General features: G+C 69.3%; 36 protein-coding genes, 1 tRNA gene and 2 pseudogenes (1 of these 39 cut by a window edge). 25 read left to right on the forward strand and 14 right to left on the reverse strand.

What is annotated here, in order from left to right; translation table 11 throughout:
* On the forward strand, positions 1 to 1,294 hold the 3' portion of the coding sequence (locus TR46_RS11910; protein WP_052432728.1) for a DoxX family protein. 485 nt of this gene lie to the left of the window's left edge; only the last 1,294 of its 1,779 coding nucleotides appear in the window; its start codon lies beyond the left edge, outside the window; the stop codon is at positions 1,292 to 1,294.
* 117 nt (positions 1,295 to 1,411) lie between these two features.
* Here the strand turns inward: TR46_RS11910 and TR46_RS11915 are convergent, their stop codons facing one another.
* The 3 genes from TR46_RS11915 to TR46_RS11925 form a co-directional block, all read right to left on the reverse strand.
* Positions 1,412 to 2,176 carry a nucleotidyltransferase family protein gene (locus TR46_RS11915; RefSeq protein WP_236655307.1) on the reverse strand — a complete coding sequence of 255 codons (765 nt, stop codon included), beginning with the start codon at positions 2,174 to 2,176 and terminating at the stop codon, positions 1,412 to 1,414.
* A gap of 161 nt (positions 2,177 to 2,337) precedes the next feature.
* Positions 2,338 to 2,781, reverse strand: coding sequence for a hypothetical protein (locus TR46_RS11920; protein ID WP_042398269.1), 444 nt, complete (start codon positions 2,779 to 2,781; stop codon positions 2,338 to 2,340).
* 177 nt (positions 2,782 to 2,958) lie between these two features.
* Positions 2,959 to 4,074: an ABC transporter ATP-binding protein gene (locus tag TR46_RS11925; protein ID WP_042398272.1), complete on the reverse strand. Its 1,116-nt coding sequence runs from the start codon at positions 4,072 to 4,074 to the stop codon at positions 2,959 to 2,961.
* A gap of 349 nt (positions 4,075 to 4,423) precedes the next feature.
* On the opposite strand from TR46_RS11925, the gene TR46_RS11930 reads away from it, so the two are divergent.
* A tRNA-Thr gene (locus TR46_RS11930) sits at positions 4,424 to 4,500 on the forward strand.
* A 253-nt stretch (positions 4,501 to 4,753) separates the two neighbouring features.
* Here the strand turns inward: TR46_RS11930 and TR46_RS11935 are convergent.
* Together TR46_RS11935 and TR46_RS11940 are read right to left on the reverse strand one after the other, a co-directional pair.
* On the reverse strand, positions 4,754 to 6,958 hold the full coding sequence (locus tag TR46_RS11935; RefSeq protein ID WP_201776395.1) for a UvrD-helicase domain-containing protein: 2,205 nt from the start codon (positions 6,956 to 6,958) through the stop codon (positions 4,754 to 4,756).
* A gap of 82 nt (positions 6,959 to 7,040) precedes the next feature.
* Positions 7,041 to 8,744: a DUF6119 family protein gene (locus tag TR46_RS11940; RefSeq protein WP_169790643.1), complete on the reverse strand. Its 1,704-nt coding sequence runs from the start codon at positions 8,742 to 8,744 to the stop codon at positions 7,041 to 7,043.
* A gap of 188 nt (positions 8,745 to 8,932) precedes the next feature.
* On the opposite strand from TR46_RS11940, the gene TR46_RS11945 reads away from it, so the two are divergent.
* The 9 genes and pseudogenes from TR46_RS11945 to TR46_RS39340 all read left to right on the forward strand — a co-directional run.
* Positions 8,933 to 11,137, forward strand: a complete 2,205-nt coding sequence (locus TR46_RS11945; protein WP_042398279.1) for an N-6 DNA methylase — start codon at positions 8,933 to 8,935, stop codon at positions 11,135 to 11,137.
* A gap of 98 nt (positions 11,138 to 11,235) precedes the next feature.
* Positions 11,236 to 13,281, forward strand: a complete 2,046-nt coding sequence (locus TR46_RS11950; protein WP_042398282.1) for a type I restriction-modification system subunit M — start codon at positions 11,236 to 11,238, stop codon at positions 13,279 to 13,281.
* On the forward strand, positions 13,278 to 14,522 hold the full coding sequence (locus TR46_RS39335) for a restriction endonuclease subunit S (RefSeq protein ID WP_084718341.1): 1,245 nt from the start codon (positions 13,278 to 13,280) through the stop codon (positions 14,520 to 14,522). Before TR46_RS11950 ends, TR46_RS39335 begins: the two co-directional genes overlap by 4 nt.
* Positions 14,519 to 15,760 (forward strand): AAA family ATPase, encoded by a 1,242-nt coding sequence (locus tag TR46_RS11960; protein WP_042398285.1) that lies wholly within the window; start codon positions 14,519 to 14,521, stop codon positions 15,758 to 15,760. The genes TR46_RS39335 and TR46_RS11960 overlap by 4 nt, the downstream gene beginning before the upstream one ends.
* Positions 15,757 to 16,374 (forward strand): DUF4276 family protein, encoded by a 618-nt coding sequence (locus TR46_RS11965; protein ID WP_042398288.1) that lies wholly within the window; start codon positions 15,757 to 15,759, stop codon positions 16,372 to 16,374. The genes TR46_RS11960 and TR46_RS11965 overlap by 4 nt, the downstream gene beginning before the upstream one ends.
* Positions 16,375 to 16,376: 2 nt before the next feature.
* On the forward strand, positions 16,377 to 19,589 hold the full coding sequence (locus tag TR46_RS11970; RefSeq protein ID WP_042398292.1) for a type I restriction endonuclease subunit R: 3,213 nt from the start codon (positions 16,377 to 16,379) through the stop codon (positions 19,587 to 19,589).
* Between the two features lie 154 nt (positions 19,590 to 19,743).
* Complete coding sequence (locus TR46_RS11975) at positions 19,744 to 21,372, forward strand: serine/threonine-protein kinase (RefSeq protein ID WP_174505115.1); 1,629 nt, start codon at positions 19,744 to 19,746, stop codon at positions 21,370 to 21,372.
* 149 nt (positions 21,373 to 21,521) lie between these two features.
* Positions 21,522 to 26,429, forward strand: coding sequence for a DUF3320 domain-containing protein (locus TR46_RS11980; protein WP_042398569.1), 4,908 nt, complete (start codon positions 21,522 to 21,524; stop codon positions 26,427 to 26,429).
* A gap of 499 nt (positions 26,430 to 26,928) precedes the next feature.
* Positions 26,929 to 27,156 (forward strand): annotated as a pseudogene (locus tag TR46_RS39340) (pyridoxamine 5'-phosphate oxidase family protein); the annotation flags it as partial.
* A 7-nt stretch (positions 27,157 to 27,163) separates the two neighbouring features.
* Here the strand turns inward: TR46_RS39340 and TR46_RS43410 are convergent.
* Together TR46_RS43410 and TR46_RS11990 are read right to left on the reverse strand one after the other, a co-directional pair.
* A complete protein-coding gene (locus TR46_RS43410; protein WP_174505116.1) occupies positions 27,164 to 27,790 on the reverse strand; it encodes a hypothetical protein in 627 nt (208 codons plus the stop codon).
* A gap of 340 nt (positions 27,791 to 28,130) precedes the next feature.
* The gene (locus TR46_RS11990; RefSeq protein WP_042398295.1) at positions 28,131 to 30,725 is read right to left on the reverse strand and encodes an SMI1/KNR4 family protein; all 2,595 of its coding nucleotides are present in this window, start codon (positions 30,723 to 30,725) and stop codon (positions 28,131 to 28,133) included.
* 156 nt (positions 30,726 to 30,881) lie between these two features.
* On the opposite strand from TR46_RS11990, the gene TR46_RS11995 reads away from it, so the two are divergent.
* From TR46_RS11995 to TR46_RS12020, 7 genes are all read left to right on the forward strand, one after another.
* The gene (locus TR46_RS11995) at positions 30,882 to 31,529 is read left to right on the forward strand and encodes an RNA polymerase sigma factor (protein ID WP_042398298.1); all 648 of its coding nucleotides are present in this window, start codon (positions 30,882 to 30,884) and stop codon (positions 31,527 to 31,529) included.
* Entirely contained in the window at positions 31,526 to 32,485 is a 960-nt protein-coding gene (locus TR46_RS42245) for a hypothetical protein (protein WP_161790118.1), read from the forward strand. Before TR46_RS11995 ends, TR46_RS42245 begins: the two co-directional genes overlap by 4 nt.
* A gap of 212 nt (positions 32,486 to 32,697) precedes the next feature.
* Entirely contained in the window at positions 32,698 to 33,228 is a 531-nt protein-coding gene (locus tag TR46_RS12005) for a methylated-DNA--[protein]-cysteine S-methyltransferase (RefSeq protein ID WP_042398581.1), read from the forward strand.
* Between the two features lie 11 nt (positions 33,229 to 33,239).
* Positions 33,240 to 33,971, forward strand: coding sequence for a 2OG-Fe(II) oxygenase (locus TR46_RS12010; RefSeq protein WP_042398301.1), 732 nt, complete (start codon positions 33,240 to 33,242; stop codon positions 33,969 to 33,971).
* Entirely contained in the window at positions 33,968 to 34,279 is a 312-nt protein-coding gene (locus tag TR46_RS39350; protein ID WP_084718345.1) for an Ada metal-binding domain-containing protein, read from the forward strand. Before TR46_RS12010 ends, TR46_RS39350 begins: the two co-directional genes overlap by 4 nt.
* Positions 34,276 to 34,839, forward strand: coding sequence for a type 1 periplasmic-binding domain-containing protein (locus TR46_RS12015; protein ID WP_042398303.1), 564 nt, complete (start codon positions 34,276 to 34,278; stop codon positions 34,837 to 34,839). The genes TR46_RS39350 and TR46_RS12015 overlap by 4 nt, the downstream gene beginning before the upstream one ends.
* Complete coding sequence (locus TR46_RS12020; RefSeq protein ID WP_042398306.1) at positions 34,836 to 35,510, forward strand: alpha-ketoglutarate-dependent dioxygenase AlkB family protein; 675 nt, start codon at positions 34,836 to 34,838, stop codon at positions 35,508 to 35,510. The genes TR46_RS12015 and TR46_RS12020 overlap by 4 nt, the downstream gene beginning before the upstream one ends.
* 72 nt (positions 35,511 to 35,582) lie before the next feature.
* Here the strand turns inward: TR46_RS12020 and TR46_RS12025 are convergent, their stop codons facing one another.
* Positions 35,583 to 36,290, reverse strand: coding sequence for a TetR/AcrR family transcriptional regulator (locus TR46_RS12025; RefSeq protein WP_042398309.1), 708 nt, complete (start codon positions 36,288 to 36,290; stop codon positions 35,583 to 35,585).
* A 144-nt stretch (positions 36,291 to 36,434) separates the two neighbouring features.
* On the opposite strand from TR46_RS12025, the gene TR46_RS12030 reads away from it, so the two are divergent.
* Positions 36,435 to 37,019, forward strand: a complete 585-nt coding sequence (locus TR46_RS12030; protein WP_042398313.1) for a flavodoxin family protein — start codon at positions 36,435 to 36,437, stop codon at positions 37,017 to 37,019.
* 93 nt (positions 37,020 to 37,112) lie between these two features.
* Here TR46_RS12030 and TR46_RS12035 read toward each other — a convergent pair whose 3' ends face one another.
* The 4 genes from TR46_RS12035 to TR46_RS12050 all read right to left on the reverse strand — a co-directional run bounded on the left by TR46_RS12035 (position 37,113) and on the right by TR46_RS12050 (position 41,565).
* Positions 37,113 to 37,379 carry a hypothetical protein gene (locus tag TR46_RS12035; protein WP_042398316.1) on the reverse strand — a complete coding sequence of 89 codons (267 nt, stop codon included), beginning with the start codon at positions 37,377 to 37,379 and terminating at the stop codon, positions 37,113 to 37,115.
* A 147-nt stretch (positions 37,380 to 37,526) separates the two neighbouring features.
* Positions 37,527 to 40,094: an ABC transporter permease gene (locus TR46_RS12040; RefSeq protein ID WP_042398318.1), complete on the reverse strand. Its 2,568-nt coding sequence runs from the start codon at positions 40,092 to 40,094 to the stop codon at positions 37,527 to 37,529.
* Positions 40,091 to 40,879 (reverse strand): ABC transporter ATP-binding protein, encoded by a 789-nt coding sequence (locus TR46_RS12045; protein ID WP_042398322.1) that lies wholly within the window; start codon positions 40,877 to 40,879, stop codon positions 40,091 to 40,093. Before TR46_RS12045 ends, TR46_RS12040 begins: the two co-directional genes overlap by 4 nt.
* 215 nt (positions 40,880 to 41,094) lie before the next feature.
* Positions 41,095 to 41,565, reverse strand: coding sequence for a carboxymuconolactone decarboxylase family protein (locus tag TR46_RS12050; RefSeq protein ID WP_042398326.1), 471 nt, complete (start codon positions 41,563 to 41,565; stop codon positions 41,095 to 41,097).
* Between the two features lie 345 nt (positions 41,566 to 41,910).
* Between TR46_RS12050 and TR46_RS12055 the strand changes: the two genes are divergently transcribed.
* Entirely contained in the window at positions 41,911 to 43,374 is a 1,464-nt protein-coding gene (locus TR46_RS12055) for a dihydrolipoyl dehydrogenase family protein (protein WP_174505117.1), read from the forward strand.
* A gap of 141 nt (positions 43,375 to 43,515) precedes the next feature.
* On the opposite strand, the gene rpmG is transcribed toward TR46_RS12055, so the two are convergent.
* A complete protein-coding gene (gene rpmG / locus TR46_RS12060) occupies positions 43,516 to 43,680 on the reverse strand; it encodes a 50S ribosomal protein L33 (protein WP_042398330.1) in 165 nt (54 codons plus the stop codon).
* Positions 43,681 to 43,848: 168 nt separating this feature from the next.
* Here rpmG and TR46_RS12065 point away from each other — a divergent pair, with 168 nt between their 5' ends.
* A complete protein-coding gene (locus TR46_RS12065) occupies positions 43,849 to 44,121 on the forward strand; it encodes a GlsB/YeaQ/YmgE family stress response membrane protein (RefSeq protein ID WP_236655308.1) in 273 nt (90 codons plus the stop codon).
* Positions 44,122 to 44,482: 361 nt separating this feature from the next.
* Positions 44,483 to 45,097 (forward strand): hypothetical protein, encoded by a 615-nt coding sequence (locus TR46_RS37830; RefSeq protein ID WP_052432731.1) that lies wholly within the window; start codon positions 44,483 to 44,485, stop codon positions 45,095 to 45,097.
* A 75-nt stretch (positions 45,098 to 45,172) separates the two neighbouring features.
* Here TR46_RS37830 and TR46_RS12075 read toward each other — a convergent pair whose 3' ends face one another.
* Complete coding sequence (locus TR46_RS12075) at positions 45,173 to 45,907, reverse strand: YoaK family protein (RefSeq protein WP_042398336.1); 735 nt, start codon at positions 45,905 to 45,907, stop codon at positions 45,173 to 45,175.
* 359 nt (positions 45,908 to 46,266) lie between these two features.
* On the opposite strand from TR46_RS12075, the gene kdpF reads away from it, so the two are divergent.
* The 3 genes and pseudogenes from kdpF to TR46_RS44165 all read left to right on the forward strand — a co-directional run.
* Entirely contained in the window at positions 46,267 to 46,356 is a 90-nt protein-coding gene (gene kdpF, locus TR46_RS40970; protein WP_042398348.1) for a K(+)-transporting ATPase subunit F, read from the forward strand.
* 2 nt (positions 46,357 to 46,358) lie between these two features.
* Entirely contained in the window at positions 46,359 to 48,059 is a 1,701-nt protein-coding gene (gene kdpA / locus TR46_RS12085) for a potassium-transporting ATPase subunit KdpA (RefSeq protein ID WP_042398350.1), read from the forward strand.
* A pseudogene (locus tag TR46_RS44165) lies at positions 48,059 to 48,741 on the forward strand (P-type ATPase actuator domain-containing protein); the annotation flags it as partial. The gene kdpA and the pseudogene TR46_RS44165, both read left to right, overlap by 1 nt.

The raw sequence follows: 48,741 nt of genomic DNA on the forward strand, positions 1-48,741 counted from the left end.
GCAGTCGGCCCGCCCGTCGCCCACCACCACCCTCGACGGGGGCGCTGCGCGCCGCACCTCCTCTGCGGCCGAGACGCAGCTGATGCCGCAACTCCCGGTCCCGCCGAACGCCGGTGACGGCTACGGCCAGGGCCTGGGCCACGCCCCCGGCGGCTACGACGACGAGGTCACCTACGTCGGCGGCCGGCAGCCCTGGGGCTCCGGGCCGGAGTACCAGCTGGAGGCGCGGGAGTCCGGAGAACCGGTTCGCCACGCCTGGTACCCGGGCCGCCGGGTCGACCTGGGCCTGGTGCTGCTGCCGCTGCGGATCTTCCTGGGCGGCATCTCCATCTACGCCGGCTTCAGCAAGGTCTCCGACCCCGTCTACTTCGACGGCGGCGTCCGCGGCTCGATGATGCACTGGCTGCAGTCGCTGCACCCGTGGCCGATGGCCCAGCCGCTGATGCAGTTCGCCCTGGCCCACCCGGTGGGAGCCGGGCTCGCGGTGGCGTTCATCCAGATCGTGGTGGGCGTGCTGTCCATCCTCGGCCTGTGGCAGCGGCTGGCGGCCGGTACGGCGATGCTGCTGTCGGTGGCGCTGCTGGTGACGGTCAGTTGGCGGACCACCCCGGCCTACGACGCGCCGGACATCATCTTCCTGGCCGCCTGGAGCCCGCTGCTGCTGGCCGGAGCGCCGCTGTTCTCGCTGGACGGACGGCTGGCCATCGAGGCCTGGCACCGGCTGGGCGAGCGCACCCCGGTCTCGGTGCTGCGGCGGCGGGTGCTGCGCCGCGGCTTCGTGGTGGCGACCGTGGTGATCGGATCCACCCTGCTGCTGGGCTCGGCGCTCGGCGCGGCGGTGCGCGACCACCGGATCGGGACCACGGTCGCCCCGGACCAGTCCGGACTGCCCACCGACTACCCGAGCCCGGTCTACCCGAGCGGCGGCGCGCAGTCGCCCACCGGGCACGGCCCGGCCGGCTCGTCCTCGAAGGCGCCGTCCGCCTCGCACTCGCCCTCGGCGGCGCCGACGACGGCCGCTCCTTCGCACCGCCCGACCTCGCGGCACAGCGGCAGCACCAGCAGCGGCAGCTCGTCCGCCGGCGGCCAGGGCGGCAGCAGCCCCTCCGGCGGCTCCAGCAGCACGCCCTCGCACCACCACAGCAGCACGCCGTCGCCGAAGAGCAGCAGCGGCAGCACCAACGGGGTGATCGGCGGCCTGCTGGGCACCAGCGCCCCCGCACCGCTGCCGCTGCTGGGGATGCCCGGCAACGGCGCGGGCACCGGCGGTACCGGCGGCAACGCGGTCACCTGAGCGGGTCGCCTGAGCGGGGTCACCTTCGCCAACGGGAGCGGCCCCGGAACGACGACGATGTCGCGTCGTTCCGGGGCCGCTCTGCGTTTCACGGACCTGATCGGTGGAGCGGTGGACCTACTGGGAGTCGCGTGCGGCCGCGAGCTCCTTGGCGGCCTCGGAGAGGTCCTTGGCGGTGTCGATGGCGCGCCAGTAGACGCCCTGGGGCAGTTCCCAGCCGGAGAGCCGGCGTTCACGGGCCAGGCGCGGGAAGGTGCTGCGCTCGTGGTCGCCGAGGTCGGGCAGCATGCCCGTGAACGCGGCGGAGAAGACGTAGACGCCGGCGTTGATCAGGTAGGGCGACGGGGGAGCCTCGATGAAGTCGAGGACGTTGCCGAACTGGTCGGTGTCCACGGTGCCCCAGGGCAGGCGGGGACGGGCCAGCGAGAGGGTGGCGTGGGCGTCGCGCTCGGCGTGGAAGTCCGCCATGTCGCGGAGCCGGAAGCGGGTCCAGATGTCGCCGTTGGTGGCGTACCAGGGCTCGTCCTTGCGGGGGAGTGCGGCGGCGGCGAACTTCAGGCCGCCGCCCCGGCCGAGCGGCTCGGTCTCCACGACCGTGGAGACGGCGAGCGGGAGGTCGGCCGTCTTGATCCAGTCCTGGAGCACCTCGGCCAGATGGCCGCAGGAGATGACGACATCGGTCACGCCCTCCTCGGCCAGCCACTGCAGCTGGTGGCCGACGATCGGAATCCCGGTGCCCGGGATCTCGATCATCGGCTTGGGGCGGGTGTCGGTGTAGGGGCGAAGCCTGGATCCCTGTCCACCGGCCAGGATCACGGCCTGGGTCACCGGCGGGGACGAGAGCGGCGAGCGCTCCATGGAGGGGATGAGGTCAGCGGTCATGGGAAGAACCCTAGACGCAGCTGCGGTGCTCCCGTACCAGGGCCGGGGTCCGGTCCCGGGCACGGGAGCAGCAGGCGGGGCGGGTCGGCCCGCGGCGGAGCACCGTGGGGATGCGGTGCGGTGCAGTGAGGTGCGATGAGGTGCGGTGCGGCGGCCCGGCGTCAGCCCGCGGCGGAGAGGGTGCCGACGGCGAAGGAGCCGTCGCAGACGGGGCGTGCGTAGGACTGCGCGCGCTTCACGTCGCCGTGGTACTTGCGGACCGCGGCCTGGCCGAGGTCGCGGGCCAGGTCGGTGCAGTAGCGGGTCAGCGACGGCTGCTGCTGCATGGCCTTGGCCAGCTGGTCCAGGGCGGCGCCCGGGTCCTGCCTGTTCAGGGTCTGCAACAGGCGCGCCTGGAGCGCGTCCTGCGGGGTGGCGGCCTTCTGCTTCACCGCGTCGGCACTGCTGTTGCCGGAGGTGCTGCTGGAGGCGGCCAGGACCTGCTGGTCGCCGGAGCCCGAGGGCGCCCAGGGGACGCGGGTCACCGCAAGGGTGCCGGTCGTGACGAGGACGACGGGCAGGACGAAGGCGAGGGTCTTGCCGAGGCGGTTCGCTAGCTGCTTCACGACCGAGATGCTAGCGATGAGTAATGATATGGCGACATTCAGTCACTCCAATGAGTGACGTCGTGTCCGTAATATCCGGGTATCGCGGCGAGTGGTGGGGGCAAGCAGACGTCCCCGACAGCCACCAGGGCTGTCGGGGACGTCTGCTGACTACCCGTCGGTACGCGGTACCGCCCGTCAGTCGCTGAGGCGGGCGCCCGAGGAGGTGGAGAAGACGTGGGTCTCGCCGGAGCGCGGGACCACGTGCAGGACCTCGCCCTTCTGCGGGACGGCGCGGCCGCTGACGCGGACCACCAGGTCCTTGGACTCGTCGCCGACCTTGGCGGTGCCGTAGACGTAGCCGTCGGCGCCGAGCTCCTCGACGACGTTGACAGTGACGGCCAGGCCCTTGCCGCCGTCCTTGGCCAGGGCGTCGCCCTCGCCGACCAGGTCCAGGTGCTCCGGGCGGACGCCGATGGTGACGGTGCGGTCGCCGGCGGCGGCGGCCTCGTCCACGGCGGTGCGGGAGACCGGGATGACCGACTCGCCGAACTTGACGCCGCCGTCGGCCAGCGGGACCTCGACCAGGTTCATCGCGGGGGAGCCGATGAAGCCGGCCACGAAGAGGTTGGCCGGGCGGTCGTACATGTTGCGGGGGGTGTCGACCTGCTGCAGCAGACCGTCCTTGAGCACCGCGACGCGGTCGCCCATGGTCATGGCCTCGACCTGGTCGTGGGTGACGTAGACGGTGGTGATGCCCAGGCGGCGCTGGAGCGAGGCGATCTGCGTGCGGGTCTGCACACGGAGCTTGGCGTCCAGGTTGGACAGCGGCTCGTCCATGAGGAAGACCTGCGGCTCGCGGACGATCGCGCGGCCCATCGCGACACGCTGGCGCTGACCGCCGGAGAGCGCCTTCGGCTTGCGGTCGAGGTACTCGGTCAGGTCGAGGATCTTGCCGGCCTCCTCGACCTTCCTGCGGATCTCGGCCTTGTTGACGCCGGCGATCTTCAGGGCGAAGCCCATGTTGTCGGCGACGGTCATGTGCGGGTACAGCGCGTAGTTCTGGAACACCATGGCGATGTTCCGGTCCTTGGGGGGGAGGTGGGTGACGTCGCGGTCGCCGATGCGGATGGCGCCGCCGTTCACGTCCTCCAGGCCCGCGAGCATTCGCAGGCTGGTCGACTTGCCACAGCCGGAGGGGCCGACCAGGACGAGGAACTCCCCGTCGGCGATGTCCAGGTCCAGGGCGTCCACGGCCGGCTTGGTGCCGCCGGGGTAGATCCGGGTGGCCTTGTCGAAAGTCACCGTAGGCATGCTGCTGCTCTCCTTCACCGGCAGGAACGTGCCGGACGATCCGAGTAAAGGCGGATGGTGGTTCGCCCCCTCCGCGTACCCGCCGTGCCGACCCGCCGGAGCGGCGCGGTGCGATGCGCTGATGAGGTCTAGTCCACCCGTGACAGGTGAACTGCAGGTGACGCTACCTGCCAGGATGCGCCCCTGTCAGTACCTTCTCGGCACCCAAAATGACCACAGTCGTCGCTTATAGCTACACAAATCCCACCAATCCAGACACCCACCCCTCCCAAAACAGCGGACAACCCCACCACCCCGCCCGGTAGACTGCCGTCTGGTCCTGCCGTGGCACGCTGCGGACAGGCACCACGCCTCCTTAGCTCAGCTGGCCAGAGCAACGCACTTGTAATGCGTAGGTCGTCGGTTCGAATCCGACAGGGGGCTCCACAGAATCAAACTTATGGCCTCTGAACTGCGGTTTTTCGTCACCAGGGGGCGGGAATCGGAACCTTCGACCTGTGCATTGTCGGCATCCGCCGTTGGTCCGTGGGGGTATGAGCGGTCGATTTGCGGCCTCAGGACGTGCCGTTTGGCCGTTCTTGTCCGGATCTGGTTGGCGGTATGAGTGGACTCTTCGTAGGGGAGGCCAAAGGGAGGCCATGCTGCCAAGGGGTTGCCCGGGGATGCTCGGACAGATGGCTCAGCCTAGGAACGAACTCGGATCCCCGTGCCAGGAGACCCGAAGCACCTCCCGCGCGCGGGTGCTCGCGACGAACAGCAGCCCGAGTTCTGTCTGTAGGTCCTCCTGGTGCTGCTGAGCGTCGATCTCGACCGCAGTCACAGCGCTGCGCATGGGGACGATTCCCTCGCTCACACCAGCCACCGCCATGCAGCGGAACTCCAGGCCCTTCATACGGTGCATGGTGCCGATGCGAACTCCGGCTCCGTCTGCGACTGTGTCGCCGGTGAGCACGACGGCGTCGATGCCCTTCCTCTTCAGCGCGGCGGCAAGGTCCCGTCCCAGTTGCACAACGCGCACGCCGACCCCGATCTCGCCCGGTTCGACCCCGGCGGCGATCCAGTCTCCGATCGCACAGGCCAGACCCTGCAACTCCTCGGCCTTGTTCGGGTAGCCCTGGGTGAGGGGCTCGGCACCGTGGAACGTCGACCGGTAGCCGTCGAGTCCCTCCAGGCCGCCGTCCATGTCGTCCGGGAAGAAGGGCTGATCGGCCGGTGGTGTCTTGATGGCTGTATCCAGGGCGTTGGCACTACTGACTCCCCCAGGACGGCGGGTGAGGAGGGAAACCGCCCACGCGGCGATCTCATGCGTACTGCGGTAGTTGATTCGGAGCTGGAACGACCGGCCGGCGACCGGGATACCGAGACTGCGCAGTGAAACTTTGTTGCCATAGATCCGCTGATGCGTGTCGCCTGCCAGGAACAGATCGTTTGCTCCCTCTGCAACGGACGCACGCAGCAGCCGCCACTGGGCTGGGTGCAAGTCCTGTGCCTCGTCGACCACCACATGCCGAAAGCGTCGCTGTTCCCCCGCTGCAGCGCCGGAGTTGAGGATGCGCGCCGCCGCCGCGTTCAACTGGAGGACCGTATAGCGGTCCTCCTGTCGAACTTCTGCGGTGAACGCCTCGACCGCGCGCCAGACCCGGCCGCGCTGCAAGGGACCGAGAGCCGCTCCACGCCCGGCGCGGGACGCCTTGAGATAGGACTCCGCACTCTCCAGGTCCTGCGCCAGGAACACATGACGCCACTCCTGGTCCAGGAAGGCGTCCGTGAGGTTCAGGTTCAACCGCTTGGCCGCGCGTGACCAGCGGGCGGCGATCTCCCGCTGGTCGGTGAGGATGTTCAGCTTGGTCTTGCCGCGCTGCTCGCGAACCACCTCGTAGGCGAAGGCGTCGACATTGACGACACGGATCCGGCGCGACTGCTCCGGGTCGGTGACCAGCAGCCGGATACTGCGTTCAAGCTCGGCGGCGAGGTCGCGGGTGAAGGTGGTGAGCAGGACGGCCCCGTCGGGCGCGTCTTTCGGCAGCCGCGCGGCGAGGTGCGCCGCGCGGTGCAGCGCGACGACGGTCTTCCCGGTGCCGGGGCCGCCTGCCACCCGCGCCGGACCGCTGAACGCTGACCGGTAGGCAATCCGTCGCTGGCTGGGGTGGAGGAAGATTCGCCAGGTGTCGAACGGTCGCTCAAGCAGCTCCATAAGCTCGGCCGGACCGGAGACCAGCGCGATGCGGCCCTGAGCCCGGTTCATGGCTGCGGTCAGGTCGTCCGGAACGTCGCCGTTTGCGGCCAGAGCGGCTGCCTCAGCCTCCTGCCCCGCAGCGAGCTGGACCTGGACGACCTCTTGCCAGACCTGTTCGGGGCTCATCCCGGCGGCCAGCCCGCAGAGCACGTCGTACTGGTGCTCCGGCAGGAACGGCCGTGTGCTGTCCAGTAGTTCCTCGGAGTGGATCTGCCGGGACAGCACAAGCACAGCTTCGTCGATCCCCAGTCGGCGCAGGTCGGCGTCCGAGACGTGTGCGAGCAGCGCGGCGGTGGCCGGGGAGCCGACGACGGTCTTCCTGAGACCGTCGCTCAGGCGCTCCAGAGCGAGATCATCGCGGATCTCGATGCCCTGGGTGGCGGCGTTGAGCGAGGCTCGGTGGGTGAGGGCCCAGTCGATCGCGTCGTCATGGGGCAGCACCTTGAGCAGGAGGAAGCTGCTCCCCTGCTCCGGAGCGAGGACGACTCCCCGGTAGAACTTGTCGATCCGCATGGTTTTGAGGCGGGCATCGCGCCCGTGGTTCAGCTTCTCCAGGTGCGCGCCTGCGGCCGAGGTGTGCTCGAACTTGTCCAGGGCCTCCACGACCCGCTTCTGGACGTGCCGCTCCAGGCCGGCGAACTCTTTCATGAAGTCACGGTGGAACCCGAGCGAAGGCATAGTGGCGCTTCCCGCCTCTCGGAGCTGGGGTGGAGGTGCTGCGTCGGCAACGTTACTGATCTACAGGGGAGTTCAGCGGAGGATGCGGGCGATCTCGACCTCGGCGTTCATCGCCCTGAGCCGGCGCACCGCCTGGAGCAGTGAGACCTGCGCGAACGCGAAGAGCGAGTCCACCGTGATCTCCTCGCCCTCCTTGAGGAGGATGCCGAAGACGACCCGGAGCGAGCCGAAGTCCTGGAGCAGCCGGTGGTCCGGGGGTGTGCGCGGCCACCTGGGCGAGGAACTTGGTCCGGACGGCCGTGTCGCTGCGCAGGGCCTCGACCGCGGCGACGCCCTGGGCGAAGAGATGGTTCAACGGTGCCGTACTGGAGGGGGCCTTCTTGACGCAGATCAGCTGGTTCTCCGGACCGAGGAGGTCGCAGATCTCCAGGCCGCCGCCGTTGAACTTCTTCGTGACGATGCCCTTCTTGTCGAACAGAAGGTAGCCCCTCTGCTTCGCCGCCTCGGCGTTGTACCAGCCTTCGTCGTGCGAGTCCTGGCCCTTCACGATCGGGCCCTTCGGCCAGGGCGGCAGGGTGACAGTGGACGGCTCCGCGAAAAGTTCGGCGAGCTCCTCCTCCAGGGTGGTAAGGAATCCTGCGCCGACCTCGAACCACTTGCCCTGACCGAAGAAGAAGCGGTCCGTGTCGACCGGGACGTCGGCGATGAGCCACTCCTGCCCGGTAGTGGCAGCGCCGAGCGGGGTCCGGAGGTCGTCGTCGCTGAACATGACGACCCGGACCTGGCTGAGTGCCTTCATACGGTCGCCCTCGGCCTGATCCTTCACGAAGCCCAGGAGCACGGACAGGTCAAGGTCGGAGACTTCCTGGACGCGGTCGCCCCGGCGGATGCGGAACGCCTGGGCGGATCCGAAGCCCTCCTGGCAGGAGTCCGGGACACCCACGGTGAGCCGGGGGCTGCCGAGATCGCCGAGCATCGCCTCAAGGACAGTCTGGGCCTGCACCACCTTCCGGCCCCGCTTGTCGAGAGTACGGATCCTCTCGACGAACCGCAGTTCTGTGAGCGGGTCCGGACGTGCGGAGACGGCCTCGATGGCCTCCAGGTCCTTCAGGAACTCCTCCAGGTTGGTGGCGAGCGGGAGCTTGATCGTCGACTCCGAGCACTCGATCCGGACCTGCCGCGCCTTGCCGGACTGCAGGGAGGTCAGCGGGATGCTGCTGACGGTTCCGCAGATCCGCCGCACTACGGCGCCGAAGCGATCCAGGCCGAAGCCGTCGATCCGCTCTCCGCGGGCGACCGAGTACTCGTCCACGCGTCCGCGGCCGTCCATGATCTGGTTGCGGATCTTGAGGATTCCGTCCTCGTCCAGGCAGCGGGTGGCGAACTGGAGCCCGAACTCGTCGTCGCGGTAGTACGGATCGAGCATGTGCTGGCCGACGCCATAGGTGAGGGCGTACAAGCCCTGCTTCGTACGCAGGAGCACCAGTCCGGCTGCGGAGTGGTTGCGCTCGTTCAGGTCTAGTCCGGTGATACGCGAGACGGCGTCGCACCAGTCGGCCCGGTCGCGGGGGATGCCGCCGTTGATCAGCAGGCCCTCGACGCTTTCCTGGACGAACTCCCTGACCTGGTAGTCGGGGTGGTTCAGGTAGCGGCTGCGGACGAGTTGGCGCAGCTCGACGGTTCCGCCGTCGGGGACAGTCAGCCGGTGGAGGGTCGACTTGCGCGTGCCGGACTGACGCTTCTGCTGCTGGGTCATGGCGGTCCTGCTCTCTTGGCTCAGTGAGTTCCTGGTGGGCTGTGTGATGTCGCGGCAGTGCCACCTGCTGGCACTGGAAGCCTCTACAGATAAGCATGACAATGAAAGCACTGTCAATCAACTTTTTAAGCTTGCTGTGTGGTGTAGTGTGTTTACTGTTCACGCCGAGAGGGGCAGGTTTCCAGGTCATGCCGCAGCAACAGCCAGCACCCCAGCCGACTGCGCAGGTCACCGCGTCCGAGATCTCCCGCATCGCCGGCGTCACGCGCGCCACCGTCAGCAACTGGAGGCGACGCCATGCCGACTTCCCTGCCCCTAGCGGCGGCACCGAGAGCAGCCCGCTGTACGACCTGACTGCCGTCCAGCGCTGGCTCCGCGAGCGGGGGTACACGTCCAGTGCTTCGCCGGTGGAGGATCTGCGGACCGCCTTGCGACTGACCGGTGGCGGAACACCGGCACGACGCTTTTTTCCGCTGCTCAGCGCGGCCACACGGCTGCTGGCAGAGCAGGTACCCGGGGGGTTCACAGCCCTCCCCGATGACCGGCTCGCGTCGCTTGCCAGCCAGGTCGTTGCCGACACTGATGCGGGCTTCGGCGCGAGTGAACCTGTCCAGTACGGTGCCGACGAAGCGACCGTCATCCGTGCCGTCCTCACCTCTGCGAAGGAAGCAGGTACCCGGCCCACACTCGATGTCTTGGCCGAGCGCGAGCTTGACGAGAGCGCTGCGACCGGGACCTATCAGACGCCTGCGGGTCTGGCGGCCCTCATGGCCGCCTTCTTGCCCGTCGGCACCGCGCGGGTCCTGGACCCGGCCTGTGGCAGTGGAACACTGCTGGTGGCGGCTGCGGAGCGCGGTGCCGGTGAGCTGTACGGTCAGGACACGCTGGCCCTGCAGGTGCAGCGGGCCGGTGTGACGCTCAGGCTGGCCGAGCCCGACCTTGAGGCTGACGGCGGTCGGGTGGCGCTGGCGGTCGGGGACAGCCTGCGTGCCGATGCTTTCCCCGAACTGCACGCGGACGCCGTGCTCTGCAACCCGCCGTACGGGGACCGCGATTGGGGACACGAGGAACTCGCCTATGACCCGAGGTGGGCGTACGGCGTTCCGCCGCGGTTCGAGTCGGAGCTGGCCTGGGTGCAGCATGCCCTCGCGCATGTCGAACCCGGCGGCCATGTGGTGATGCTGCTCCCGCCCGCACTCGCTTTCCGCACGTCCGGCCGCCGCATCCGCACCGAACTGCTGCGGAGTGGGGCATTGCGCGCCGTCGTCTCGCTCCCGGCGCGCGTCGCCTACCCGCTTCACATCGCGCTGCAGATCTGGATACTCCAGCGGCCGGAGCCGGGGGGTGCTGATCGGTCGTCGGTGCTGTTCGTCGACGGGGGCGAGGGTGAGACCGGGGGCGGTGCTGCAGGCACAGGGAGTGGGACAGGTACGGGGGCTGGTCGTCGTCCTACCTTCGACTGGCCCGGGTTGGCAGCGCGGGTCGTCCCGTTGTGGGCTGACTTTCGGGATCATCCGGAGAACTTCGCCGACGAGGCCGGTCTTGCTCGGGCTGTGTCGATCGTGGATCTGTTCGATGATGTCGTCGATGTCACGCCGGCCCGACATGTCCGGGCGACTGCCGCCGATATTGACCCCGAGTCACTTGCCCGGGAGGTAAGTGACCTGTACGGGCAGCTTCGGCGGAGCGTGGTTGAGCTGGGAGCGGCGAGTGAGGACGGGGAGTGGAAGCCCGCCGGGAAGGTAGGACGAGACTGGCGTTCGGCGACCCTCGCTGACCTGGCCCGCGGCGGTGCGCTCACGATCCTGAGAGGAGCGGCAGCGGGCGGACGGGACTCCGCCCGGGCCGGGAGCACTGGCGCGGGGGGAGTGAGCACCGACCGGAGGGCGTTGACAGCGCGTGATGTCGCCACCGGGAGCAAGCCGTCGGGCGCCGACGGGGATGCGCATCCGGACGCCTCACAGAGTGTTGCCGCTGGCGACGTGCTGGTGCGCGCGGTCTCCGGCGCGAGCGCGGTCGGGGACATGACGCGGGTGGCGGACGAGTCTGACGCAGGGGCGGCTCTGGGCTCCAACCTGCACCTACTGCGCCCAGACCCAGCGCGCTTGGACCCCTGGTTCCTCGCCGGATTCCTCGGGGCGGCCGACAATATCGCCGCAGCGTCCACTGGCAGCACCTTGGTCCAGGTCAACCCAGGTCGACTGCGCGTCCCGCTCATGCCGCTGGCGAAGCAGCGGCGCTACGGGGACGCCTTCAGACGCGCCCACGAGCTGCGCGTGCTGGCCCAACGCACAGCGGCCCTGGTGGAGGATACGGCAGCAGCGCTGACCACCGGTCTCACCGCAGGCGCGCTGCTGCCGCCGACTCCCGACGACACGCACGGATCTGCCTGAACTACCGCAGCCGGCAGGTCGATCGACCAGACTGCATGCATCCCGCCCGCCTCACCGATGGTGACCGGACGGAACCTGAAAAGAAACTGGGGAACCTCTTGAACAGCAGCAAGCACACGGAGCTGGCGAACCACGCCTGGTCCGTCGCAGATCTCCTGCGAGGCGACTACAAGCAGTCCGACTACGGCAAGGTCATTCTCCCGTTCACTGTGCTGCGGCGCCTGGAGTGCGTACTGGAGCCCACGCGCGAGAAGGTCACTGCGACCGCCGTGGAGGTGGTCGGGCGGGACCTCGACGAGGACCGCTTCCTGAGAAAGGCGTCCGGGCACGCCTTCTACAACAGAAGCTCACTGACGCTGAAGAAGATCGCCGGCGACCCGCAGAACACAGCGAAGAACTTGCAGCTGTACGTCGCGGCGTTCTCAGAGAACGCCCGCGAAGTGCTGGAGAAGTACGATTTCAACCAGCAGATCCGGAAGCTCGACAGCGCGAAACTGCTCTACGAGGTCATGGGGCGGTTCGCCGATCTCGATCTGCGTCCGGTGCTGCGTGACGCCGCCGGGAACGTGGTGCCGGCTGAGGACGGTCGTCCGGTTGAGATCGTCAGCAACCACCAGATGGGCTACATCTTCGAGGAACTGATCCGACGTTTCTCGGAGCAGTCGAACGAGACAGCGGGGGAGCACTTCACCCCGCGCGAGGTCATCAAACTGATGGTCAACCTGCTGGTCGCCCCAGACGCGGACGCGCTGACGCTCTCGGTCGCCGTCCGGAAGATCCTGGACCCGGCCTGCGGGACCGGCGGCATGTTGAGCGCGGCGGAGGATCACATCACCGCGCTCAACCCGAAGGCACGGGTGTCCGCCTACGGCCAGGAGCTCAACCCCGAGTCCTGGGCGATCTGCCGGTCGGACCTGATGATCAAGGGGCAGGATCCGGCAAACATCGCCTTCGGCAACTCTTTCAGCGACGACGGCCACAAGCGCGAGAAGTTCGACTACCTGCTGGCCAACCCGCCGTTCGGCGTGGACTGGAAGAAGGTGGAGGGAGTCGTCAAGGACGAGCACGAGCAGTTGGGGGAGTCCGGTCGCTTCGGTGCGGGCCTGCCGCGCATCAACGACGGCTCGCTGCTGTTCCTGCAGCACATGCTGTCGAAGATGAAGCCGGTGGACGTCCACGGGATGGGCGGATCGCGGGTCGCCATCGTCTTCAACGGTTCGCCGCTGTTCACCGGCGCGGCCGAGTCCGGTGAGTCCAACATCCGGCGGTGGATCCTGGAGAACGACTGGCTGGAGGCGGTCGTCGCCCTGCCCGACCAGCTCTTCTACAACACCGGTATCTCCACCTATTTCTGGATTCTGACGAACCGCAAGCGAATCGACCATAAGGGCAAGGTCGTGCTGCTGGACGCACGCGACTACTGGCAGAAGATGCGCAAGTCGCTGGGCGACAAGCGCAAGGAACTGAGCGACAAGCACATCCGCGACATCACACTGCTGTATGCGGAGGCGCTGCAGGTCGCCGCTGACCCGGAGCATGAGCTGCACGGGAAGGTGAAGGTCTTCAAGAACGAGGACTTCGGCTACCGCCGTATCACGGTCGAACGTCCGCTGAAGCTGAGGTTCGAGGTGACGGCGGAGACGCTGGAGGCGCTGGCTGAGGCCAAGCCGGTCCAGCGGTTGGCGCAGGCAGAGGAGTTCGTCGCAGCAGCGCGGGTGTTGGACGGACAGAGCTGGGCGACGAAGTCCGAGGCGTTCATCGCACTCAAGGACGCGGTGGTCGCGGCGGGGCTGCTGTGGCCGTCGGGCGCGCCGTTTACTAAGGCAGTGCGGGACGCAGTGGGGATTCGGGACGCAGAGGGGGAGGTCCAGATGGCCAAGGGATCGCCCGAACCAGACGCCGAGCTCCGGGACGCGGAGAACGTGCCGTTGGACGAGGACGTGGAGGAGTACCTCAAGCGAGAGGTTCTGCCGCACGTCCCGGACGCCTGGATCGACCACACGAAGACGAAGATCGGCTACGAGATCCCGTTCACCCGGCACTTCTACGTCTACCAGACGCCGAGGCCACTGGCAGAGATCGACGCGGAGCTGAGGTCGCTTGAGGCCGCGATTCAGGTGCTACTCGGGGAGGTGACGGAATGAGCCTTGCTTGGGATGTGCGTTTGAGGTGCGGGGCAGCGGTGCTCCCTGAAGGCTGGGAGGTACGGCGAGTGGGTGACCTGGTCAAGCTCGCAAACGGTTTCCCTTTCCCCTCGGAAAGTTTTGGGCCGAGCGGAAATGTACCGCTCGTTAGAATTCGCGACCTCGGCGACGGCCCGTTTGAGATGTTCGTGAAAAGTGAGGCCCCATCGACTGTGATGATCCGCGATGGTGATGTGGTCATCGGTATGGATGGCGACTTTAATCTAGTGCTGTGGAATAAGGGCTCGGCTGCTCTGAATCAGCGGCTTTGCATGCTTCGCCCTCGCCCGGGAGTGGATATTCGCTTCGTTGCTTACGCTCTGCCGATGGCATTGCGAATTATCAACGACCTGACATTTTCGACTACCGTCAAGCATCTGTCCTCATCTGACGTCCTGGGAGAGCGAGTTATGCTACCGCCTCTCGGTGAGCAGCGCCGCATCGCCGACTTCCTCGACGCTGAGACGGCTCGTATCGATCGTCTTGCATCCATGCGAGCGGCTCAGTTGGATCTGCTGGCCGAGCGGGAACGGGTAGCGTTGGATGAGGTGTTCGCTAAGGCCAAGTCCGTGGCAGACACGCGTCTCAAGTATCTGCTCGGGGTTCGCCCGCGGTATGGCGTGCTGGTGCCACAGTTCGTTGACGTCGGAGTGCCGTTTATTCGCGTGAATGACCTGTTGGACCTCGAAGGCCGGGCGTCCGGCCTACGCATGATCCCTGAGGACCTCTCTGTTCAATATGCGCGGACGGTAGTGAAGCCAGGCGATTTGCTGGTCAGCGTTGTCGGCACACTCGGACGTTCGGCAATCGCCACAGAGTCCGCTGCGGGAGCCAATATCGCTCGCGCGGTCTGCTCTGTTCGGGTTGCTGCCGACGTAGAGGTCGACTTGGTCCGAGCTTGGCTCGGGACGACGTCTTTCCAGAAGCAAGCAGTGGATGCAACGAGCACCGACACTGCACAGCCGACTTTGGGAATGGAGGACTTGGCGAACTTCACCATTGAGTGGCCGACAAGTACCGAGGAGCGCCGCTCGCTCGTGAATGCCATAATGGCGACACGGTCTGCTATGTCCCGGCTGAGGAGGGGGCTCGAGGTTCAGCGGACCCTTCTCGCCGAGCGCCGCCAGGCGCTGATCAGCGCCGCTGTCACGGGCCAGTTCGACGTGTCTTCCGCTTCCGGTAGAGGAGTTGACGTGACGTGACCGGTCAGCCAGCTGCCCCCACCCCCCGCCCGCCGTTCATCACGCGGGTACGCATTCAGAACTACAAGTCTATCGCTCAGTGCGATGTGACCCTCGGGCGATTCAATGTCCTGCTCGGTTTGAACGCTGCCGGCAAGTCGAACTTCCTTGACGCTCTCCGGTTCGTCCGGGACGCCCTAGCGGATGGTGCCGCCGAGGCCGTGGCGAGCCGGGGCGGCTTGGACGAGGTGCTGTGCCGAGTCCCCGCCCCGGCGTCCTCGGCGACGATTGCCCTCGAATTCCAACTGGAGGGGGTGTCAGGCGACCGTGAGATCGCCTGGGAGGGGCGCTACGAGATCACCATCGGGCACCCGCTGGGCAGCGGGGGGCCGAACAGGGGCGGCGTTCGTGTCGACCGGGAATTCTGCGAGCTGTACCGGCCTGGTCGGCCCGCGAAGAAGGAGCACCGCTTCCTGCAGCGCGACCGGACTTCGAAGAGTCGACGAGCGGGTCGTCTGGAACTGTCGATGCTCGGCGATACCGATCCGTTTGGTGATCTCCACTTCGCGCTCTCCGAGATGTTCTTCTACTCGCCTGACCTCAGCGAACTCCGGGCGCCGCAGCCGAAGACCGATGGGGACACCGAACTCGGCGAGGACGGCGCGGGCCTCGGTTCGTCGCTCGCGCGTCTCGGGCAGCAGGAGCGGAAGCGGTTGTCCGCCTATGTGGCTGCCATCGTGCCTGATGTGGTGGACGTGGGGTCGACCGATCCCGACGGCGACTACCTGGCAGCCCGGATGACGCTTGCCCCAGAGGGGAGCTCCGAGCAGTACGTCTTTCGTGCGGAGTCGATGTCGGAAGGGACTATCCGGGCGATCGGCCTGCTTACGGCCCTGTTCCAGCCGCCAGCCCGGGAGGGCTGGATTCCACTGATCGCCGTGGAGGAGCCAGAACTCGCCCTGCATCCGCTGGCGGCCGGCGTGCTGTACGACGCTCTCACCGAGGCAAGCGAGTATGTGCAGGTTCTGGTCACGAGCCAGAGTGCCGAGCTGCTGGACCGCAAGGAGGCGGACCTCTCGGACATCCGGGTGGTTGTCGCTGAGCGCGGCCTGACAGTCATCGGAGACGTGGACGAGGTGAGCCGCTCGATCGTCGCGGAGGGGCTGGCCACACCCGCTGACCTGTTGCGCTCGAATCAGTTCCAGCCCGTCGTCAAGCCGTTCACCCCAGCTTCAGCGCCCGAGGAGGCTGGCGAGTGAGCTCTACGGAGAAGGCCACGATCGCTTCGGTGGTCGAAGGCGAGGGGGAGCTGGGTGCGCTGCCTGTCCTCCTCCGTCGGTTGCTCTATGCCGCCGAGGTGTGGAACGCCGATGTCCTGCCGCCGTTCCACGTGGACCGTGGGCGGCTGGTGCGCCAAGGCGGGATCGAGTCCGCGGTGGATGCCCTCGCACGCCGGGTGCCCGTGGACGGGCCTGGTGGCGTCCTCCTCCTGATCGACGCCGATGACGATTGCCCCGCCGATCTCGGTCCCGCCTTGCTCCGACGGGCTGAGGCTACGCGGCCGGACCGTCGGATCGCTGTCGTGCTGGCTAACAGGGAGTTCGAGGCGTGGTTTCTGGCGTCGGCTCCGTCACTGGGTGGCAAAGCCGGACTTGACCACGGCTTGGATGTCCCGGCCAACCACGAGACCTTGCGCGACTGCAAGGGATGGCTTACCCATCACCGCGCCGACGGCAACCGCTACCGCCCTCGCGTGGATCAGTCTGCCCTCGCATCTGCGATGGACATCGAACTGGCTCGCCGCCACTCCGATTCATTCGACAAGTTCTGCCGTGACATCACCTATCTCATCAGCGGAAAACGGGGGGACTGACCATGCCGCCGATTCACAGCGAGGCCGCCTTCGGGCAGGCCATCGTCACGTCCATGACTGAGCACGGCTGGCGCGAGGCCCGACCGCAGGACTACCGGGCCGATCTTGGCCTGGACACCCATGAGCTGTTCACCTTCATCGGTGCGACCCAGCCCGATGAGTGGGGCGAACTGGTCACCACCCAGTACGCGGGCGACCCGGACGAGGCCCAGCGCGGGTTCGCCAAGCGGCTCGGTCAGGCGATCGCCGGCGATGGTCTGACCAAGGTCCTGCGCGACGGCGTCAAGGACCGCAGTGTCCACCTCCGGCTCGCGTACTTCCGGCCGAACCTTGTCGTGGACGATTCTGTCCTCGACAGCTACCGGGCCAACCGGCTCACCGTCGTCCGGGAACTTGAGTACGCCACCAAGCAGGCCGATCGGGGCAACCGGCTGGACCTCACCCTGTTCCTCAACGGCATCCCGGTTGCCACGGCCGAGTTGAAGAACCCGCTGACCGGGCAGGGAGTGGAGGAGGCGAAGCAGCAGTACCGCACCCAGCGGGACGCCAGCGAGCTGATCTTCACCAGCCGTGTCGTGGCCAACTTCGCCGTCGATCCCGACCTCGTCTTCGTCACCACGCGCCTCCGGGGGGCGAAGACCCAGTTCCTTCCGTTCAACACCGGCTCCGACGGTCCGGGGAACCCAGGCGGCGCCGGCAACCCGCAGCCGACCACGCCCGGCAGCTACTCCACTTCCTACCTGTGGGAGCAGGTCTGGCAGCGGGACAACTGGCTGGACTTGCTGCAGCGCTTTGTGCACCTCCACAAGGAGAAGTCCGGCACCGGTGGTCAGAAGCTGATCTTCCCGCGCTTCCACCAGTGGGACGTGGTCAAGAAGCTCACCGCTCACGCTGCCGTCCGCGGTGCCGGACACAACTACCTCATCATGGCCTCCGCCGGCTCGGGTAAGTCGAATACGATCGGCTGGCTCGCTCATCGGCTCAGCGACCTGCACACGCCCACCGATCCCACGGCGCTCGACCCGGCCGCGCACGCCGCCGGGCTCAAGCCCGGTGTCCCGGTGTTCGACAAGGTCATCGTCATCACCGACCGCCGTAATCTGGACGCCCAGCTTCGGGAGACGGTCGGCAGCTTCGAACAGACCGCCGGCCTGGTCGTGAAGATTGACGAGAGCCATGGAGCCAAGGGCGCGCAGCTCGCGCGGGCGCTGTCCCGCGAGACCGGGAAGATCGTCACGGTCACTCTGCACTCCTTCCCGGCGCTGCTGGACTACCTCAAGCGCAACCCGACCGAGATCCAGGGCCACCGCTTTGCGATCGTCGTGGACGAGGCGCACTCCTCCCAGTCCGGCGACGCCGCCACCGCCGTCCGGGCAGCCCTGCGCGATCTGGGCCTTGATGCTGACTCCGATGACGCGGGGGCGACCGAGGCCGTCCCTGTGGCTGTCCCTGATGACGCGCCCACCACCGTCACGGACCGGCTCAAGAACAAGGCCCTGCAGCGCTCCCGCGCTGCCAACCTCTCCTACTTCGCGTTCACCGCCACCCCCAAGGCGAAGACTCTCGAACTGTTCGGCGAACTCCAGGACGTCGATGGCGAGGCGAAGTACCGCCCCTTCCACACCTACTCGATGCGGCAGGCGATCGAAGAGGGCTTCATCCTCGACCCGCTTCGCAACTACGTCACCTATGACACCTACTGGAAGCTGGTCAACAAGAACCCGGATGAGCGCGAGGTCGACCCGAAGAAGGCCAATCCACTCCTGGCCCGCTACGCGCTGACCCACGACTCGACCGTCGCGCAGCATGCGCAGGTCATCGTGGAGCACCTCCTCGCCCATACCCGAGGGCGGCTCGGTGGGCGGGCGAAGTCGATGGTCGTGACGGCGTCCCGGCAGTCCGCGGTTCAGATGTCCCGCGCGGTCAAGAGCTACATCCAGGACCGCGGTTATGACGCCCGGTACCCGGATCTCGGTGTGCTCGTCGCGTTCTCGGGCTCGCTCACCTATGACGGCGAGGAGATCACCGAACCGAAGGAGAACGGTGGTCTGTCCGAGGGCGCGCTTCCCAAGGCTTTCGCATACACCCGCGCCGACGACAAGGCCGTGCGGGCCGGAGGTCCCGGCAAGCAGGAGTACCGCTTCCTGGTCGTGGCGGAGAAGTACCAGACCGGCTTCGACCAGCCGCTGCTGACCACCATGTACGTCAACAAGACGCTGACCGGCATCTCGGCCGTGCAGACGCTCTCGCGGCTCAATCGCACGGCCGAACGCAAGTCGCAGGCGGACCTCGCGGTCCTCGACTTCGTCAACGCGGCCGAGGACATCCAGGACGCGTTCCGCCCGTACTTCGAGGAGGCGCTGACTCTCCCCTCCGACCCGAATCTGCTCTACCAGGCACAGAGCAAGGTCATGGCTGCTCCCATTCTCACCGCGCAGGAGATGGACGAGTTCGCCGCCGCCTACTTCGCCGCCCAGGACGAAGCGAACGGCTCCTCCGTGAAGTGGGAGAAGCTGCATGCGGAGCTGTACCGGATGCTGTCCCCGGCAGTTGCCCGCTTTGAGGTGCTGCTGGACAGCGAGGACGAGGACGATCAGCAGACCGCTGAGGACTTCCGCGCGGATCTCAACGACTATGTGCGCAAGTACGGCTTTCTCGCGCAGATCGTCCCCTACCGCGACGCCGAGCTGGAGCGGTTGCACCTGTACGGGCGCTATCTGCTCAACCGGTTGCCGCGCCGCGCCGACGGCGGCGTCGACATAGGGGAGGTCGACCTCAGCCACATGCGGGTCGAGCGGACCGGCGAGTACGACATGGGCTTGACCGCAGAGGGCCCGACCGTGATCCGCAACATCGGAGACGGCGGGGGCGGTGCGAGCGAGCAGGAGAAGTCGCTGCTCTCACAGCTGATCGAGAAGTTCAACGACAAGTTCGGCACTGACTTCACCGAGCAGGACCTGCTGCCCGCCTTCAACGCCGCACTCGCCGACACCGAGGTTCGCCAGGCGGCCGTCGTCAACGACGAGGACAACTTCGGCAAGGTCTTCGACCAGGTATTCGCCGACAAGGTCGAGGACCACGTGGGTATCGTCACCGACCTCGGCAAGCGGTACTTCGCTCAGGACAAGGGCTTCCAGGCCAGTCTCAACCGCAGTGCCCGCCGGGCCGCCTGGCGGATGATCAGACGCGAGGAGGGCGTGGACGACGTCGCCTGACGAGCTTTTGGCCGCCCTCACGGTGGAGAGAGCGATGTAGGGCGGCCATCCACCGTGAGGTTGTGCCGTGTCCGGTGCTGGACGACGATCATCACAGCCGTCACACTGAGTATGCGGCATAACACGGACCTGCCGGGTTGGCCGAAGGACTGCCATGGTCGCCACCACTACCAGATGCGCACGCAGATTCGGGGGCAGCCGCGTGCCGGCGAATGTGATCAACGACCGCTACGAACTCATTGAACCGCTCGACCACGGCGGTATGGGTGACGTGTGGCGCGGCTACGACGCCGTGCTGGACCGGCCGGTGGCCGTCAAGATGGTCCGCCAGGCTGCTGTCACCAACCCGCAGCTGGCCGAGGAGTTCGCCAAACGGTTCCGTCGCGAGGCCCGGATCACCGCGCGCATTCAGCACCCCGGGGTCCCCCAGGTCTACGACGCGGTCCTGGACGCAACTTTTGAGCATCTCTTCCTGGTCATGGAACTCGTCGACGGAGTCCCCCTCTCCGCCTACATCGACCCGGACCAGCGACTGCCCGTCAGTTGGGCCGTTGCCGTCGCCGCCCAGATCGCCACGGTGCTGTCACACGCCCACGACGTGCCAGTGATCCACCGCGACCTCAAGCCCGGCAACGTCCTGGTCGCCCAGGACGGGACGGTCAAAGTGCTCGACTTCGGCATCGCCGCCATCCTGCGTACCGACGTCACCAAGCTCACCGCGACCGGCAGCCCGATCGGTACGCACCAGTACATGGCCCCGGAGCAGGTCCGCGGCGGCCGGGTCACGCCGCGCACCGACCTCTACGCGCTCGGCTGCGTGCTGCACGAGCTTCTCGCCGGCAGGCCCGTGTTCAGCGGCGAGAACGAATTCGCCCTGATGCACCAGCACCTCGCCGCCGCACCCGTCCCGCTGCGGCAACTCCGGGACGACGTGCCCGAGGCGTTGGAGGAGCTTGTACTGCAACTGCTGCGCAAGGCTCCCGAGAGCCGTCCGGCCGACACCCAGCAGGTCTACGACCGCCTGCTTCCCTTCCTGCCCATGGCCGGCTCGGTTCCCGCTCCGGTCGAGACAGGGCCATCCGGCGCGCCGGACCCGACCGGCGTCTTCCGACACCCGTACGCGCCCCGCTCGCGGACCCACACGCCCGCGGCGGCTGTTCCGACACCCGCTACCGTCGAGCCCGCGCCCGTCCCGGACCCGCTGCTGCGGGCCGCGATCAAGGATGCCTACCAGCAGTCCGACGCACTCCTGGTCGAGGAACGGTTCACGCAGGCCGTCGACGTGCTCAGCGCGGTTGTCGAGCCTGCCGCCCGTGCTCTGGGCAGCGACAGCCGGGAGGTGCTCGACCTGCGAAAACAGCGCGCCGTTATCCGCTTCCTCGGTGGCGACTACCGGGCCGCCCTTCCCGAGTTCGCGACCCTTGCCGACGCCTACGCCCGTACCGCCGGCCCTACCAGCACACCTGCCCGTGAGTGTCGTGCCCAGGCGGCACGCTGCCGGGGCGAGCTCGGACAGGTCACTCAGGCCCTGCAAGAACTCCAGGGTGTCCTGAACGTCGTCAGTGGCCTCGACGGCGATGTGAGCGAGGAGGCCATCGATCTGCGCCACGGCATCGCGGTCCTGCTTCTGGCCCAGGGGCGCGTTGCCGAGTCCGTGCATCTCCTTGAGCCGCTCTACGAAGACCTCGTCATGGTCTACGGGCCCGGGGACGAGCTCGCCATCGAAGTCGCCGAGACGCTCTTCCGTATCGGACTCGACCTCGACGGCCCGGATCTCGGATGAGCGACCGACTGCTCCACCGCCTGCGGCGAGTGCCCAAGTCCCGTCGGAGGAAGCCGCGTTCGCCCGTATCATCGTGAACCTCCGAGCCCCATGGACCCCTTCAGCCGCTTCGGCATCTGCTGCCGACCCGACCCACCCGAATGGATGACATGCCGACGCCCACCACTCATGCCGCAGCCGGCTTCGGAGACGGGGACATGGGGCGCGAGCGGATGCGACGCGTGCTGGGGGAGTGGCGCGAATCCCTGCTGGACCTGAGCGGGCGCAACAAGCTGCTGAACTTCCGTCACACCCGGACCGCGAGCCTGGAGATCCGTACCCCGGGGGCCGCCGCACTACTCGCCGGGCTGGCGCGCGGTTGGGATTTCGCGCCGGTCGAGGAGGCCGTCGAGGCCGATGGCGACGACAGCGAATCAGTGCCGCCGACCGCGTCCGGTTTGCGCTCGGCCGGCCTGGTGACGCAGAAGAACACCCAAGCGAGTCTCAACACAGCGGTCACCCGGCTGCGCGCCCAGTCCGGGCTGATGTTCAACGACTACGGCCTGTGGGTGCTCTGGCTCGGCGTGGGCATCCTCGACTGGTGTGAATCGGACGACCAGGAGAAGCCCTCCTCGGCGCCACTGCTGCTGGTGCCGGTCGAACTGCGCCGTGACCGCAGCGGGGGCTCGCGTTTGTACGCGGCCGAGGACCAGGACGCGATCCAGAACCCGGCACTCGCCGTCAAACTCGCGCGCATGGGCGTGGACTGGTCGCCGGTGGCGGGAGAGGATGCCGCCGACCTCGGCGGTGTGCTCACCGCCGCGCGTGGTGTTGCCGGGGGACGACATGGCTGGGCGGTGAACGAGCGGGTCGTACTCGGTCTGTTCGCCTCCCACAAGGAGGCGATGTACCAGGATCTGCAGCAGAACGAGGAGCAGATCCTCGCGCACTCACTGGTCCGCGCAGTTGCCCTGGGACCCGCCGCCGGCCTGCCCAGTGACCTGGTCGGCTTTGAGCCGCCGAGCCTGGACCGGATCGACGAGGTCCAACCCCCCGAGCGCACTCCGCTGGTACTGGATGCCGATGCCTCGCAGCGGCAGTGCATCGCTGCGGCCCTCGACGGTAGGTCGTTCGCGGTGAGCGGTCCTCCCGGCACGGGGAAGAGCCAGACCATCACCAATCTGATTGCCGCGCTGATGCATGCCGGGCGCACGGTGCTCTTCGTCAGTGAGAAGGCAGCGGCCCTGGACGTGGTGCGCAACCGGTTGATGGATGTCGGGCTGGGCGATTTTGTCCTCGCTCTGCACAGTGGGGACACCAGTAAGAAGGCTGTGGCAACCGAACTGGGCCGCGTCCTGACGACCGAGGTGCGTGCCAATGGCGCGGCCACGTACGAGCTCGACAAGGCACGGGAACTGCGTGAGGCCCTGTCGGGCCATGCCGCCGCCATGAACGAGCGCCGCGATCCCCTGGAACGCACGCTGCACGATGTGCTCGGCCGCCTGGTCACCCTGGAGCAGCGAGGCGGCGGGCAGCAATTGCCGCTGCGCCTGGACGGCTCCCGAGTCCTGCATGATCTGTCCGCTGCGGTGCTTCAGCGGACGCTCGATGCGGCAGGCGCTGTCAGCCGGGCCTGGCGTCCGGCCGTGGAGGGCGAGGACTTCGTCTGGAGGGGGCTGACCGGGGCGTCACCGTGGGAGGTGCTGGCTCAGGCAGACGATGCCCTGGAGCAGGTCCAGGCCGCGGGCTTGCGACGCCCTTTCGCGGCGACCCAGCCCGAGCCACGGACGGCCCGCGAGCTCGATGCCATAGTGTTGGAGCTTCGTGCCGGTCTTCCCAGGAGCGAGGGTTCGGACCAATCTGCGGCGCCGGCCATCCTGCCGGACGACCCGTCCGGCATCCTTGCCGAGCTGGCCGATGCTTTCGGCATGTCCAAGCCGGCGAATGCTGCGACGGCATTTGCCCTGCTGGAACTCGCGGAACTCTCAGGTGCAGCCCACCGGCCCCTCGCCGTCTGGCTCGACGAGGGGACGCTGGTGCAGGCCGAGGCAGCGGAGCTCGGGCTTCGGGAGGCCGTCACCGCCGAGCAGCAGGCGCGCGAGCGGGCTGCGGACGTGTTCACCGACCGGGTCCTGCCTGCCATGGACCTCGCTGAGCTGGCGCAGCGGTTCGCGGAGCAGCATCACGGTGTGCTGACCCGCTTCTCCGCCTCGTACAAGGCGGATCGGGCCGCGGTGACTGCGTTGACGGTCACCGGAGCGTGGCACAAGGACCTTCCCAAGCGGGTTGGTGACGCGCTGGCCTGGCAGAAGGCGGCCGCCAGCAGCGCCGCACTGCGAGCCGCTCACTCCACCTTGCTCGGCCGCTACACACCGCTGGACGGGAACGGATTCGATCGGCTCCGCGAAGCGCTGACGACTGCCCGTCGTGCCATCGCCCTCAGTGCGGGCATGGAGCGCCGGGACCAGCTGGCAGCCCTGCTCGCTGACGGTGCAACGCCTGATCAACTGGTGCGACTACAGGCACGCGCGGTGCGCGACGCCCTGCGGGACTGGTGCGACGAGGCCGCTCGGCGCGCCTCACAGTGGGCGCAGCAGACGGCAGCGATGCAGGGATTGTTCACGGATGCCCGTGCGGTCCAGCTGTCGCCGCAGCTGCTGGGCACCCTGGAGCAGGCACGCACGCTGATCGACCGGTTGCGCCGCGACCATCAGGGCCCGGAGGAGTGGCGCGCCTTCAACGTCGGCCTCGAGCAGTTGCGGCGGCTTGATGCACAAGGCTTGGTGGCGCGGAGCGTCGAGCGCGGGATTGGGGCGGCAGACTTCCCCGCAGTGGTGGAGGGCGCGCTGCTGAGGGCCTGGGCCGATGCTGTGCTGGAGGGAGACTCCCGGCTTCGGGTTGTTCGCTCCACGGATCTGGACGCGCGGGCGGCTGACTTCCGCGCGGCGGACCGAAGGCTGGTGGCCGCTGCCCGAGGCGCGGTTGTCGAGAGGGTCAACAGCCGACGCCCGCGGAGCTTCGCCGGTGGTGCGGCAGCTGTGATCACGCGAGAGGCGGAGAAGAAGACCCGCCACATGCCGGTTCGCGACCTGCTGTCAAGGACCGCCGACGTGGTCCGACTGGTCAAGCCGTGCTTCATGATGAGTCCACTGACGGTCAGCCAGTTCCTACCAGCTGACTACCACTTCGACTTCGTCATCTTCGATGAGGCATCCCAGGTTCGGCCGAGCGATGCCGCCAACTGCATCTACCGGGGCAGGGCCCTCATCGTGGCTGGTGACGAGAAGCAGCTTCCCCCGACGTCCTTCTTCGACGCGGCGGTCGGCGATGACTCCGACGAGTGGGACGAGGACCTTCCGGACAGCTTCGAGTCGCTGTTGAACGCCTGTCGTGCCGGGGCGATGCGCACGCTGGACCTTCGCTGGCACTACCGTAGCCGCCACGAGGACCTGATCACCTTCAGCAACCGGTCATTCTACGGAAACTCCATGGTGACCTTTCCGGGCGCCCACGAGTCCGGCAATCACGTGGGTGTCGAGTTCTTCCGGGTGAACGGCGTCTACGACCGCGGCGGACGTACGGACAACGCGATCGAGGCCGATCTGGTTGCTCAGCGGGTGCTGCATCACTTCGAGACCCGTCCCGGGCAGAGCCTGGGCGTGGTTGCCCTCTCACAGTCACAGGCTGCCGCTATCGAGTTGGCCGTCGAGGAGGCCCGACAGGCCCGTCCCGATCTGGATCGCTTCTTCACGGAGGACCGTCTTGGCGGTTTCTTCGTGAAGAACCTGGAGTCGGTACAGGGGGATGAGCGCGACGTGATGATCATGTCCGTCGGATACGGGCCAGATCAGCACGGCAGGTTGTCGCAGAACTTCGGCCCGATCAACCGGCCGGGTGGCTGGCGGCGCCTCAACGTCGCAGTCACGCGAGCCCGCTACCGGATGGAACTCGTCGCCTCGTTCACTGGCGACGAACTCCGCGACAGCGACAATGAGAGCGTCCAGCATCTGAAGCGCTACCTCCAGTACGCGCAGCACGGTCCCGCCGTCCTTGCCCAGCAGCTCGTCCAGGAGCAGGCCGAACCCGAGAGCCCATTCGAGGAGTCGGTCCTGGAGGTCCTGCAGAGTTGGGGCTATCAGATCCAGCCCCAGGTCGGCGTGGCTGGCTACCGCATCGACCTCGGTCTGCGGCACCCCGAGGCGCCCGGCTCATATGCTCTCGGGATCGAGTGTGACGGGGCGATGTACCACTCGTCCAAAGTCGCACGGGACCGTGACCGACTACGCGAGGAGGTTCTGAACGGCCTCGGCTGGAAGCTCTACCGGATCTGGGGCACCGACTGGTACCGTGACCGCGTCGGAGCCCAGAACCGCCTGCGTGCCGCCGTCGAGACGGCCATCGCTCAGGCCCCCGGCGCGACCCCGCCACCTGTGCGGCGCCCTACCGCAGCCCTGACCTTCTCCTCCGAGGAGACGGCCGCAGCGGTGCCCGAGCCAGAGCGTGTCTCCGTTGTTGCCGCTCATGCGCGAGAGTGGGCCACGCCATACCGGACGGCGGAATTGCAGGCATTCTCGGCGCACGAGTTGCACACTTCCGAGGCGCGTCCGGAACTGCGCCGACTCCTGTCGCGCATCGTCGAGGTCGAGGGTCCGATCCACGAGGAACTGCTGATCCTGCGCGCTCGCGAGGCGTGGGGCGTGGCCCGGTCGGGCAGCAGGATCCGTGACAACATGCGCGCGGTGCTGGCGGGTTTGACGTATGCCGGCCTCATCGCAGAAGGGGAGAAGGGCGTATACAGCCTTGTGCAGGAGGTTCCGCTCCGGGCGCGGACACCCGATCCAAGGTGGACTCGGAAGGTTACCCACGTGCCCTCGGCCGAGCGTCGGCTCGCTCTGTATGAGCTGGCCTCGGAGTGCCCAGGAATGAGCGAGGAGGAGCTACTGCGCGCGACGTGCGACTTCTTCGGCTGGGGCCGCCTTGGAGCCGACATCCGCTTCGCCTTGGAGGCCGATGTGGCTCAGCTGTTCAAGGAGAACAAGCTCGCCGGCACAAGTGATCGCATTGCGGCAGTCTGGTGACTTGATGGATGGAGTGCGTTGCCGCGAGCCGTGCGCCGATGGTTGCTTGAGCTCCAGGGAGATGGTTACTCACGGTGATGAGCCCGGTTGTGGGTGGAGGTTGGCCATCACATGGCCGACCTCGCTCCGTACCATCATCTGCGGCAATTCCAAGCACAGATTGCGCGGTGGTTGGCTGCTGCGCTGGAGGGCCAGGGGAGGCCGAGGGGAGGCCGGACGCCTTCGGACGGATCGGCACGGATCAGCACGGATGTAGGCCCATGCCTCGCCAGACATCCGATCTGACGGCTGGAAGAATGACGTTGACCAGCGAGGAAACCGAACGGGACGACACTGGGCGGTGCCGAACGGCATAACCCGGCACCGCCCGCCGCCGACGTCTGGCCGGTTGATCGCCGCTCTAGTAATGCGTAGGTCGTCGGTTCGAATCCGACAGGGGGCTCACATGAAGGCCGGTTTGTCCGTGAACTGCTGGGCGGGCATGGACGTTGATCACGTCATGACTCAAGGACCAGCACCTCGCCCACTTTCCGACGAAGCCCTCTCCAGCCTGCTCGGCGAGCAGCAGTTCGGCGCGCTCGCCACCGTCAAGCGCAGTGGCCATCCCCACCTGACCACCATGCTGTACAGCTGGGACCCCGAAGCCCGCGTGGTGCGGTTCTCGACGATGCCCGACCGGGTCAAGGTCGGGCATCTGCGGCGCAACCCGCGTGCGGCGCTTCATGTGCCGCCGCTCAGCCCTGCGGGACTGTGCCGGTCCGGGTGCCGGTGTTCGCGTCCATGTTCAGTGCGCTGACGTACCAGCCGCTGCGGTACTTCGACAGGCCCAGGCTCAGCTCGAAGGTGCCGCCGGAGGGCACGGTCGAGCCGATCAGCTCGAGCGTGCGGAGGCTGCGACCGTTCAGGAGGACGGCCGTGTCGGAGACGACGGCCGTGGTCGCGGTGGACGAGCTGAACGCGGTCACCGACACCTTCGGGGGCAGGGCGGTGGGACCCTTGACCCACGCCGTGCGCAGGCTGTCCAGCGCCTTCGCGCCCTGCGTGCACTGTGCGTTCGAGATCGGGTGCAGCGCCCCGTCGGAACCCGGCTCCAGCATCAGCGCGCACGCGGCCGTGTGCTTCTGTTCGGCGACGGCGGCTATCCAGCCCTGGACTGCGAGGGTGGGACTGCCCGCGCCAGGACCGGCCACGACCGTCGGCGTGGCTGCTGTCGCGGGTGCGGCAGCTGTTGTCGGCGTCGCGCCGGCAGGAGTGTTTACCGGCGTGGCATTCGCAGGGGTGGGCGTCGAGGGGGTCTTGGCCGGGGTGGTCGACGCCTCAGGGCTGGGCACGGCGGTGGAGGGGGTCTCGGAGGCCGTCACGGAACCCGAGAGTGTGCCACCGGCTGCAGCCTTGCCTGCGGAGCCCGCACAACCTGCGGTCAGCAGGACTGCACCGCCGACCAGCGCCAGGATCGACATCCGCGCTGCACCGTGCCTGCGCACGGGCCGAGTGCGTCGTTCCACGCCCATGATTCATCCTCTCGCCAAACCGCCGAGCAGGGTATGACCTGCCCTTTCGATGCCGAACACCGGGACGCCCATACCTGCGCCCTTGGTTCTCGTCGCAGGGGACGAGCTGTGACGGCGCAGGTCCCGTTCAGCGAGGGGACGTCGGCTTCGATCAGGCGTGCCGCATCGGCCGTACCGGGCGCCGGGGCTGTCAGCCGCGCGGCAGGTCGAGATAGCCCTCCTTGTGCAGTGTGTAGTGGTCCTGTTCCAGGTGGGACGCGAAGCGTTGGAGCAGTTCCAGCCATCCGGCCGCGTGCACGCCCTGGGGCGTCCCGTTGTCCATGGCGATGACCTGTCCGTAGTGGCCGGATGGGGCGGGGTCCAGGTCGAGGGCGGCGCTGTCCGGGCCGAGTCCGGGGTCCAGGGGTATCCAGCCGTCACGCCAGCCGTAGTCGCCGCGGACCTGCGCGTCGGCCGGGTCCGGGGTGTCGCTCGACCACTCGCCGCCCATGTACTGGCGGTAGTCGGCCAAGTCGCCCAGGTCCATCTGGTTCGGCATCCCGTCCACGAGGTCCCCGAAGGAGATGCTGCGGTGGACCAGGCACGAGGCCACGAACTCGACCGGCAGTTGCAGCCCCAGGGCCTGTTCGCACGCGGCGACCTCCTCGGCTGACGCCGGAGCGTCGAAGACCGCGGGGAAGTCGGGGAAGCGCTGTTCCAGCTCGCGCTCGATCCGCTGCCATACAGCCGCGACCTCCTCGAGGGCGGCGGCCAGTTCCCGGTCGGTTCGCGGCGCCGGCTGCGGCGGCGGGGCCTCGGGGTCGTACACGCCCTCAGTGGTGAGCGCCCGCACGGCCTGCTCGTGCTCTGCGGGGGACACCAGCGTGAGCCGGTAGGCCGCGCGCCACCGGATGTCGGGGCTGAGGGCGGCTGATCGCACCAGCTCCCACAGCGCCCGGGCGAGGCGGTCCCGGTACTGGTCTCCGCACGCGATCACTTCGGCGGGAACGTCCCGCACCGGTTGCGCCTGGCCGCGCACGGCCAGGTGCAGGAGGTTGCCGGGATCGGCGGCCAGAGCGCGCAACTCGCTGTCCACCAGGGCCGGCTGCAGCGCCGGATCCGCCTGCGCCAGCGGGCGGACGATCTGGGACAGGAACACGCCGCGTTCGGTGAGCCCGCGCAGGGCGTGCAGTGCGGTCTCGAGTTCTCCCAGCCGGATCAGCGAGCGCACGGCGGTCGCCGCCACCTCCTTGCTGTGCGGGCCGGCCGCCAGGTGTTGCAGGTGCAGCTGGGCCTGCTCGCACTGGTCGGGGCCGAGCAGGCCGAAGTCGGCGCCGAACAGCGCCGCCGGGTAGGGGTCCGCCTCCCGGTAGGCCTGGGCCGCCGTGGCCGCGTAGGCGGGGTCGAGCGCGGCCAGCGCCACGGCGGTGCACAGGTGTTCGTAGTCGCCCGGCTTGCGCTCCAGGTACATGCCGCCCTGGGCGCTGGGGTCGTGCTGCGCGTCGTCCAGGAACCGGGCCAGCCGGCCCACCGCGACCGGCGCCTGGTCGGGAACCAGGGCGGCGATCGCGCGGGCGACCTCGGGGCGGTGGGTGAACCCGTGGGCGAGCAGGTGGTGCCGCAACGCCGCGCCGACCCGCCTGGTCTGCTCCGGGCGTCCGGTCGTCGTCGCGTCGGCCAGCGCCCGGCGGGCCGCGGCGATCACGTCCGGCGCTGCGAGTGAGCCGCCGGTCAGCTCCTTCGCCGGGCAGTTGTCGAAGCGCTCGACCGCCGGCTCGGCCGGCAGCGGCGGTGCGGTGGTGGCGGGCTGGAACGGGAACGGGCGCCCGGACCCGCGCAGCCGGCCCCGGAAGCCGACGGGGCGCTGACCGGGCCGCTGGTGGTGCCCGAAGAAGGCCTGCCCGTCCGGCGTCACCGCGATCGTGGTCCGCGCTCGGTGCTGGTCGGTCCCCCACTCGATCTCGGCCAGCGGGGAGCGCGACTCGTCGACGTCCACGAGCACGCTCAGGGGCGCGATGTCGCTCCAGCCCTGCTCGCCGAGCAGTTGGGCGTCGAAGACCACGGTCAGATGTTGCCGCGGCAGCGCCCGCGGCAGCCGCCGCACGCCGGCCACCTCGCCCCGGCACCAGGCCGGAGCCCCGTCCTTGGCCGAGACCCGGTAGCCGGTGAACCGGCGCTGGTCGACCTCGAAGACCAGGTTCGCGCGTTCGCCGTCCCGCAACCGCCAGCCGAGCGATGCCAGTGCGGCCCGACCCAGGCCGCCCAACGCGAGCCAGAGCACGCCCTGGGCGCTGTCGCTCTTCTCGGCCCCGGGCGCGCCGGTGTGGGTCAGGTACGCCCACAGTGTTCCGTCCGCGGCCACCTTCCGGCGGATCTGGTCGGCCTGGCCGATCCGGGCCGAGGGATCGACCAGGACCTGCAACAGGCGCAGGCCGCCGTCGGCGTCCGGGTCCACGTGCAACGACAGCACGTCGTCCGGACGTCGGGTGAGCAGTTCTCTGGGTATCGCGATCCGCCACTGGGCCGGCTCGCCCTCACCGCGGGCAGTCTGCACTGAGTCGAGCGGCTGGCCGTTGACGGCTATCCGCACCGGCACGTTCCGTGCCGCCGGCTCGGCGGATCCGCGCAGAGTGACCGTCAGGTCGTCGTCCGGCTCCGCCGTCACCGAGAAACCGAACACCAACTCCACCCGGCCGCCCGGGCCGACGAGGTGGCACCCGTCCGCGAACTCCGCGTCCGCGGCCGTGACCCGCACGTCGTGCTCGTACGGCGGACCGATCTCGAAATCAACGAACCCCCAGTGCATCGCACGACCCTACCCCGCAGCCTCGGCTTCCGACCTGAAGCAGGACGCCTCCCGGTTGCGGTGTGACGGTCCGTCCGGCAGCAGCCAGTGGGTGCCCCGTCGAAGGGGATCAGGCCCGTCGGGAACCTTCGGTCGGTTGCCGGACACATGTAGAGCATGGAACTGAACGACGCTGGTCCCGCAGCAGCGGTCGGACGTGTGTCCGACCGGGAGCTGTGGACGCGGGCCGTCGACGGCGATCGGGAGGCATTCGGCCGGATCTTCGACCGGCATGCGAAGACCGTCTACAACCACCTGTTCCGGCGGACAGGTGACTGGGCCGAGGCTGAGGACCTGACGTCGACGGTGTTCATGCATGCCTGGCGGCGGCGGTCGGAGACCGTGCTGGACCGCGACTCGGCCCTGCCGTGGCTGCTCGGCATCGCCGACCGCCTGTTGTCGAACACCAGGCGGCGGCTGCGGCGGGCCGAGGCGTTGCTGCACCGGCTCGTCTCGCACGACGAGCCGGTGGTGGACCACGCGGACCGCGTCGCCGGCCTTGTCGACGACGCGCGTCGGATGTCGGAGATCCACCGGATGCTGTCCCGGCTCCCGCGCCACGAGCGCGAGGTCGTCGAGCTCTGCGTGTGGTCCGGCCTGGACCAGCAGGCGGCCGCCGCGGCGCTGGGGGTGGCGGTCGGAACCGTCAAGTCCAGACTGCACCGGGCACGGCGGAGGCTGAAGGCCGACTTCGTCGACGGACCAGCGGGGCCGGCGTCGTTCAGTTCCAAGAATCCCGCCCATGTGGAGGAGGTCGCACGATGAATGAGATCCACGGCATTCCCGCGGCTCCCCCCGATCGTGATCTGCCGAACCACCGGCGGATCCGAGAGGAACTGCTGATGAAGATCGACCCGGACGACCGGCCCGCTTCACTGCGACGCAGGTGGGGACTGCCGCTCGGCGTGGCCACCGGTGTCGCCGCGGTGAGCGTCGCGACCATGGCCGTGTTCGGCGGGCTCGGGACCGCCAAGCCGGTTGTCGCCGCCCCCGCGCTCGGCAGCGGCATGCCGACCAGCGGCGCCGCCTCACAGAGCGCGGGCGCGGGCGCGGGCGCGAGTGCGAGTGCGAGTGCGAGTGGGGGTGCGGGGGCGGGGGCGGGTGCGACGAAGGGCTCGACGTCCGGGGGGGCCGGGTCGGGACCCTCTTCGGTCCACGTGGCCCCCACCCCCGCCGCATTCGCTGTCACCGATGTGACGACGCCGCCGATCGGTGCCGGGACCGTCGCCAAGGTCCTGGCCTCCTGCCTGGGCTCGGACGCCTCCAAGTACCACGCGGTGATCGCCGCCCGCACTCCGATCGCCTCGCAGGACGCGGACGGCGCGGTGATCGCCGTCGACTCCGCGGGCCAGTACGTGCAGTGCGAGACCAAGGGTGATCAGGGCAAGAGCTCGGACGTCCCGCCGACGTTCATCAACGACCGCATGTGGGGCGCCGGCCACATCATCGAGTACTTCGACTCCACCGGCGAGCGGGTCGGCCAGGGGCAGCTCCTGCTGCTGGGTGCCGGGCACTACACGTCGGACGTCGCCAGGATCACCATCAGCTACGGCAACAAGCCGAAGCAGTATCCGGCGATCATGGCCGGCGGCGCGTTCTTCTACGCGGCAGCCGTCTCCACCAGTGCGTCCGGCCCCGCCGCGTTCCTCGGCCCGAACCCGTACATCCATGCCTTCAACGCGGCCGGCAAGGAGATCTACAACCAGGTGAAGGGCTTGTAGTCGAACGTCAGCCGACGGTGGGCCGGCCCTCCCACCGCCCGCTCCGCGGCCCCGGCGGTATGCCGGGGCCGCGGAGCCGGTGCACCCCCTGATGCCCGACCCGGCGCGGAACGCCGCCGCCGACCGGCGCCGCACCACCGCAGCGTGACGTCACCGCAGCGTGACGTCCGAATCCCGCCAGCAATCGTCGCCGCCGAGCCTCATCGTTGAAGGTGAACGAGAGCGAAAGGGAGGCGACGACGACCGTCTACACGAGGACCGGCAGCCCGCTGGGCGAGCTGCTCCTGGTCGGCAAGCAGACGCCGGACGGCACCACACTGACCTCGCTGTCCATGCCCGGCCAGCGGAACACCCCGGCCGTCCAGCCCGGCTGGAGCCATGTCCCGGAGGCCTTCGTGGACGTCGTGCGGCAGCTGGAGGCGTACTTCGCGGGTGAACTGACCGAATTCGACCTTGAGTTCACGCCGGGCGGCACGGATTTCCAGCAGCGTGTGTGGCACGCCCTGGAGGACATCCCGTACGGCACCTCCACCACCTACGGCCAACTCGCCGAGCAGATCGGCGTGCCGCGTGAACGGGTCCAGGCGCTCGGGGCGGCGATCGGCGCGAATCCGCTGCTGCTGGTACGCCCGTGCCACCGCGTCATCGGCGCCGACGGCTCGATGCGCGGCTACGCGGGCGGTGTGGAGCGCAAGGTCCGACTCCTCACCCACGAGGGCGTCCTGCAGCCGACGCTGATCTGAGGATCCTCACCATGCCGCACACCACCCGTCTGACGGCCCCCGTCGCCGCCCGGGTCGCCCAAGGTGACTGGGGCGCCCTGGCCGACGAACTCAACGAACACGGACACGCCCAGACCGGCAAGCTCCTCAGCTCCGGCGAGTGCCGGCAGCTCGCCGCCCTGTACGACGAGGGCGCACGTTTCCGCTCCACCGTCGACATGGCCCGCCACCGCTTCGGCTCCGGCCAGTACCGCTACTTCACCCACGACCTGCCCGACACGGTCCGCGAACTGCGCGAGGCGTTCTACCCGCGCCTGCTGCCCATCGCCCGGGACTGGGCCGCGAAGCTGCGCCGGCCCGCTCCGTGGCCGGACAGCCTTGAGGAGTGGGTGGCCAAGTGCCACGCGGCCGGGCAGACCAGGTCCGCCCAGATCCTGCTGCGCTACGGGCCCGGCGACTGGAACGCCCTGCACCAGGACGTGTTCGGCGAGATGCTCTTCCCGCTCCAGGTCGTCATCGGCCTCGACGCCCCTGGTGACGACTTCAGCGGCGGCGAGTTCATCATGACCGAGCAGCGCCCCCGGGCGCAGTCGCGGGGATCGTCCACGACCCTGCGCCAGGGCCACGGCTTGATCTTCACCACCCGCGACCGGCCGGTTCTCTCCAAGCGCGGCTGGTCGTCCGGCCCGATGCGGCACGGCGTGAGTACCGTCCGCTGCGGTCGGCGGCGCACGCTCGGCCTCGTCTTCCACGACGCGGCATGACTTCCGCCGTTCCGGCCCAGGGCCGGCCCGCCCAGCAGCGCTTGTACGCGCTGCTGGGCCCGGACTCGCGGCCGTACCGGAGCGGGACGCCGGGAACGCTGGGCGGGCACCGCCGTGGACGCTGTTACGGGCGACTCGACTGCCCGTCCGCACTGCGGGCCATCGCTCGCGGCCATTATGCGAAGTACCGGGTGTTCTTCCCGGACGAGGCCACCGCGATCGCGGCCGGATACCGGCCCTGCGCCGTGTGCCTGCCGGAGAAGTACCTCCGCTGGAAGACGAACCGGGAGAGTGCCGCCACGCCATGACCGTCCTCACCGGCCGGGAGGCCTTCCGCTCACCCCTGATCCGCGCCGCGGACCTGGCCGCCCACAGCGACCTGCCCCGGCCCGGCCCGCACACCGACGCCGAACTCACCGCCCTCGTCCACCTGCTGACGCTTCAGCACTCCCGGACCGAGACCGTCGCCGTGGGCCACAGCCGTGACGAGGCGTCACGGAGAGCCGCCGACGCCTTCGCCACCGCCTGGGCGGCACGGGGTGGCAGGATCCTGACCATGGTCACCTGGCCCGAGACCGCGGCCTCCTGGCTGCGCCCGGCGACCCGGCTCACGGCCGGGCTGCCCGATGCGTGGGTGGTGGCCGCGGCCCCGCTCGGCTTCGCCCAACTCACGCGCCGGCTGCGCCACTCCACGGCGTGGGACCCCGCCCGGACCTTCGCCTTCGCCTCCCTCAAGGACCCCCGCCTCCCGGCCCTCGCCGGAGCCGAAACCCTGAACGGACTGCGTGGCGCCACGGCCGACGGCGGCACCTGGGACGTGCGCGGCCGCTGGGTGACCTCCTACCCGCCCGCCTGGGGGAACGCGTGAGCGCACTGATTCCCCGTCCCGCCATGGAGATCGCCCCCGGTGCGGTGCACCTGCCGGGCTGGCTCACCCTGGAACAGCAGCGCGAGCTGGTGGCCGCGTGCAGGGCGTGGGCCACCGGCCCGGTCCCCATCCGCCACACCCGACTGCCGCGCGGCGGCGCCATGTCCGTCCAGACCGTGTGCATCGGCTGGCACTGGCAGCCGTACAGGTACACCCGCACCGCCGGTGACGTGAACGGGCAGCGGGTCGCCGCGTTCCCCGACTGGATGGTGCGGCTCGGGCGCCGCGCCGTCCTGGACGCCTACGGCGACGAAACGGCCGCCGACGGCTACACCCCGGACACTGCGCTGATCAACTTCTACGACGGGCAGGCCAGGCTCGGCATGCACCAGGACAAGGACGAGAAGTCCTCCGCCCCGGTCGTCTCCCTGTCCAGCGGCGACACCTGCGTCTTCCGTGTCGGCAACACCCGGACCCGGACCAGGCCGTACACCGACGTCGAACTCGCCTCCGGTGACCTGTTCGTCTTCGGCGGCCCCTCCCGCTACGTCTACCACGGCGTACCGAAGGTCTACGACGGCACCGCCGACCCCGCAACCGGCCTTGAGTCGGGGCGGCTGAACATCACCATGCGGGTCACCGGCCTCACCGACGAGGACGCGGGACGGTGACTGCGGTGCCCGGAGACGGCGGTGACGGGAGACGGCGGTGACCGGCGCCGGGGGCCCGGCCGCCGGACGGCCCTACTCGGCGAGCCGTCGCAGCCAGTCGCGCAGCAGGGCCGTTTCCGGATCGCGAAGGGGGAGCGCGGCACTGTCCTGGGCCGCCAGTGCGGCATCGAGTGCGAGCGCCCGCGACGCCAGGTCCGCGCCTGCCGCGACGGGTGGCGGACCGGTGGTGACGGACCCGATCACGGTGTCCCTCAGTCGCGACGAAGCCGACAGGTCACGGTCCTTCGCCTCTTCCCCGATCAGCGCCAGGGTCGCGCCCGTCGTCGCCGCGTAGACCACCCGGGTCGCCACGTCCACCGGCACCCGCAGGCGGCCCGCGCCGGCGGCCCGGTCCAGCACGCTCACCAGTAGCGCATACGCCTCGTCGGTGGCCGGGGGCCTGCTCCCGGGGCGGGCCGCTCCGTACATGAGCACGTAGAAGGCGGGGTGCCGCAGGCCGAAGTCGACATGCAGGTCCCAGCCCCGGTAGAGATCGGCCACCGGGTCCTCGGAATCGGAGAGCGCCTCCTTCTTCTCGGCCAGGTACAGGTCGAATCCGTAGGCGGCCAGCTCGACCAGCAGCCCGTCCTTGTCCCCGAACATCCGGTACAGCGCGGGGACCGTGATCCCCGCAGCGGTGGCGACCGCCCGCGTGGACACCGCCCCGCTGCCCTCTTCCTCCAGCAGCTTGGCCGCGACCTGCAGAACCCGGTACCTGACGGCGTGCTTTCCCTCGTCCATGGAACAAAGATACGCCGATTCGCGTAACACTGAATTATCGGTGTTACGGTAGATGGCGAAGCACTGATCAAGGGGCTTGGGATCCGCGATGCCGGCCCCGACGAAGCCCCTCGCCGTCCATAGGCGCCATGAGAGGGAAAAACCATGTCCGACATCTCGATCGCCATCGCCTCGCACTCCGGCTACGGCCACACCCGCCAGCTCGCCGCTGCCGTGGCCGACGGCGCGCGCTCCGTTCCCGGGACGCAGGTCCACCAGGTGGACGTCGCCTTGCTCGGCGACGCGGACTGGGAACTGCTGGACGGCGCCGACGCGATCATCTTCGGCTCACCCACCTACATGGGCACCGCCTCCGGGGCCTTCCACGCATTCGCCGAGGCCACCAGCAAGCGGTGGATGACCCGCGCCTGGAGCGACAAGCTGGCCGCCGGGTTCACCAACTCCGGTTCCATGAGCGGGGACAAGATGCACACCCTGCAGTACTTCGCACTGCTGGCGGCCCAGCACGGGATGCTCTGGGTGAGCCTGGGCCTGCTGCCGGGCTGGAACACCACGACCTCCGGTCCGGAGGACGACAACCGGCTCGGCTTCTACCTCGGCGCCGGCGCGCAGAGCTTCAACGACACGGCCGCCGTGCACGACGCCGACCTGAGCACCGCGCGCCACCTCGGTCGCCGCGTCGCCGAGCAGACCCACCGCGCCGGCCTGGTCACCCGCGAGGCGGCCTGAGGTGCCAGTCGTCGGCCGGCGTGACGTGCGTGACGTGCGTGACGTGCGCGACCTGATCGGCGCGCCTGCCGAACTGCCGTGATGCGGACGGGCTTACGGTCGCCCCACGATCGCCATGCTGCCGAGCGGCCCGACCAGTACCACCGCCGCCACGAACGCCAGGGCCATCCAGAGCATGTACCGACCGGACTCAGGACCGGCCCAGCTCTGCTCCTTGCTGCCCATGGCCGCGTACTCCTCCGGGTGCTCGACCATGAACCGCTTTCGGGCGCGCTGCCCGCGGACGCCCCAGCGGATCATCAGCCATGTCATCACGCCCAGGTCCGCGGCCCACCAGAGTCCCAGCCATATCCCCGTCATGGCGGCAGAGCCTACCGCTGAGCTGCTTGGGCGTCCCCGCTGCAAGCCGGTTCGGGAAACGGCTGAGGGGTTCGGGCCGGAGTGTCCCCGGCCCGAACCCCTCTGTCGCGTCGTGCGCTGTCTCCTCGTGCGCTGTCGCGTCGCGCGCTAGTCCGTCGCGATGGCCTTCAGGACGTTCATCCGGCCGGCGCGGAAGGCCGGGAAGAGGGCGGCCAGCAGGCCCACCACCGCGGAGCCGAGGAAGACGACGGCGATGGTGGTCCACGGGATGCTGAGCACGCCCAGTCCCGCCAGGGCCAGCAGCTTCTGTGCCGCGATGCCCCAGCCCATGCCCAGGGCCACGCCCAGGACCGCACCGAACAGGGCGATGACCACCGACTCCAGGCGGACCATCCGGCGCAGCTGGCGCCGGGAGAGTCCGATGGCGCGCATCAGCCCGATCTCGCGGGTGCGTTCGACGACCGACAGGGCGAGGGTGTTCACCACGCCCAGGACCGCGACGACGATGGCGAGCGCGAGCAGTGCGTAGATCATGTTCAGCAACTGGTCGAGCTGCTGCTTGATCATGGACTTGTACTCGGCCTGGTCGCGGACCTTGACCTGCGGGTAGTCGGCGGTGGCCGCCTTGAGGGCCGCCGCGGCCTGGCTCTGCTGGCCGGGTACCGCCGCCGCGAACATCATGTCGTTCGAGGGGAACTTGTCGGCCGGGAGGTACTTCCTGGCCTCCGCGATGTTGGTGTACATCGCGCCCTTGTCGAAGACGGTGTCGTCGGAGGTGATCGCCCTGACCGTGAGCCGGGCCGTGCTGCCGCTGGTGAAGGCGACTGCGAGTCGGGTACCGAGGGTGACGTGGTGGGTCTTGGCCCAGCCCTCGGGCACGGACATGGCACCCTCCGCGTAGGCGTCGATCAGCTTTCCCTGGACGGTCTTGGCCTGGAGGTCGTCGGTGTAGGACGGGGTGGCCGCCGCGAGTTCCGTCTTGTCCTTGGTGCCGTCGGGGGCGGTGACGGTCGCGGCGACGTCCGTGCGGTCGGTGATGTGGGACAGGTGGCCGGCGGCGTGGACGGCCTTGGCCGCGGCGGGGCTGATCGGGCTGCCGTTGCCGGACTGGATGATGAAGTCGGCGCCGACCGACTTGTCCATCTGCGTGGTCGCCGAGGCGACCATGGAGTTGCCGACCACCGACAGGCTCGCGACCAGCGCCAGGCCGACCATCAGCGCGGCCGCGGTGGCTCCGGTGCGGCGCGGGTTGCGCAGCGCGTTGCGTTCGGCGAGGCGGCCCACCGGGCCGAACATCCGCAGCGTGAGCGCGCCCAGGACCCGTACCACCAGCCCGGCGAGCAGCGGGCCGACGACCACGAACCCGATCAGGGTGAGCAGCACGCCGATCGCGAGGAGCCCGGAACCCTTGGAGGTGCTGGACGCCTTCGCCGCCAGTGCGAGGGCGGTCCCGCCCGCTCCGGTGAGCAGCACGCCGAGCGCGGCGCGGACCCGTCCCGCGCGAGCGTCGGCCGGGGTGCCGGCGTCGCGCATGGCTGCCATCGGCGAGATCGCGCCGGCCCTGCGGGCGGGCAGCATCGCGGACACCACGGTCACCACGACGCCGACGGTCAGGCCGATCAGCGGCGTGGCCGCCTTGATCGTCAGATCGGCGGTGTTCAGGTGCATACCCAGTGCGCCCATGAGCTTGATCAGGCCGACGGCGAGGCCGATTCCCGCACCGATGCCCGCCACCGAGCCGACGACTCCGAGCAGCACCGCCTCGACCAGCACCGAGCGGTTGACCTGCCGTCGGCTCGAACCGATGGCGCGCATCAGCCCGATCTCGCGGGTGCGCTGGGCGACCAGCATGGAGAAGGTGTTGACGATCAGGAAGATGCCCACCAGGACGGCGATCCCGGCGAAGCCGAGCAGCACGTACTTCATGGGGTTGAGGAAGGAGCCGATGTCCTTCTGGTTCTGGGCCGTCAGTTCGGCGGCGGTCTGCACCTGGTAGGCGTGGCCGCCCAGGGCCTGGTCGATCCGCGCCTTGAGCTGGTCGTCGCTGACGCCGGGCGCGGCGTCCAGGGCGTAGTCGGTGTAGGCGTCGTGGGAGCCGAGGAGCACCTGCTGGGCGGTGGGGGTGTCGAGGTAGACGACGGCCGCGCCCGGGTTGGTGGTGCGGAACGTGGCGATGCCGCTGACGGTCACCTTGGTGTCGCCGGGGCCGGCGATGACGCGCAGGGTGTCGCCGATGGCCAGGTGGTGCTTGGCCGCGGTGTCGGCGTCGAGGACGGCCTCGTTCGGCAGGGTCGGGGCGTGGCCGGAGGTGATGGTGACGGACCTGGTCTGGGTCGGGTTCCAGTTGCCGACGATGGTCGGCGCGCCGGTGCTGGAGCCGATGTCCTGGTTGCGGCTGTCGGCGACGGTGGCCTGCTGGCTGCTGACCTCGGGCACGACCCGGGCGACGCCCGGGACCTTCGCCAGCCGGTCCTGCAGTGAACCGGGAAGGGTGTCGGGCGTCCCGGTCCGCTGTGCGTTGTCGACTTTCGGCGGGCTGACGGTGACGTCGGAGGAGATCGTCGCGAAGAGCTTGTCGAACGTGGAGTTCATGGTGTCGGTGAAGACCAGCGTCCCGCAGACGAAGGCCACGGACAGCAGCACGGCGACGGCGGACAGGGCCATCCGGCCCTTGTGGGCGAGGAAGTTGCGCAACGAGGCGCGGAGCACGGTCATGACGTCCTGCCCCGGGAGTCGAAGGACTTCATCCGCTCCAGCACGGCGTCGGCCGTCGGAGCGTGCATCTCGTCGACGATCCGGCCGTCGGCGAGGTAGAGCACCCGGTCCGCGTAGGAGGCGGCCACCGGGTCGTGGGTCACCATGACGATGGTCTGGCCGAGGGCGTCGACCGAGTGGCGCAGGAAGCCGAGGATCTCGGCGCCGGCCCGGGAGTCCAGGTTGCCGGTCGGCTCGTCCCCGAAGATGATCTCGGGTCGGGCGGCGAGGGCGCGGGCCACCGCGACCCGCTGCTGCTGGCCTCCGGACAGCTGCGTCGGGCGGTGCTTGAGCCGTCCGGCCAGGCCCACGGTCTCCACCACCTGGTCCAGCCAGGCGCGGTCGGGGGTGCGGCCGGCGATGTCCATCGGCAGGGTGATGTTCTCCAACGCGGTGAGCGTGGGGAGCAGGTTGAACGCTTGGAAGATGAAGCCGATGCTGTCACGGCGCAGCCGGGTGAGCCGCTTGTCCCGAAGCTTGGTGATCTCCGTTTCGCCCACCCAGATCTTGCCGCTGGAAGCGGTGTCCAGACCGGCCAGGCAGTGCATCAGCGTGGACTTGCCGGAACCCGACGGACCCATGATCGCGGTGAACTGCCCGCGCGGGATGTCGACGTCCACGGCGTCGAGCGCCACCACCCGGGTCTCGCCATTGCCGTACGCCTTGGTGAGCCCCCGCGCCCGAGCGGCGAACAACGAGCGCGAGGCGCTGCCCTGGGCCGGGGGACTCGATACTGACGTGGTCACTGGACTTCTCCTGAATGCTCGACACGGACGTGCGTCTTCGTGTCTCCACCCTGCTGGAGCGGGCAGGACGGAACCATGGGGCAGGTCACCGGGTCCGGGGTGGGGATAACCCCCTCACCGCCTCGCCGCCACCCGTGTCGGGCCGGGCGTGCGCGAGTCCCGGTCGGATGCGTTCCGGCCGGGACTCCTGCGTCCGGTGGGGGCTTCGGGAGCGGCTATCCCCACTGGCCGGGCTGGTAGTCCCCGGCGGGCTGGCGGGTGAGGACGTTCATGCGGTTGTAGGCGTTGATGAGGGCGATGAGGGACACCAGGGCGGCGAGCTGGTCCTCGTCGTGGTGCTTGGCGGCGTTCGCCCAGGCCTCGTCGGTGACGCCGGCGGCGTCGGCGATCCGGGTGCCCTGTTCGGTGAGTTCGAGGGCGGCGCGCTCGGCCTCGGTGAAGACCGTGGCCTCCCTCCAGGCCGCGACCAGGTTCAGGCGGACGGGCGTCTCGCCGGCGTGGGCGGCGTCCTTGGTGTGCATGTCGGTGCAGAAGGAGCAGCCGTTGATCTGGCTGGCCCTGATCTTCACCAGCTCCTGGGTGGCGGCCGGGAGGGACGAGTCGGAGACGGCCTTGCCGGCGGAGTTGATGTACTTCGCGAACTTCGCGGCGACGGGGTTTCCGTAGTAGTTGACGCGGGCTTCCATGAGAGCTCCCCATTCACGCTTCGTGGTTACATCGCACTGACCCGGCGGCTCGGAGGGATGTGACCGGCAGGGGGATGTGATGCCCGTCACCCGAACCCGGGGGCGCGGGGCCGGGGGCCCCGATGCCGGCTGACCGCGGACCGGTCGGTCGCCGAGCGCGGGCACCGCGGAGGGACCCTGACCCGCCGCCGGGACCGTCGGAGGCCTGCGGTGGGAGTCTCCTGGGGTGCGCGGCAACTGAGGGGCGGTCACTCGGGCCTGTTTCCGTATCGTTGGCACCGGGACCCCCGCAGCCGCCGCCGCAGCACAGCGGAGGCGGTAGGCGGCAGACGACATGGAGCGAGCATGAACGACGGTTCGTCAGAGAACGGCCGCGGTTACGACGTGATCGTCATCGGCGTCGGGCCGGTGGGTGAGAACGTGGCCGACCGGGTGCGGGCGGCGGGCCTCAGCGTCGCTGTGGTGGAGAGCGAGCTGGTGGGCGGCGAGTGCTCGTACTGGGCCTGCATGCCCAGCAAGGCGCTGCTGCGTCCGGCTGTCGCCCTGGCCGAGGCGGGCAGGCTGCCCGGGGCGCGTGAGGCGGTGACGGGGCGTCTGGACGCGGCGGCGGTACTGGCGCGCCGTGACTCGTTCGCCTCGGACTGGAAGGACGACGGCCAGGTGGGCTGGCTGGACGGCATCGGCGCCGAGCTGGTCCGCGGCCACGGCCGGCTGGACGGTCCCCGGCGGGTACGGGTGCAGCAGCCGGACGGCGGCAGCGTGCTGCTGACGGCCCGCCACGCGGTGGTCGTCAGCACCGGCAGCCGGGCGGTCCTGCCGGAGCTGCCGGGCATCGGCGAGGCCAGGCCGTGGACCAGCCGCGAGGCCACGTCCGGGCAGAGCGTCCCCGGTCGGCTGGCGGTGGTCGGCGGCGGCGTGGTCGGAGTGGAGATGGCCACGGCGTGGCAGGCGCTGGGCTCCCGGGTGACCCTGCTGGTGCGGGGTCCGGGCCTGCTGCCCCAGCTGGAGCCGTTCGCGGGCGAGCTGGTCGCGGCCGGCCTCACCGAGGCCGGCGCCGAGGTGCGCACCGGCGTCAACGTCACCGAGCTGCGGCGGCCCGACCCGCAGGGGCCGGTCACCCTGCGGCTGGACGACGGCAGCCTGCTGGAGGCGGACGAGGTCCTCTTCGCCACCGGGCGCGCCCCGCGCACCGACGACCTGGGGCTGGAGACGGTGGGTCTGAAGCCCGGCTCCTGGCTCGCCGTCGACGACCACTGCCGGGTCGGCGCCGTTCCCGAGGGCTGGCTCTGGGCCACCGGCGACGTCAACCACCGCGCGCTGCTCACCCACCAGGGCAAGTACCAGGCCCGTGCGGCCGGCACCGCGATCGGCGCGGTGGCCACCGGCGGACGGCTCGACCCGGCGCCCTGGGGGCCGCACACCGCGACGGCCGACGCGGCCTCCGTCCCGCAGGTCGTCTTCACCGACCCGGAGGTGGCCGCGGTCGGCCTGACCGCCGCCGCGGCCGAGCGGGCCGGGCTGCGCACCCGGGTGGTCGACTACGACCTGGCCGCGGTGGCCGGCGCGAGCCTGTTCGCCGACGGCTACCGGGGGCACGCCCGCATGGTCGTCGACCTGGACCGCGGGGTTCTGGTCGGAGTCACCTTCGTCGGCTCGGGCGTCGCCGAACTGCTCCACTCGGCGACGGTGGCCGTCGTGGGGGAGGTGCCGCTGGACCGGCTGTGGCACGCGGTGCCGTCGTACCCGACCATCAGTGAGGTGTGGCTGCGTCTGCTGGAGGCCTACCGGGATGCGGCGCCGGAGGCGTGATCTCCGGCTGCGAACCGTAGGGGGCGCTTGTCGCCCAAGTTCCCCGCGCCCCAGGGGGCTGCCCCGTCAGGGGCGCGGGGACTGCGCGACGGGCCATGCACATGCTGCACTTGCCTCGCTGACCGCCGGCGCGTCAGCGCGTCACCGCTCCTCACGGAAGGCGACATGCCGTCCCGCCCGCGGGTCGTACTTGCGGAGCACCGTGCGGTCGGAGTCGTTGCGGCGGTTCTTGCGGGTGACGTAGGTGTAGCCGGTTCCCGCGGTGGAGCGGAGCTTGATGACCGGGCGGAGTTCACTGCGGGCCATGGCCGTCCCTTTCCCTCGATCCCGGTGAAACGGATGTCGTTTTCACCGGACGTACGAGCGCTTCAACGGGGCGACGGCCCCCGGCATTCCCGCGCATGGCAGTCGTCAGGCCGGGCACACGCGGAGTGACCCCGGCTGGGGGTCATGAGGCCCATCTCGGGAGGAACTGTGCTCTGGCTCATCGTGCTCATCATCGAAGGCCTGATCATCGGTGTGCTCGCCAAGCTCGTGGTCCCGGGCCGCAACCCGGTGCCGGTGTGGCTGACCATCGTCATCGGTATCGCCGGTGCGCTCATCGGCAACTGGATCTCCAACTATGCAGGGGTGCGGCACACCAGCGGTATCGACTGGATCCGGCACCTTCTCCAGATCGGGGTCGCCGCGGTGCTCGTCGCGCTGGCCACTCCCACCTACGGTGGCCGGGGCAGGGTCCGCCGCTGAGTCGGTGCCGATGGTGACCTGCTGAGCAAGGCGAGGGTGCGGGGTGCCGGACCGCGGTCCGGCACCCCGCACCGCTGTTCGCGGCCGGCCGTCGGACGCGCCGTCAGAGACATGCCGACCCGCCGTCAGACCTGCTGCGGCGCCTGCCTCCAGTCCATGTCCGCCGGGGTCCGGGGCACGGACGGCGGCACCTGGAGCAGCGGATCCGAGAAATCCTCCAGAGGGTCAAAAGCGCTGGTCAGATCGGCAGGTGTGCCCCCGGTCCGATGGTCGCACCAGGTGATTGTCCGGTTGCGGTCCGTGTTCCCCCTTTGCAGGGTGAAGACGTCAGCTGTTTGTACATGAAGGAAAGGCACTCCCCATGCACGTTTCACGCCGGGCCAGCATCGCGGTCGCCTCCATCACCTGTGGCGCCCTGGCGTTCGGTGCCGCAGGAACGACCATCGCGCTCGCGCAGCAGCCCGTCACCAGCGGCGGCGCCGTGAGTCCCGCGGCGGCAGTCCCCGACACGTCCGCGGCGCTGGCGGTGCTGTCGCAGTTCGGCGCGGTCGGGAAGGTGACCGACGCGCTCACGGCGGCGGGGGCTCCGACTCCCGACCTGGCGACCGTGACCAACCTGGTCAACACCGCGAAGGCCGCTCTGGCGACCGTGGTCGGCACCGTGCACGCGCCGGCCGCGAAGCCGGGCCACCGGGCGGCGACGCCCGACCCCAACGCCCTGGTCGCCCAGGCCGTGGCCGCGGTCAAGACCGTCCTGGACAACCTGGTCGCCGCCGTGACCGCCAAGGACCCGGCGAAGATCGCGGCCGCTCTGACCGCCGCCGTCCCGGCCGTGGTCAACCTGGTGGCCAGCCTGCTGCTGGGCGGAGGCCTGCCGGTGCCGAGCCTCCCCGGTCTGCCCGGGCTGCCGAGCGTGCCGCCGCTGCCGATCCCGCTGCCCGTCCCGGTGCCGCCGCTCCCCGTCCACGGGCGCTGACGAGAGGGACGCCGGAAGGAGCCTCAGCGCCCCGCTCGGTTCCGCAGCCGGGCTGAACCGTGCCTCCGTCACGGTTCAGCCCGGCTGCGTCCATGGCAGGGCCGACCTGGTGTGGGGGGTGAGCAGGGCGGTGGTGCCGGTCAGCAGCACGCCCGCCAGCAGCAGCGGGAGACCGACGGAGCCGTGGAGCGCCAGCGCCCCGCCGACCAGGGCGCCGACGAACATCGACGCCGCCGACAGCAGCCGGCGTCCGGCCTTGCTGTCCGCGCCCCCGGCCAGTCGGCCGTCGGCGGCGATGCCGGTGATGGTGAGGGTGAGCACCGTGGTGGTCAGGTCCGGCACGGCCAGCCGCCGGGCCGCCGCGTTCTGACTCCCCATCGCCACCCCGAGCAGCACCACCAGCAGGTAGCGGACCCAGCCCGAGGCCGGATCCGCGGACAGTTCGGCGGCCACGTAGGAGGCCAGCACCAGGACCGTCTCCGTCGCCACGGCGGCGAGCAGCAGCCTGCCCCGGTGCTCCGGGAAGCGGTTGACGAGCCGTCCGCCGAGCAGCGCACCGGCCGCGAAGGCGACCAGCGCGGTCAGTGACGCCGTGAGCGAGAAGTCCTTCGAGCCCGCCATCGAGAAGGCCATGAAGACCACATTGCCGGTCATATTGGCGACGAAGACCCGGCCCAGCACCAGGTAACTGAAGGCGTCGACCAGTCCGGTGACCACGGTCAGCGCGATCAGCAGCGGCGGCAGCGGTCCCTGCCGCCCCTGGAGGTCGGGGACCAGGGTGGCCCTGGCGTCGCTGAGGAATCCGGGCATCGCGTGGTCCTCCGGGGGCAGGAAGTGGGGGCGGTGGGGGCGACGGGCGTGGTGCGGCGGGACGTCCCAGTTGTACCGGTGGACGGGCCCGGACCGTTGGCCGCGGCCAGCGCCGTCAAGGGCGTGTCAAGGTTCCGCCGACGGCCGCAAGCAACGCGTCAACGAAGCGCTGGTGCCTGCCTGACATGCGCTTTCCTGGCAACGCCGGAGCTGATCCGGCACCGGTCGGGAGCCCTCCTGGCGGGTTCGGAACCAGTTGATTCCAGGGGTGTATCCCGCATGCTCGACGTGCTGTTCGTCGGGGTGACGATCCTTGTGTTCGCCGTCCTCGCTCTGATCGCCAAGGCGGTGGAGAAGCTGTGAGCGCCGACAACATCGTGGGCCTGATCGTCGCGGTGGCCCTGGTCGGGTACCTGGTCGCGGCTCTGGTCCTCCCGGAGAAGTTCTGACCATGAATCCAACTCTCGCGGGCTTTCTGCAGGCCCTGGCGCTGGTCGGGGCGCTCGCCCTGTCCTACCGGCCGCTGGGCGACCACATCGCCCACACTCTGACCACCCGCAAGCACCTGCGCGTCGAGCGCGTGATCTACAGGCTGATCGGGGTCGACGGCGAGGCGGAGCAGACCTGGGGCTCGTATCTGCGCAGTGTGCTGGCCTTCTCCTTCATATCGGTGCTGTTCCTGTACGGGTTCCAGCGGCTGCAGGAGCATCTGTGGCTGTCGCTGGGCTTCCCGGCGGTCTCGCCCGCCGTGGCCTGGAACACCGCCGCGTCCTTTGTCACCAACACCAACTGGCAGTCGTACTCGGGCGAGTCGACGATGGGCCACCTGGTGCAGATGGGCGGTCTGGCCGTCCAGAACTTCCTGTCCGCGGCGGTGGGCATCGCCGTGGTGGCCGCGCTGATCCGCGGGTTTCGGGGGTCCGGGGGTCGCTCCCCGGAAGGGCACAGCACCAGGAACCGGACGGACCACCTGGGCAACTTCTGGGTGGACCTGACCCGGATCACCCTGCGGGTGCTGCTGCCGATCTCGATCGTGTTCGCGCTGGTGCTGGTGGCCGGCGGGGTGGTCGAGAACCTGCACGCGGCGCAGGTCGTGCACACCCTCTCGGGTGCCACCCAGTCCATCCCCGGCGGTCCGGTGGCCTCGCAGGAGGTCATCAAGCAGCTGGGCACCAACGGCGGCGGCTTCTACAACGCCAACTCCGCGCACCCGTTCGAGAACCCCAACCCGTTCACCAACCTGGTCGCCGTCTACCTGATGCTGGTGATCTCGTTCGCGCTCTGCCGCACCTTCGGGAAGATGGTCGGCAGCAACAAGCAGGGCTACACCATCCTCTCGGTGATGGGCCTGTACTGGGTGGCCTCGGCCTCGCTGATCACCTTCTTCGAGCACCAGCACTCGGGCATCGCCTCGCAGATCGCCGGTGCGGCGATGGAGGGCAAGGAGGTCCGGTTCGGCATCCCGGGCTCCTCGCTGTTCGCGGCGTCCACGACGCTGACGTCCACCGGTGCGGTGAACTCGCTGCACGACTCGTTCACGCCGCTGGGCGGCGGCACCGCGATCCTGAACATGATGTTCGGTGAGATCGCGCCCGGCGGCACCGGATCGGGCCTGTACGGGATCCTGATCCTGGCCGTGGTCACCGTCTTCGTGGCGGGTCTGATGGTGGGTCGGACCCCGGAGTACCTGGGCAAGAAGCTGGGTGCGCGGGAGATGAAGTTCGCCTCCCTCTACATCCTGACCACCCCGGCGATCGTGCTGTGCGGTACCGGTCTGGCGATGTCGCTGAAGGCCGGGCACGGCGGAGGGATGAACAACAGCGGGCCGCACGGCTTCTCCGAGGTGCTGTACGCCTTCACCTCGGCGGCCAACAACAACGGGTCGGCGTTCGGCGGGATCACGGTGACCAGTACGCACTGGCAGACCGCGCTGGGCCTCGCGATGCTCTTCGGCCGCTTCCTTCCGATGGTCTTCGTCCTCGCCCTGGCCGGCTCGCTGGCCAGGCAGACGCCGATCCCCGAAACCACCGGCACCCTGCGGACCAACAATCCGCTGTTCGTCGGCATGCTCTCCGGCGTCATCCTGATCGTCGTCGGACTCACCTACTTCCCGGCCCTGGCACTCGGGCCGCTCGCGGAAGGGCTGCACTGATGTCCACCCCCACTCTCCAGAATCCGGCCGTCGAGCCGGAGGCGCAGCAGGCTGCGGGTGAGACGGAGCACCGGCTTTCGGCGGGGCTGCTCGACCCCAAGCAGTTGCTCACCTCCTTCCCGGACGCGGTCAGGAAACTCGATCCGCGGGTCATGGTGAAGAGCCCCGTCATGTTCGTGGTCGAGGTCGGCTCGGTGCTGACCACGGTCTCGGCGATCGAGAAGCCCAGCGTGTTCGCCTGGGTGATCACCGTGTGGCTGTGGCTGACGGTGGTGTTCGCCAACCTGGCCGAGGCCGTGGCCGAGGGCCGCGGCAAGGCCCAGGCCGACACTTTGCGCCGGACCAAGACCGACACGGTGGCCCGCAAGGTCACCGGAACCTGGACTCCGGGCGCCGTGAACGTGGCCGAGGCCGAGGTCGCGGCGACCGAGCTGAAGCTCGGCGACTTCGTGATCGTGGAGGCCGGCCAGGTCATCCCCGGTGACGGGGACGTGGTCGAGGGCGTGGCCAGCGTCGACGAGTCGGCGATCACCGGTGAGTCCGCTCCGGTGATCCGCGAGTCCGGCGGTGACCGGTCGGCGGTGACCGGCGGTACGAAGGTGCTGTCGGACCGGATCGTGGTGAAGATCACCTCTGAGCCGGGCAGGACGTTCATCGACCGGATGATCGCGCTGGTCGAGGG

Source organism: Streptacidiphilus carbonis (genome assembly GCF_000787775.1).
Classification (GTDB): domain Bacteria; phylum Actinomycetota; class Actinomycetes; order Streptomycetales; family Streptomycetaceae; genus Streptacidiphilus; species Streptacidiphilus carbonis.

Coding starts and splice junctions, on each gene's coding strand:
- TR46_RS11925 (WP_042398272.1), bottom strand. CDS start 4,074: ATGCCTACGGTGACTTTCGACAAGGCCACCCGGATCTACCCCGGCGGC.
- TR46_RS37830 (WP_052432731.1), top strand. CDS start 44,483: ATGCACGTTTCACGCCGGGCCAGCATCGCGGTCGCCTCCATCACCTGT.
- TR46_RS39335 (WP_084718341.1), top strand. CDS start 13,278: ATGAGCCTTGCTTGGGATGTGCGTTTGAGGTGCGGGGCAGCGGTGCTC.
- TR46_RS11945 (WP_042398279.1), top strand. CDS start 8,933: ATGCCGCAGCAACAGCCAGCACCCCAGCCGACTGCGCAGGTCACCGCG.
- TR46_RS11915 (WP_236655307.1), bottom strand. CDS start 2,176: ATGACCGCTGACCTCATCCCCTCCATGGAGCGCTCGCCGCTCTCGTCC.
- TR46_RS12025 (WP_042398309.1), bottom strand. CDS start 36,290: ATGGACGAGGGAAAGCACGCCGTCAGGTACCGGGTTCTGCAGGTCGCG.
- TR46_RS12040 (WP_042398318.1), bottom strand. CDS start 40,094: ATGACCGTGCTCCGCGCCTCGTTGCGCAACTTCCTCGCCCACAAGGGC.
- TR46_RS12015 (WP_042398303.1), top strand. CDS start 34,276: ATGACCGTCCTCACCGGCCGGGAGGCCTTCCGCTCACCCCTGATCCGC.
- TR46_RS11935 (WP_201776395.1), bottom strand. CDS start 6,958: ATGAAAGAGTTCGCCGGCCTGGAGCGGCACGTCCAGAAGCGGGTCGTG.
- kdpA (WP_042398350.1), top strand. CDS start 46,359: ATGAATCCAACTCTCGCGGGCTTTCTGCAGGCCCTGGCGCTGGTCGGG.
- TR46_RS11980 (WP_042398569.1), top strand. CDS start 21,522: ATGCCGACGCCCACCACTCATGCCGCAGCCGGCTTCGGAGACGGGGAC.
- TR46_RS11970 (WP_042398292.1), top strand. CDS start 16,377: ATGCCGCCGATTCACAGCGAGGCCGCCTTCGGGCAGGCCATCGTCACG.
- TR46_RS12075 (WP_042398336.1), bottom strand. CDS start 45,907: ATGCCCGGATTCCTCAGCGACGCCAGGGCCACCCTGGTCCCCGACCTC.
- TR46_RS42245 (WP_161790118.1), top strand. CDS start 31,526: ATGAATGAGATCCACGGCATTCCCGCGGCTCCCCCCGATCGTGATCTG.
- TR46_RS11995 (WP_042398298.1), top strand. CDS start 30,882: ATGGAACTGAACGACGCTGGTCCCGCAGCAGCGGTCGGACGTGTGTCC.
- rpmG (WP_042398330.1), bottom strand. CDS start 43,680: ATGGCCCGCAGTGAACTCCGCCCGGTCATCAAGCTCCGCTCCACCGCG.
- TR46_RS12010 (WP_042398301.1), top strand. CDS start 33,240: ATGCCGCACACCACCCGTCTGACGGCCCCCGTCGCCGCCCGGGTCGCC.
- TR46_RS12030 (WP_042398313.1), top strand. CDS start 36,435: ATGTCCGACATCTCGATCGCCATCGCCTCGCACTCCGGCTACGGCCAC.
- TR46_RS11975 (WP_174505115.1), top strand. CDS start 19,744: ATGGTCGCCACCACTACCAGATGCGCACGCAGATTCGGGGGCAGCCGC.
- TR46_RS12050 (WP_042398326.1), bottom strand. CDS start 41,565: ATGGAAGCCCGCGTCAACTACTACGGAAACCCCGTCGCCGCGAAGTTC.
- TR46_RS12055 (WP_174505117.1), top strand. CDS start 41,911: ATGAACGACGGTTCGTCAGAGAACGGCCGCGGTTACGACGTGATCGTC.
- TR46_RS11990 (WP_042398295.1), bottom strand. CDS start 30,725: ATGCACTGGGGGTTCGTTGATTTCGAGATCGGTCCGCCGTACGAGCAC.
- TR46_RS12035 (WP_042398316.1), bottom strand. CDS start 37,379: ATGACGGGGATATGGCTGGGACTCTGGTGGGCCGCGGACCTGGGCGTG.
- TR46_RS39350 (WP_084718345.1), top strand. CDS start 33,968: ATGACTTCCGCCGTTCCGGCCCAGGGCCGGCCCGCCCAGCAGCGCTTG.
- TR46_RS11940 (WP_169790643.1), bottom strand. CDS start 8,744: ATGACCCAGCAGCAGAAGCGTCAGTCCGGCACGCGCAAGTCGACCCTC.